Source organism: Brevundimonas sp. AVps31 (assembly GCF_058681355.1).
The window spans coordinates 3,442,956-3,498,238 of record NZ_CM178736.1 but is presented as its reverse complement, the minus strand read 5'-3'; the positions used below and the strand labels follow the sequence as shown (position 1 = coordinate 3,498,238).

The 55,283-nt window shown below is 68.9% G+C and carries 54 protein-coding genes and 1 tRNA gene (2 of these 55 cut by a window edge); 25 read left to right on the top strand and 30 right to left on the bottom strand.

Annotation, left to right across the window (positions count from 1 at the left end):
• From pstA to ACW174_RS17205, 3 genes are all read right to left on the bottom strand, one after another.
• On the bottom strand, positions 1–622 hold the 5' portion of the coding sequence (gene pstA, locus ACW174_RS17215; RefSeq protein ID WP_492015578.1) for a phosphate ABC transporter permease PstA. 677 nt of this gene lie to the left of the window's left edge; 622 of the gene's 1,299 nt are visible here — the first part of the coding sequence; it begins with the start codon at positions 620–622; the stop codon falls past the left edge of the window.
• A complete protein-coding gene (pstC, locus tag ACW174_RS17210) occupies positions 615–2,045 on the bottom strand; it encodes a phosphate ABC transporter permease subunit PstC (RefSeq protein WP_492015577.1) in 1,431 nt (476 codons plus the stop codon). The genes pstA and pstC overlap by 8 nt, the downstream gene beginning before the upstream one ends.
• A gap of 136 nt (positions 2,046–2,181) precedes the next feature.
• Positions 2,182–3,609 carry a sensor histidine kinase gene (locus ACW174_RS17205; protein WP_492017312.1) on the bottom strand — a complete coding sequence of 476 codons (1,428 nt, stop codon included), beginning with the start codon at positions 3,607–3,609 and terminating at the stop codon, positions 2,182–2,184.
• Positions 3,610–3,761: 152 nt separating this feature from the next.
• Between ACW174_RS17205 and ACW174_RS17200 the strand changes: the two genes are divergently transcribed.
• The gene (locus tag ACW174_RS17200; RefSeq protein WP_492015576.1) at positions 3,762–4,724 is read left to right on the top strand and encodes an ABC transporter ATP-binding protein; all 963 of its coding nucleotides are present in this window, start codon (positions 3,762–3,764) and stop codon (positions 4,722–4,724) included.
• Positions 4,721–6,106: an ABC transporter permease gene (locus ACW174_RS17195; RefSeq protein ID WP_492015575.1), complete on the top strand. Its 1,386-nt coding sequence runs from the start codon at positions 4,721–4,723 to the stop codon at positions 6,104–6,106. Before ACW174_RS17200 ends, ACW174_RS17195 begins: the two co-directional genes overlap by 4 nt.
• Before the next feature lie 117 nt (positions 6,107–6,223).
• On the opposite strand, the gene rpsU is transcribed toward ACW174_RS17195, so the two are convergent.
• Positions 6,224–6,466 carry a 30S ribosomal protein S21 gene (gene rpsU / locus ACW174_RS17190; protein WP_492017311.1) on the bottom strand — a complete coding sequence of 81 codons (243 nt, stop codon included), beginning with the start codon at positions 6,464–6,466 and terminating at the stop codon, positions 6,224–6,226.
• Positions 6,467–6,654: 188 nt separating this feature from the next.
• Here rpsU and ACW174_RS17185 point away from each other — a divergent pair, with 188 nt between their 5' ends.
• Positions 6,655–7,329, top strand: coding sequence for a COQ9 family protein (locus ACW174_RS17185; protein WP_492015574.1), 675 nt, complete (start codon positions 6,655–6,657; stop codon positions 7,327–7,329).
• Positions 7,330–7,356: 27 nt separating this feature from the next.
• Here ACW174_RS17185 and ACW174_RS17180 read toward each other — a convergent pair whose 3' ends face one another.
• Both ACW174_RS17180 and purE read right to left on the bottom strand, forming a co-directional pair.
• Positions 7,357–8,436: a 5-(carboxyamino)imidazole ribonucleotide synthase gene (locus tag ACW174_RS17180; RefSeq protein ID WP_492015573.1), complete on the bottom strand. Its 1,080-nt coding sequence runs from the start codon at positions 8,434–8,436 to the stop codon at positions 7,357–7,359.
• The gene (purE, locus tag ACW174_RS17175) at positions 8,437–8,928 is read right to left on the bottom strand and encodes a 5-(carboxyamino)imidazole ribonucleotide mutase (RefSeq protein WP_492015572.1); all 492 of its coding nucleotides are present in this window, start codon (positions 8,926–8,928) and stop codon (positions 8,437–8,439) included. It abuts the gene before it with no gap.
• 121 nt (positions 8,929–9,049) lie between these two features.
• Between purE and ACW174_RS17170 the strand changes: the two genes are divergently transcribed.
• Positions 9,050–9,613 carry a GGDEF domain-containing protein gene (locus ACW174_RS17170; protein WP_492015571.1) on the top strand — a complete coding sequence of 188 codons (564 nt, stop codon included), beginning with the start codon at positions 9,050–9,052 and terminating at the stop codon, positions 9,611–9,613.
• Between the two features lie 11 nt (positions 9,614–9,624).
• Here the strand turns inward: ACW174_RS17170 and ACW174_RS17165 are convergent, their stop codons facing one another.
• The 3 genes from ACW174_RS17165 to ACW174_RS17155 are packed head-to-tail and all read right to left on the bottom strand — an operon-like array spanning position 9,625 to position 10,958.
• Positions 9,625–9,849 (bottom strand): YdcH family protein, encoded by a 225-nt coding sequence (locus tag ACW174_RS17165; protein WP_492015570.1) that lies wholly within the window; start codon positions 9,847–9,849, stop codon positions 9,625–9,627.
• A 39-nt stretch (positions 9,850–9,888) separates the two neighbouring features.
• A complete protein-coding gene (locus ACW174_RS17160; RefSeq protein WP_492015569.1) occupies positions 9,889–10,374 on the bottom strand; it encodes a TIGR02444 family protein in 486 nt (161 codons plus the stop codon).
• The gene (locus tag ACW174_RS17155; protein WP_492017310.1) at positions 10,371–10,958 is read right to left on the bottom strand and encodes a UbiX family flavin prenyltransferase; all 588 of its coding nucleotides are present in this window, start codon (positions 10,956–10,958) and stop codon (positions 10,371–10,373) included. The genes ACW174_RS17160 and ACW174_RS17155 overlap by 4 nt, the downstream gene beginning before the upstream one ends.
• A 128-nt stretch (positions 10,959–11,086) precedes the next feature.
• Between ACW174_RS17155 and ACW174_RS17150 the strand changes: the two genes are divergently transcribed.
• Positions 11,087–11,257, top strand: a complete 171-nt coding sequence (locus tag ACW174_RS17150; RefSeq protein ID WP_492015568.1) for a YdcH family protein — start codon at positions 11,087–11,089, stop codon at positions 11,255–11,257.
• A gap of 187 nt (positions 11,258–11,444) precedes the next feature.
• On the opposite strand, the gene ACW174_RS17145 is transcribed toward ACW174_RS17150, so the two are convergent.
• Positions 11,445–12,116: a DUF1013 domain-containing protein gene (locus ACW174_RS17145; RefSeq protein WP_492015567.1), complete on the bottom strand. Its 672-nt coding sequence runs from the start codon at positions 12,114–12,116 to the stop codon at positions 11,445–11,447.
• Positions 12,117–12,341: 225 nt separating this feature from the next.
• Between ACW174_RS17145 and ACW174_RS17140 the strand changes: the two genes are divergently transcribed.
• Positions 12,342–12,956 carry a beta/gamma crystallin-related protein gene (locus ACW174_RS17140; RefSeq protein WP_492015566.1) on the top strand — a complete coding sequence of 205 codons (615 nt, stop codon included), beginning with the start codon at positions 12,342–12,344 and terminating at the stop codon, positions 12,954–12,956.
• Positions 12,957–13,008: 52 nt separating this feature from the next.
• Here ACW174_RS17140 and ACW174_RS17135 read toward each other — a convergent pair whose 3' ends face one another.
• Positions 13,009–13,980 (bottom strand): NAD(P)H-quinone oxidoreductase, encoded by a 972-nt coding sequence (locus tag ACW174_RS17135; protein ID WP_492015565.1) that lies wholly within the window; start codon positions 13,978–13,980, stop codon positions 13,009–13,011.
• Between the two features lie 61 nt (positions 13,981–14,041).
• Between ACW174_RS17135 and ACW174_RS17130 the strand changes: the two genes are divergently transcribed.
• From ACW174_RS17130 to ACW174_RS17120, 3 genes are all read left to right on the top strand, one after another.
• Entirely contained in the window at positions 14,042–14,266 is a 225-nt protein-coding gene (locus ACW174_RS17130) for a DUF1192 domain-containing protein (RefSeq protein WP_492015564.1), read from the top strand.
• A gap of 112 nt (positions 14,267–14,378) precedes the next feature.
• Positions 14,379–14,897 carry a protease adaptor protein RcdA gene (gene rcdA, locus ACW174_RS17125; protein WP_492015563.1) on the top strand — a complete coding sequence of 173 codons (519 nt, stop codon included), beginning with the start codon at positions 14,379–14,381 and terminating at the stop codon, positions 14,895–14,897.
• On the top strand, positions 14,894–15,262 hold the full coding sequence (locus ACW174_RS17120) for a hypothetical protein (RefSeq protein ID WP_492015562.1): 369 nt from the start codon (positions 14,894–14,896) through the stop codon (positions 15,260–15,262). Before rcdA ends, ACW174_RS17120 begins: the two co-directional genes overlap by 4 nt.
• A gap of 3 nt (positions 15,263–15,265) precedes the next feature.
• On the opposite strand, the gene ACW174_RS17115 is transcribed toward ACW174_RS17120, so the two are convergent.
• Both ACW174_RS17115 and rpmE read right to left on the bottom strand, forming a co-directional pair.
• Positions 15,266–16,825, bottom strand: coding sequence for a L,D-transpeptidase family protein (locus ACW174_RS17115; RefSeq protein WP_492015561.1), 1,560 nt, complete (start codon positions 16,823–16,825; stop codon positions 15,266–15,268).
• 173 nt (positions 16,826–16,998) lie between these two features.
• Positions 16,999–17,223, bottom strand: coding sequence for a 50S ribosomal protein L31 (gene rpmE, locus ACW174_RS17110; protein ID WP_492015560.1), 225 nt, complete (start codon positions 17,221–17,223; stop codon positions 16,999–17,001).
• Between the two features lie 133 nt (positions 17,224–17,356).
• On the opposite strand from rpmE, the gene ACW174_RS17105 reads away from it, so the two are divergent.
• Entirely contained in the window at positions 17,357–19,207 is a 1,851-nt protein-coding gene (locus tag ACW174_RS17105; protein ID WP_492015559.1) for an ABC transporter transmembrane domain-containing protein, read from the top strand.
• A 318-nt stretch (positions 19,208–19,525) separates the two neighbouring features.
• Here the strand turns inward: ACW174_RS17105 and ACW174_RS17100 are convergent, their stop codons facing one another.
• Together ACW174_RS17100 and ACW174_RS17095 are read right to left on the bottom strand one after the other, a co-directional pair.
• Positions 19,526–19,981, bottom strand: coding sequence for a MarR family transcriptional regulator (locus ACW174_RS17100; protein ID WP_492015558.1), 456 nt, complete (start codon positions 19,979–19,981; stop codon positions 19,526–19,528).
• Positions 19,982–19,996: 15 nt separating this feature from the next.
• The gene (locus ACW174_RS17095) at positions 19,997–21,286 is read right to left on the bottom strand and encodes a S41 family peptidase (RefSeq protein WP_492015557.1); all 1,290 of its coding nucleotides are present in this window, start codon (positions 21,284–21,286) and stop codon (positions 19,997–19,999) included.
• A 184-nt stretch (positions 21,287–21,470) separates the two neighbouring features.
• On the opposite strand from ACW174_RS17095, the gene ACW174_RS17090 reads away from it, so the two are divergent.
• A complete protein-coding gene (locus tag ACW174_RS17090) occupies positions 21,471–22,751 on the top strand; it encodes a hypothetical protein (protein WP_492015556.1) in 1,281 nt (426 codons plus the stop codon).
• 63 nt (positions 22,752–22,814) lie between these two features.
• Here ACW174_RS17090 and ACW174_RS17085 read toward each other — a convergent pair whose 3' ends face one another.
• On the bottom strand, positions 22,815–23,858 hold the full coding sequence (locus ACW174_RS17085; protein WP_492015555.1) for a 2OG-Fe(II) oxygenase family protein: 1,044 nt from the start codon (positions 23,856–23,858) through the stop codon (positions 22,815–22,817).
• A 46-nt stretch (positions 23,859–23,904) separates the two neighbouring features.
• Entirely contained in the window at positions 23,905–24,459 is a 555-nt protein-coding gene (locus ACW174_RS17080; RefSeq protein ID WP_492015554.1) for a superoxide dismutase family protein, read from the bottom strand.
• A 123-nt stretch (positions 24,460–24,582) separates the two neighbouring features.
• Between ACW174_RS17080 and gyrA the strand changes: the two genes are divergently transcribed.
• The 8 genes from gyrA to ACW174_RS17040 all read left to right on the top strand — a co-directional run bounded on the left by gyrA (position 24,583) and on the right by ACW174_RS17040 (position 33,104).
• Positions 24,583–27,357 carry a DNA gyrase subunit A gene (gene gyrA / locus ACW174_RS17075; RefSeq protein ID WP_492015553.1) on the top strand — a complete coding sequence of 925 codons (2,775 nt, stop codon included), beginning with the start codon at positions 24,583–24,585 and terminating at the stop codon, positions 27,355–27,357.
• Between the two features lie 93 nt (positions 27,358–27,450).
• Positions 27,451–28,104, top strand: a complete 654-nt coding sequence (locus tag ACW174_RS17070; protein ID WP_492015552.1) for a hypothetical protein — start codon at positions 27,451–27,453, stop codon at positions 28,102–28,104.
• Between the two features lie 12 nt (positions 28,105–28,116).
• Positions 28,117–29,343 carry a hypothetical protein gene (locus ACW174_RS17065; protein ID WP_492015551.1) on the top strand — a complete coding sequence of 409 codons (1,227 nt, stop codon included), beginning with the start codon at positions 28,117–28,119 and terminating at the stop codon, positions 29,341–29,343.
• Between the two features lie 39 nt (positions 29,344–29,382).
• Positions 29,383–30,180 (top strand): aminotransferase class IV, encoded by a 798-nt coding sequence (locus tag ACW174_RS17060; protein ID WP_492015550.1) that lies wholly within the window; start codon positions 29,383–29,385, stop codon positions 30,178–30,180.
• A gap of 50 nt (positions 30,181–30,230) precedes the next feature.
• Positions 30,231–30,713 (top strand): pantetheine-phosphate adenylyltransferase, encoded by a 483-nt coding sequence (coaD, locus tag ACW174_RS17055; RefSeq protein WP_492015549.1) that lies wholly within the window; start codon positions 30,231–30,233, stop codon positions 30,711–30,713.
• A 1-nt stretch (position 30,714) separates the two neighbouring features.
• Positions 30,715–31,584, top strand: a complete 870-nt coding sequence (locus tag ACW174_RS17050; protein WP_492015548.1) for a peptidylprolyl isomerase — start codon at positions 30,715–30,717, stop codon at positions 31,582–31,584.
• Positions 31,585–31,607: 23 nt separating this feature from the next.
• Positions 31,608–32,498 carry a peptidylprolyl isomerase gene (locus tag ACW174_RS17045; RefSeq protein WP_492015547.1) on the top strand — a complete coding sequence of 297 codons (891 nt, stop codon included), beginning with the start codon at positions 31,608–31,610 and terminating at the stop codon, positions 32,496–32,498.
• Between the two features lie 249 nt (positions 32,499–32,747).
• Positions 32,748–33,104 carry a barstar family protein gene (locus tag ACW174_RS17040; protein ID WP_492015546.1) on the top strand — a complete coding sequence of 119 codons (357 nt, stop codon included), beginning with the start codon at positions 32,748–32,750 and terminating at the stop codon, positions 33,102–33,104.
• 436 nt (positions 33,105–33,540) lie between these two features.
• Here ACW174_RS17040 and ACW174_RS17035 read toward each other — a convergent pair whose 3' ends face one another.
• Together ACW174_RS17035 and ACW174_RS17030 are read right to left on the bottom strand one after the other, a co-directional pair.
• Positions 33,541–34,056, bottom strand: a complete 516-nt coding sequence (locus ACW174_RS17035) for a YcxB family protein (protein ID WP_492015545.1) — start codon at positions 34,054–34,056, stop codon at positions 33,541–33,543.
• Between the two features lie 290 nt (positions 34,057–34,346).
• On the bottom strand, positions 34,347–35,489 hold the full coding sequence (locus ACW174_RS17030) for a Ppx/GppA phosphatase family protein (RefSeq protein ID WP_492015544.1): 1,143 nt from the start codon (positions 35,487–35,489) through the stop codon (positions 34,347–34,349).
• 148 nt (positions 35,490–35,637) lie between these two features.
• Between ACW174_RS17030 and hspQ the strand changes: the two genes are divergently transcribed.
• The 3 genes from hspQ to ACW174_RS17015 all read left to right on the top strand — a co-directional run bounded on the left by hspQ (position 35,638) and on the right by ACW174_RS17015 (position 37,517).
• A complete protein-coding gene (hspQ, locus tag ACW174_RS17025) occupies positions 35,638–35,952 on the top strand; it encodes a heat shock protein HspQ (RefSeq protein WP_492015543.1) in 315 nt (104 codons plus the stop codon).
• An 80-nt stretch (positions 35,953–36,032) separates the two neighbouring features.
• On the top strand, positions 36,033–36,908 hold the full coding sequence (phhA, locus tag ACW174_RS17020; RefSeq protein ID WP_492015542.1) for a phenylalanine 4-monooxygenase: 876 nt from the start codon (positions 36,033–36,035) through the stop codon (positions 36,906–36,908).
• A 75-nt stretch (positions 36,909–36,983) separates the two neighbouring features.
• A complete protein-coding gene (locus ACW174_RS17015) occupies positions 36,984–37,517 on the top strand; it encodes a hypothetical protein (protein WP_492015541.1) in 534 nt (177 codons plus the stop codon).
• A gap of 3 nt (positions 37,518–37,520) precedes the next feature.
• On the opposite strand, the gene ACW174_RS17010 is transcribed toward ACW174_RS17015, so the two are convergent.
• From ACW174_RS17010 to ACW174_RS16990, 5 genes are all read right to left on the bottom strand, one after another.
• Complete coding sequence (locus ACW174_RS17010; RefSeq protein ID WP_492015540.1) at positions 37,521–38,837, bottom strand: MFS transporter; 1,317 nt, start codon at positions 38,835–38,837, stop codon at positions 37,521–37,523.
• 4 nt (positions 38,838–38,841) lie between these two features.
• Positions 38,842–40,173, bottom strand: coding sequence for an N-succinylarginine dihydrolase (gene astB, locus ACW174_RS17005; RefSeq protein WP_492015539.1), 1,332 nt, complete (start codon positions 40,171–40,173; stop codon positions 38,842–38,844).
• 364 nt (positions 40,174–40,537) lie between these two features.
• Positions 40,538–41,968 (bottom strand): succinylglutamate-semialdehyde dehydrogenase, encoded by a 1,431-nt coding sequence (gene astD, locus ACW174_RS17000; RefSeq protein WP_492015538.1) that lies wholly within the window; start codon positions 41,966–41,968, stop codon positions 40,538–40,540.
• A 135-nt stretch (positions 41,969–42,103) separates the two neighbouring features.
• On the bottom strand, positions 42,104–43,111 hold the full coding sequence (locus tag ACW174_RS16995; protein WP_492015537.1) for an arginine N-succinyltransferase: 1,008 nt from the start codon (positions 43,109–43,111) through the stop codon (positions 42,104–42,106).
• Positions 43,112–43,116: 5 nt separating this feature from the next.
• Positions 43,117–44,367 carry a hydrolase gene (locus tag ACW174_RS16990; protein WP_492015536.1) on the bottom strand — a complete coding sequence of 417 codons (1,251 nt, stop codon included), beginning with the start codon at positions 44,365–44,367 and terminating at the stop codon, positions 43,117–43,119.
• Positions 44,368–44,471: 104 nt separating this feature from the next.
• On the opposite strand from ACW174_RS16990, the gene ACW174_RS16985 reads away from it, so the two are divergent.
• On the top strand, positions 44,472–44,987 hold the full coding sequence (locus tag ACW174_RS16985; protein WP_492015535.1) for a hypothetical protein: 516 nt from the start codon (positions 44,472–44,474) through the stop codon (positions 44,985–44,987).
• Positions 44,988–44,990: 3 nt separating this feature from the next.
• On the opposite strand, the gene ACW174_RS16980 is transcribed toward ACW174_RS16985, so the two are convergent.
• The 3 genes from ACW174_RS16980 to ACW174_RS16970 all read right to left on the bottom strand — a co-directional run bounded on the left by ACW174_RS16980 (position 44,991) and on the right by ACW174_RS16970 (position 51,348).
• A complete protein-coding gene (locus tag ACW174_RS16980; protein ID WP_492015534.1) occupies positions 44,991–49,214 on the bottom strand; it encodes a translocation/assembly module TamB domain-containing protein in 4,224 nt (1,407 codons plus the stop codon).
• Positions 49,211–50,998, bottom strand: coding sequence for an autotransporter assembly complex protein TamA (locus tag ACW174_RS16975; RefSeq protein WP_492015533.1), 1,788 nt, complete (start codon positions 50,996–50,998; stop codon positions 49,211–49,213). Before ACW174_RS16975 ends, ACW174_RS16980 begins: the two co-directional genes overlap by 4 nt.
• 95 nt (positions 50,999–51,093) lie before the next feature.
• On the bottom strand, positions 51,094–51,348 hold the full coding sequence (locus ACW174_RS16970; protein WP_492015532.1) for a hypothetical protein: 255 nt from the start codon (positions 51,346–51,348) through the stop codon (positions 51,094–51,096).
• 182 nt (positions 51,349–51,530) lie between these two features.
• Between ACW174_RS16970 and ACW174_RS16965 the strand changes: the two genes are divergently transcribed.
• Complete coding sequence (locus tag ACW174_RS16965) at positions 51,531–53,270, top strand: ATP-binding protein (RefSeq protein ID WP_492015531.1); 1,740 nt, start codon at positions 51,531–51,533, stop codon at positions 53,268–53,270.
• 2 nt (positions 53,271–53,272) lie between these two features.
• Here ACW174_RS16965 and ACW174_RS16960 read toward each other — a convergent pair whose 3' ends face one another.
• Positions 53,273–54,364, bottom strand: coding sequence for a CaiB/BaiF CoA transferase family protein (locus ACW174_RS16960; RefSeq protein WP_492015530.1), 1,092 nt, complete (start codon positions 54,362–54,364; stop codon positions 53,273–53,275).
• Between the two features lie 113 nt (positions 54,365–54,477).
• Here ACW174_RS16960 and ACW174_RS16955 point away from each other — a divergent pair.
• Positions 54,478–54,554: transfer RNA gene (locus ACW174_RS16955), tRNA-Lys, on the top strand.
• A 183-nt stretch (positions 54,555–54,737) separates the two neighbouring features.
• On the opposite strand, the gene ACW174_RS16950 is transcribed toward ACW174_RS16955, so the two are convergent.
• Together ACW174_RS16950 and ACW174_RS16945 are read right to left on the bottom strand one after the other, a co-directional pair.
• Positions 54,738–55,220: a Csu type fimbrial protein gene (locus ACW174_RS16950; RefSeq protein WP_492015529.1), complete on the bottom strand. Its 483-nt coding sequence runs from the start codon at positions 55,218–55,220 to the stop codon at positions 54,738–54,740.
• On the bottom strand, positions 55,217–55,283 hold the end of the coding sequence (locus ACW174_RS16945; protein WP_492015528.1) for a fimbria/pilus outer membrane usher protein. It continues 2,276 nt past the right edge of the window; 67 of the gene's 2,343 nt are visible here — the last part of the coding sequence; the start codon falls outside the window, past its right edge; it ends in the stop codon at positions 55,217–55,219. Before ACW174_RS16945 ends, ACW174_RS16950 begins: the two co-directional genes overlap by 4 nt.

The following is a 55,283-nucleotide window of genomic DNA, read 5'->3' as shown; positions in this document are numbered from 1 at the left end:
CGAGCTCGGGCTCTGTCGAGTCGCCCTTGGTGAAGAGGGCGGAGTTGAAGTGAGCCGAGACGTGGCCCTCGGTCTTCATGCGGTCCAGCCAGGCGATCTGCTGATCCGAGAGTCGGCGCTGGTCGGACGGCGTGGCCCGGGAGATCTCGCCCTTGAAGTAGAGGTCGGCGTCGTCCGATGCCGGGGCGGCGATCATCACCGTCTGCCCGATCAGCGCGGGCTGGCGGGTGACGCGGTCGGCCGCGGCGAACTTCAGTTCCGACGAGAACAGGCCGCGCATGGCCCGCGCCTTCGTGCCCGCGGCGTCGTCCTGCTCGCCCATGCGGGCCAGTTGCTGTTCGGCGACCAGAAGTTCGAAATTGCTGCCCTGCGGATAGGCGCGGTCGACGCGGGCCGGGTCCATGTAGACCGGCACGGTCATGGTGTGGGTGTAGAAGGCCGTGTGGCCCTGATCGATGATCCGGCCCAGCAGCAGCAGCAGGAAGCCGACGGCCACGCCGATGGCCAGCAGGCCGTACAGGCGGAAGCGGAACTCGCGCGCATAACGCTTCTTCAGGCCCGCGCGCAGGCGATCCGTGCGAACGTCCGCGACGACGGGGGTGTGGTCGGCGGCGTCAGTCATATTGCTGCCGGTAGGTCTGGACGATGCGCTGGGCGACGATGTTCAGCAGCAGGGTCACGAGGAACAGGCTCAGTCCGAGACCGAAGGCCGACAGCGTCTTGGGGCTGTTGAACTCCTGGTCGCCGGTCAGAAGGGTGACGATCTGGACGGTGACGGTGGTCACGGTCTCCAGCGGGTTCAGCGTCAGGCGGGCGGCGAGGCCGGCGGCCATGGTCACGATCATGGTTTCGCCGATGGCCCGCGACATGGCCAGCAGCATGGCGCCGGCGACGCCGGGCAGGGCGGCGGGCAGCAACACGCGCTTGACCGTCTCTGACTTGGTCGCGCCCATGGCGTAGGAGCCGTCCCGCAGCGACTGGGGCACGGCGTTGATGATGTCGTCCGACAGGGAACTGACGAAGGGGATCAGCATGATGCCCATGACGCCGCCCGCGACGAGAGCCATCTGGTTCTGGACCAGCATCAGATACTGGCCGAGACCGTCCAGCGGTCCGCCGATAAACCAGCTGCCGATGGTGTTGAAGAAGACCCGCATGAAGGGGCCGACGGTCAGGGCGGCGAAGAAGCCGTAGACGACGGTGGGGACGCCCGCGAGGATTTCGAGGATCGGCTTGACCGTCGCGCGGAACACCGGACCCGCATACTCCGACAGGTAGATGGCCGAGAACAGGCCGACCGGCGCCGCGACGATCATGGCGATGATCATGATCAGGAAGGTGCCGGCGAACAGCGGCAGGGCCCCGAAGGCGCCCGAGGAGCCGACCTGATCGGCGCGGATGGCGGTCTGGGGGCTCCACTGGGTTCCGAACAGGAACTCGGTGATCGGTACGGAGCTGAAGAAGCGGATCGAGTCGTAGACCAGCGAGGCCACGATGCCGACCGTGGTCAGGACCGCGACGGCCGAACAGGCGAACAGGGCGCCGACGATCCAGCCCTCGACCCGGTTGCGGGCGCGCATCTCGGGCCGGATCTGGCTGAATACGAACAGGGCGCCGAGCAGGGCGGCCAGCGCCGCGCCGACCACGCCCGCCAGCGACAGCATCAGATGGATGCGGGCGGCGCGCTGGCCCTCGGCGGGCAGCAGCTCGGAATAGGGGGCGGGCCAGATCTGCATCGTCTGACGCCCGGCGCCGACGGCCTGGGCGTCGGCGTAGAAGGCCTGACGGCGGAAGGGCTCAAGCTGCTGGACGGCTTCAGGCGCGCCGGAGGCCATCAGCTGATGCTCGACCGGAGCCGAGAAGATGGAGGCGCCCAGCAGGACGACGAGGGCGGGGACGGCGGTCCAGATCAGGGCGTAGGCCCCGTGCTGGGCCGGCCGGGAATGGGCCTTGGCGCTCCGGGCGCGACGCGTCGCAAGGGTCCGCGCGCCCAGATAGGCGGCGACGGCTGCGGCGATCAGAATCGGCAGAAAGAGCCAGGTCATGCGGGTCCGGGAGGAGAATCGGAACAGTCCGGTCGCCCGGTTCGCCCCGCGGCGGAAACTGCCCTTGAATGGTCAGCGGATTAAGACGGCTACGTGACAGTTCTGTTACGCCGTCAGGCCCGTTGTCGCAGGGGCGTCACGTTGCGGGCGTGTCGCCGGCCTCGGGGCGTTTCGGGGCGACCGGGAAATAGGCCGTGAAGACCGCGCCCTGACCGGGTGCGCTCTCGACCGTCAGCCCGCCGCGGTGGCGGTTGACGATGTGTTTGACGATGGCGAGGCCCAGGCCCGTGCCGGATCGGTCGCCGCTTTTCTGGCCCTCCACGCGATAGAAGCGCTCGGTCAGGCGGGGCAGGTGTTCGCGGGCCATGCCCGGGCCGTGGTCGCGCACCGTGATGGCTGCGTAGCGGTTGCCGGGCTCCCGGTCCGGCGTGACCAGCGGCAGACGGGTGACGCCCCCTTCGCGATTGCCGCCTGACCAGGGGGCGGCCGCTTCGTCCAGTGTCACGTCGGGTCGGATGACGATGTCGACGGTGTCGCCGGCGGTCGAATATTTGATCGCGTTGTCGACCAGGTTCTGGACCACCTGAACGATCTCGTCGCGATCGCCGTGAACGGGGGCGGACAGGGCGCGGTCTTGCATGACCACAGTCACGGACCGTTCGGCGGACAGCAGACTGACGGCGTCCATCACGTCATCGGCGGCCCGCGCCAGATCGACCCGGCCCGACGGCGGCACGTGCTCGTTCAATTCGATACGGCTGAGCGACAGCAGGTCGGCGACCAGCCGGCTCATGCGATCAGCCTGGACCGCCATGATGTCGAGGAAGCGGTCGCGGGCCTTGGGATCGTCGCGGGCATGGCCCTTCAGCGTTTCGATAAAGCCCGACAGCGAGGCCAGCGGGGTCTTCAGTTCGTGGCTGGCGTTGGCGAGGAAGTCGACGCGCATCAACTCCATACGGCGCACGTCCGTTTCGTCGCGCAGCACCAGCATGGCGAGGCTGCCTTCGCCCGCCGGGGCGGGCAGGGGACGGGTCAGGGCGCGCCAGTGACGGGTCTGGGCGCCGACGCCCGAATAGTCGGTGGTGCGGGCGATGCCGCCGAACAGGGCCTCGTCCACGGCTTCCAGCACGGTGGGCTCCCGCACGGCGGAGACCAGCAGGGCGCCCTCGCGCTGGATGCGGAAAAGCTCGCGCGCGGCGGCGTTGGCCAGCACGACCCGGCGTCCCGCGATGTCGTCCGCCTCGCCGCCCGACACCACCAGCACCGGATCGGCCAAGGCCTCGAAGGCATTGTCCAGAAGGCGCGGATCCGCAGCCTCGACCCGCGGAGGCGCGGCGTCCTCCGGGACCTCATGGAGGGCGCCGGCGCGGCGGGGGCGCCGGTTGACGGCCCAGGTGAAGACGCCGACCAGCAGGGCGCCGCCGATCAGTTCCGGCGCCACTGTGGGATTGAAGACGGCCAGCAGCAGCATGACCGTCACCGATACGCCCGCACCGGCGCCGACCGTCCAGAGCCGGGAGGCCGAGGACGGGGCGACGGGAGACTGTGCGGCTTCGTAGGGCATCATGCGTCCGGCACGGCGCACGGAAAGCGCGACTCGTATGACTGTGAACATGACACGGAATTCATGACAAACGATCCGGGGGATGCGCCGGATCGGGTTGTCAAACGTCCTTTACACCCCTACAATTCCCTTCATCAGAGATGGAGGGGGCTATGACGGCGGCATTGACGCTGGAAGGCGTGAGCAAGCGATACGGGGAGTTCCAGGCCGTGCGCGACCTCAGCTTTGAGGTTCCGAAAGGCTCGATCTGCGGCTTCCTGGGGCCGAACGGGGCGGGCAAGACGTCGACCTTGCGGATGATCCTGGGTCTGCAGCCCGCGACCTCGGGCCGGATCCAGATCCTCGGCGCCGACGACGGCCGCAAGGTGCGCGACCAGATCGGCTTCCTCCCGGAAGAGCGCGGCCTCTACAAGAAGATGACGCCGGTGGACGCCATCGCCTTCTTCGGCTCCCTGAAGGGGCTGCCGCTGAGCGAGGGACGCAAGCGGGCCAGGGAGATGCTGGACGCCCAGGGCTTGGGCGCCTCCAAGCGCAAGAAGATGAAGGAGTTGTCCAAGGGGATGGCCCAGAAGGTGCAACTGATCTCGTCTGTCGTGCACCGCCCGGAGTTTGTGATCCTGGACGAGCCGTTTTCGGGGCTCGACCCGGTCAACCAGCAGGGACTCGAGCAGATGATCCGCGGCCTTGCCGCCGACGGAGCCACGGTGCTGTTCTCGACCCATGTGATGCAGCACGCCGAGCGGCTGTGCGACAAGGTCGTGCTGCTGGCGAGGGGGCGGAAAGCCTTCGAGGGCACGGTGACCGAGGCGCGGGCGACCTCGCGCCGGTTCCTGGAGTTGGAGGGCGCCATCGATCCGGATCAGGCCGCGCGCCTGCCGGGCGTGAGGGAAGTCGAGATCGTCTCGGAAGCCGACGGGGTGCGGGTGCTGAAGGCCGCGATGGCCCAGGGCGCGCATGGACAGGAGGCGCTGAAAGCCGCCTTCGTCAGCGGCATGGACGTGCGGCGTTTCGAACTGCGCGAACCGACCCTGCATGACGCCTTCATCGACCTGACCGGCGATCGGCCGGATGTCGACCAGACCGTGAAGCCGACCGCCGTGGAGGCCGCCCGATGAAACGCACGCTCCTGATCGCGCGGCGCGAGTACGCCGCCTACGCCATGACCGTCGGCTTCTGGCTGTCGCTGCTGGCCTTCCCGCTGTTCGCGGTGCTGGGCGGCGCGCTGCCTGTGCTGATGCGCACCTCCGAGCCTGTCCGCGCTGTCGCCATCGTTGAGGACGGGCCCGCCGCACAGGGGCTGGCCTCGGCCATCCGGGAATCGCTGCAACGCGACGCCGACCGTCAGGCCGAGCGTGCGCGCGAAGCCGCCGATAAGGCGCAGAAGGCCGGCGCCCCGCCGCAAGCCGGTGTGGGCGACGGCGCGATGGCCGCCCTGTCCCGCCCGCGCCTGCGACTGGTTCCGACCCCGGCCGAGATCACCTCCACCACGGGTGAGGCCCAGGTCCAGGCCGTGCGTGCCGCGCTGTCGGAAGACAAGCCCAAGGGCGAGCGGCTGGACGCCGTGGTCTTCCTGACCCGCGAGGACGGCAGGCCCGGCGCGCGCGTCTGGACCGCCCGCGCCACCGACGACACCGTCGAGGACTTCGTGCGTGACTCGATGAAGTCCGCCAATCGGCAGGCCGTCTTCGGCGCGGAAGGCATCGACGCCTCGGTCGTCGAGCAGACCGAGCGCTTCCGGCCCGAGGTGACGGCCTATTCGCCCAAGGCGGCGGAGGGCGGTCAGGTGTCGCTGCGCGACCGCCTGCCGGTCTTCATCGGTCTGGGCGGCGGCTTCCTGCTGTGGTCGCTGATCATCACCGGCGCCTCCATCCTGCTGAACAGCGTGATGGAGGAGAAGTCGAACAAGATCCTGGAGGTGTTGCTGTCCTCCGCCTCGGCCACCGAAATCCTGGCGGGCAAGGTGCTGGGCGTGGCCCTGCTGACCCTGACGGTGCTGCTGGCCTGGGGCGGGATCGGGGCGGCGGGACTGCTGTCTACAGTGCCGGACGTGGCCTATGAGATCGGGCAGGTGCTGCTGCATGGCGGCCTGATCGGCTGGTTCGTGGCCTTCATGGTCGGGGGCTATCTGATGTACGCGGTGCTGTTCGCGGCCATCGGCTCGTTCTGCGAGACGCCGCGGGACGCCCAGACCCTGATGGGGCCGATCATGATGATCCTGGTGATCCCCATGATCACCATGCAGATGGCCATCCGCACGCCGGACGCGCCGCTGGTGACCATCCTGTCGCTGGTGCCCTTCTTCACGCCCTTCCTGATGATGGCGCGCCTGCCGTCTGATCCGCCGATGATCGAGCTGGTCGGCGCCATGGCCGGGATGGTGGCCTTCGCCCTGCTGATGATCTGGGTCTCGGGCCGGGCCTTCCGGGCCGGCGCCCTGTCGGACGTCAAGCTGAGCTGGAAGAGCTTCGTCGGAGCGATCCGGGGCGGGGGGCGCTAGGGGCGTCTTCCGTTTCCCCATCGCCTCAGAGGGGCGATGGGGGCGGTGAAGCCAAAAGAAAAGGGCCGCTCCGGTTTCCCGGAGCGGCCCTTGATCTGTCTGCCTTGCGGCGGGGTCTTAACGACCGCCCGGCACGCGGGGCTTCGGAGCCGGCAGCAGGCCTTCGCGCTGCATGCGCTTGCGGGCCAGCTTACGGGCGCGACGGACAGCTTCGGCCTTTTGACGGGCGCGCTTTTCCGACGGCTTTTCGTAATGCACGTGGCGCTTCATTTCACGGAAGCTGCCTTCGCGCTGCATCTTCTTCTTGAGGGCTTTGAGCGCTTGATCGACGTTATTATCGCGAACGAAAATCTGTACCAGGTTGAACTCTCCTTTGGCCGCCCGCCGCGTCCTGTGAGGGAGACGGGCGAACAAATAAAAATCGTCTTCCGGCGAACGGGGTCCGCGGATGAAGGCGGGCTGATACACGAGCCTGCCCGGCCTGTCCAGATCGTCGCGGCACATTGTGAAGGGTCGAAACGCCCGCAGGACGGGCTTATGGTGGGGACATGACCGACGCACCACACCTGTCGAACGAAGCTTCCGCCGGGGATTGGGCGGACGCGATGGAGCAGGCCGTTCTGGACGCCGCCATCGCCCGCGCGCCCGCGCTGGGCTGGAATGCGCGGCTGGTGCGGGCCGCCTGCGCCGACAAGGGGCTTTCGGTGGGCGACGAGGAGCTGCTGCTGCCCAACGGCGCGCGCGATCTGGCGGCCCTGCTGTCGCGTCGGCATGACGACCGGGCGCTGGCCGCCCTGTCGCAGGTGGAGGCCGGGTCGCTGAAGATGCGCGAGCGAATCGCCCGGGCCGTGTCCGAACGGCTGGAGGCGGGCGCCGCCGATCTGGAGGCGTCGAGGAAATGCGCCGCCTTCCTGGCCCTGCCGGTCAATGCCGACCTGGGCCTGAAGCTGGCGTGGGAGAGCGCGGACCATCTGTGGGTCTGGGCGGGGGACACGGCCACCGACTGGAACCACTTTTCCAAGCGCACCATCCTGTCGGGCATTCTGATCCCCGCCCTGACCATGCGCCTGTTCGACGGCCGGGAGCGCGCCGAGGCCTTCGTCGCCGCCCGCATCGAGAACGTCATGACCTTCGAGAAGTGGAAGGCCGGCAAGGACTTCGACGCACCGCTCCGAAAGGTGGCGGGGGTGCTGAGCCGGATGCGGTACGGGGCGAAGGGCTGATCCTTCTCCCGGTGGGAGCGGGAGAGCCTAGAGCGGCTTCAACCGGTTCACATGCGCCATCTTACGACCCGGCCGGGCTTCGGCCTTGCCGTAGAGGTGCAGGCGCATGTCGGGCTTGGCGGCCAGCTTCGTCCACTGGTCGACCTCGTCGCCCAGCAGATTGGTCATTTCGACACGGAAATGGGCCGTGGTCGGGCCCAGAGGCCAGCCGGCGATGGCGCGGATGTGCTGTTCGAACTGGTCGCAGACGCAGCCGTCCTGGGTCCAGTGGCCGGTGTTGTGGACGCGCGGCGCGATCTCGTTGACCAGCAGCCTTCCCTCGCCGAGATCGAACAGTTCCACGCCGATGACGCCGACATAGTCGAGGCCGTCGAGGATGGCCCTGGCGATGGCCTTGGCCCGCTTCTCGGTCTTCGCATCGACGGCGGCGGGGGCGAGGGTGGTCTTCAGGACCCCGCCCTTGTGGATGTTCTCGCCCAGCGGATAGACGGCCAGGGCGCCGTCGCGGCCCCGGGCGGCGATCACCGACAGTTCGCGGGTGAAGGCGGCCTTGGCCTCCAGAATGGCGGGGCGTTCGCCGATGGCGTGCCAGGCGTCGGCGGCTTCCTTCGCCGAGCGGACCCAGACCTGCCCCTTGCCGTCATAGCCGTCACGACGGGTCTTCAGCAGGGCGGGGGCGCCCAGACGCTCCAGACCGGCCAGCAGGTCGTCGAGGCTGTCCACCGCGGCGAAATCGACCGTGGTGGCGCCGACGCTGTTCAGGAAGGTCTTTTCCTCCACCCGGTCCTGCGCCACGGCGAGTGCGCGGGGGCCGGGGGCTACCTGAGCGCCGCTGCCGGCGAGGGTTTCGACCGAGGAGGCGGGGACGTTCTCGAACTCGAAGGTCACGGCCTGCGAGGTCTGGCCCAGCACGGCGAGCGCGGTCGGATTGTCGTAGGCGGCGACGATCTGACCCTGTGAGACGCGGCCCGCAGGGCTGTTCTCCTCCGGATCCAGGATGACGACGTTGAAGCCGAGGCGTGAGGCGGCTTGGCTGAGCATGCGGCCGAGCTGGCCGCCGCCGAGGATGCCGATGGTGGAACCGGGGGGCAGGGGCAGGTCGGCCACTCAGTCCTCTACCGTTTCGAGCACGGAGGCGGTCTGGGCGTCGCGGTAGGCGGTCAGCCGGTCCATCAGGGCCGGATCGTTCAACGCCAGGATCTGGGCGGCGAGGATGCCGGCGTTCTTCGCGCCCGCCTCGCCGATGGCCAGGGTGGCGACCGGCACGCCGCCGGGCATCTGGACGATGGACAGCAGGCTGTCGAGACCCTTGAGCGCCTTGGACTGGACCGGCACGCCGAGGACGGGAAGCTCGGTCATCGAGGCGGCCATGCCCGGCAGGTGGGCCGCGCCGCCGGCCCCGGCGATGATGACCTTGAAGCCCGCGGCCCGGGCGCCGGTCGAGAACTCGACCAGCCGTTGGGGGGTGCGGTGGGCGCTGACGACCTTCGCGTCCCAGGCCACGCCGAGGGCGTCGAGGGCGTCGGCGGCGTGTTTCAGGGTCGGCCAGTCTGACCGACTGCCCATGATGATCGCTACCGGCGGGGTTTCGGTCGCCATACACACACCCTCTCGCGGAAAGCGGCGCGATACAGGACTCGCGTTGCGCCCGCAACCGACGGCGTTAGGCTCCGGTCGGGCCGGACGTGTTGAGTCGCCGGTCGTAGAGCGCCTTTCCCCTGTGACCGACGCGGCCGCCATCGACCCCTATGCCGAGATCGAACGGCTGCGCGCCGAGCTTGAGGCGCTGCGTTCGCGCGCCGAGGCGGCGGAGGCGGCGGCGGATCACGACGTCCTGACGCCGGCCCTGAACCGGCGCGGCTTCGTGGCCCAGATGAAGAGCGCCATGGCCTATTGCCAGCGCCACGACACCCCGGCGGTGCTGCTTTACCTCGACCTCGACGGCTTCAAGGGCGTCAACGACCGGCTGGGCCACGCGGCCGGCGACGCGGCGCTGGTGCATGTCGCCGAGCTGATGAAGGCGAACCTGCGCGAGTCCGACGCCCTGGGCCGACTGGGCGGGGATGAGTTCGGCCTGCTGATGCTCAGCGCCGGGCTGGACGAAGGCCGCGAGAAGGCCCGCCGTCTGGCCGCCGCGCTGGAGAGCGAGCCGTTTGAATATGAAGGGCAGGTCGCCGGACTGGGGGGCTCTTTCGGCGTGCGGGCCTATGCCGGCCAGGCCGATCCGGAAACCTGGCTGGCCGAGGCGGACGCCGCCATGTGGGTGCGCAAGAAGGGGCGGTAAGCCCCTGAGCGTCAGGCGATAATATCCGGCAGGATGCGGTTCTCGACCTTCACGATCTCGTCGCGCAGGGTCAGTTTCTTGCGTTTCAGGCGCGCGATCATCAGCTGATCGGGAATGGGCATACGGCCGAGCGCGTCGATGGAGGCGTCGAGGTCGGCGTGCTCCAGCTGGAGCTCCTTCAGCCGCGCGCGAAGCGCGAGGTCTTCCTCGGACAGAAACGGTTCGTCGTCGTTCATACTGGCACCCCGGACCGGACGGTTATAGCGCGCCGCCGGTCAGGCCGGAAGGCGTTCGGCGAGGAGTTCGAGTGACCGGCGCGGCGTAATCGGCGACCACGCCCGCGCCACCGCGACCAGAGCGCTGAAGACCGGCCTGGGGGCGCCCGAGACGGCCGGAGCGACAGCCTGAAGCGCAGCCAGAAGGCGTTTCTCGGCGTCCAGTTCGATGGCCTTGACCTGGGCCCGGATCGCTTCGCGGTCGTGGTCGTCATAGTCGGGGATGCGGGCCTTCAGGGTCCGGCGAATCGTGCGCAAGGGCGCGACGGTGGTTTCCTGCCAGACGCGGGCGGTGTCGCAGGCGGCGTCTATGTCGTCGGCGTCCGGGGCGCGGCCTGTCTGCGCGCACCAGGCGGCCCAGAGCAGCAGCGGCAGGTTCTGGCCCTGCGCATCCTGCAGATCGAGACCCGCGGTCGGAACGCCCTCAGCGTTCCAGACACGGAGAGACCAGTCCCACAGACTTTCGGCGCCGGCGTCGCCGCTCATTTCAGGCCGTCCCAGCGCTTTACCGCCGACCAGTCCAGACCGAACACGTCCAGCGCCCGACCGACCGACTGGTCGACCATCTCGGCGATGGACGCGGGCCTGGTGTAGAAGGCGGGCAGGGGCGGGGCGATCACGGCGCCCATCTCGGCCAAGGCGGTCATCGTGCGCAGGTGGCCGAGGTGGAGCGGAGTCTCACGCACCATCAGCACTAGCGGGCGGCGCTCCTTCAGAACCACATCGGCGGCGCGGGTCAGCAGGGTCGAGGTCACGCCGGTGGCGATCTCGCTCATCGTCCGCACCGAGCAGGGCGCGATCAACATGCCCATGGTCCGGAAGGACCCGGAGGCGATGGTGGCCCCGACGTCATTCAGCTTGTGCACCACGTCCGCGCGACCGGTCAGATCGTCTGCGGACAGATCGGTCTCCTGCGACAAAGTCAGCAGGGCCGCGCGGGTGAGGACGAGGTGACTTTCGACCCCGAGCTCCCTCAGGGCCTCGAGAGCGCGGACGCCATAAGTTATTCCGGATGCGCCGGAAATTCCGACGATAAGCCGGCGGACGGGGTTCCGTACGGCTCCGTTCACATCTTCGGCCAATTCGGGCTCCAGGGTCGGGCGGTCCGGAAGGCCGCCAGCCTCACCGGAATGTGATTCTACAGGCGGTCAAGCCGGGCGCTCACTCTAGTGATCCCTTAGACATGGAGGCGCAAGCCATGACCATCGAAGCTCGTATCCGCGAACTGGGAAACCGTCACCGCAGCCTGGATGACACCATCCAGCGGGAGACCCGAAACCCGGCCACGGACCCGCTTCGTGTAAGGGAACTGAAGCAGAAGAAGCTTCGGCTCAAGGAAGAGATCACCAGTCTGGAGGCGCGGAGCTAAAGGCCCACGCTTTCTGAAATGACGACGGCCCCGGAGATCGCTCTCCGGGGCCGTTTTTTGTTCCTCCCACCTGGGGGAGGTGGGTCGTCGGCGAAGCCGGCGAGACGGAGGGGTGTCGATCAAGCGCTCGGATCCGCCCCTCCACCGCTGCGCGGTCCCCCTCCCCCGGCGGGGGAGGCACTTTGTTCTAGTCGCGCGAACCGAAGACCGATTCGGCGGTCGGCTCGGCGCCGCGGCGGGTGCGTTCTTCCGGGACGAATTCCGGCTCGACCGGTTCGACCGGCGCGTCGACGGCCTGCAGGGTGGCGCCGCCCTTCTTGGCGTCGTCCTTGGCCTTCTTGTCGGCGGCCTTGCGGACCAGATCGTCCAGGGCCAGCTGACCCACGAGGCCGAGGGTCACCGGATCGACCGGCTTGATGTTGGCCGAGTTCCAGTGGGTGCGGTTCCGCACGGTCTCGATGGTGGCCTTGGTGGTGCCGAGCAGTTTGGAGATCTGCGCGTCAGTCACTTCCGGGTGGTTGCGGACGAACCAGGCGATGGCGTCCGGACGGTCCTGACGGCGCGACACCGGGGTGTATTTCGGCGCCGGCTTGGCCTGTTTCATCAGTTCGGCGTGGCGGCTGACCACGGCCTTCATCATGTAGCCGGAATCGGTCTGGGCCTTGTCCAGTTCCTCGCGGGTCAACTGGCCGCCGGTGATCGGATCGACGCCGCGGATGTCGCGCGCCACGTCGCCGTCGGCGATGCCGCGCACTTCCAGCGGATGCAGGCCGCAGAAATCGGCGATCTGCTCGAACGTCAGCGAGGTGTTGTCGACCATCCAGACCGCGGTGGCCTTGGGCATCAGAATGTCGGTCATGCGCGTGTTCGCTTCTCAGGTTTGGAGCCGCCACGACCGAGGTCTGGCGGCTTCCGGATACGACGGCGCCCGACCTTTCGGCCGGGCGCGATGGTATGGATATAGGCCTATTCGCGAGAAAAAGAAACGATCCCGAACAGAGCCATACAGCTACGGTTCACCTTGGCTGTTGAACATTGGGTCCATCGACGCGTTCATGCGTCAACCGGGCTCTGGGAGGACCACATGATTATCGAGACCCTTGCGGCGATTGCGTTGATGTCAAACGGCGGCCCGGAACGGGCGCCGGCGACGGGCGGTGGCCAGGAGCGTGTTGCGCCCCGCGGCGACTACCGTGACTCCTGCAGCGGTGAATATGTGAATCGCGGCCGGCTCTACGCCGACTGTCAGACGCGCCGCGGACAGGTTCGCGGCACGTCGATCGAGCTGAACCGCTGCGGCAACTACGAAATTCGCAATGACGACGGCCTGCTGGTCTGCGGCCCGGTTCGGGGCGAGTACGAGGATCGCCCGGGACGTCCCGGCGGTCCCGGCAATGGCGGCCCCGGAAATGGCGGCGGCTGGGGCGGCCGGTCGTCCATCACCGTCTATCGCGACGCCGACTATCGCGGCGGCAACCTGACCTTCCAGGACGGCGTGCCGAACCTTGCGAATTCCGGCCTGAACGACCGCATCAGCTCGATGCAGCTGCGGGGCGCCTGGGAGGTCTGCACCGACGCCTACTACCGGGGGACCTGCCGGGTTCTTCAGGGGGACGTCCGCAACCTGAACAACTCGGGCCTCAACGACCGGATCTCGTCGCTGCGCCCTGCGGGCCGCGGCAACGGCGGTCGCTGGTAGGTCGATCTGAAGGGCTTCTTCCCGGGGCGACCTGGAAGAAGCCCGTCGTGATTCAGGTCGTCAGCACGATCTTGCCGATGTGGTCGCCGCCCTCCAGCCGCCGATGCGCCTGTGCGGCCTCTTCCAGAGGGAAGACGGCGTCAACGGGGGGGCGCAGCGCGCCGGACGCGACCCAAGGCCAGGCTATGGCCTCGACCGCCGCGATCAGTCGGGCCTTCTCGTCCGCCGGACGCGCCCTCAGCGTCGAGCCGGTCAGGACGATCCGCTTCAGCATCAGCTTCATCAGGTCGATCTGCGCCATCGCCCCGGTCAGTGTGGCGATGACCACCCAGCGACCGAAGGGCTTCAGCACCGCCTGATTGAGTTCGGCATAGTCCGCGCCCAGCATGTCCAGCACGACATCGGCCCCGCCGAAGTCGCGGATGGCCGCCGTCATGTCGCCCGCCGTGGCGTCAAGGCTGAGGTCCGCACCGAGCGCGCTGGCGGCTTCGGTCTTGGCCGCCCCACGCGACGTCGCGATGACCCTGGCTCCCGCGGCCTTGGCCATCCCGATGGCGGTGACGCCGATTCCGCTGGTGGCCCCGTGAATCAACAGGGTTTCGCCCGCCTTCAGCCCGCCCGCCTCGAACACATTGGCGAAGACGGTGCAGACGGTTTCGGGCAGGCCGGCGGCCTGAACGACGTCGAGGCTTTCCGGGACGGGCAGGGCGTGACGCGCGTCCACGATCACGAGGTCCGCGTAGCCGCCGCCGCCCAGCAGGGCGCAGACGCGGTCGCCGACAGTCCAGCGGGTCACGCCGGCGCCGATCTGATCCACCTCGCCCGCGACCTCCAGACCCAGAATATCGGGCGCGCCCGGCGGGGGCGGGTAGAGGCCGTTGCGCTGGAGCAAATCGGGACGGTTCACGCCCGCGGCGCGCACACGGATGCGAATCTGTCCCGGCCCGGCGACCGGATCAGGCCGGTTCGAAAGCGTCAGCGCTTCCGCAGGGCCCGCGCCGCCCGCGATCTCGATCACCCGCATGAGCCGTCTCGTCCTTGCAATCGTCCGTGTCCGGGGGTTCAGATAGGGGCTGGCGTCCCTGTTGGCCACGAAGGAGGCGATGATGTTCGAGGATCTGGAGCCCCGGCCGGCGCGCGGCGCGCCGCTGATCGCCCTGACACGCGAAGATCTGGACGGCTATTCTGTCGAGGATCTGAAGGATCGGATCGAGACCTTGCAGGCCGAGGTCGCGCGCTCGCAAGCCGCCATCGACGGCAAGTCATCCCAGCGTAACGCCGCGGATGCGCTGTTCAATTTCAAGGGCTGATCGTTTTCCCCGGTCGCGTGCATGGCACGGGCGTTGCAGTCGGCTGTCCGACCGCGCGCAACCGTGCCGGCCGTGATACGGATGCTTGTATTCCATGAGTTTGGCTGAGTTCATGTCTAACGACGACCCCACCCTCCTGACGTCGACAGGCCGCAGCCGCGAAGCGGTGGTGGACGATTTCGCGCGTTCGGAACTGTTCGACCGCACCTTCCGGGAGGGCATGGAACTGGTCGAGGAGACCGCCGCCTATCTGGACGGGGACGGCCGCCGGGAGTCCAAGCTGCTGTCGCGCGCGGCGGCTCTGGCCTATGCGGGCGAGAGCATGAAGCTGACGACGCGGCTGATGCAGATCGCGTCCTGGCTGCTGGTGCAGCGGGCGGTGCGGGAAGGGGACATGTCAGCGCGGCTCGCGTGTGAGCCTCGCTATCGTCTGGCCGAGCGCAAGATCGAGGCCGAGCCGACCCACGCGGAACTGCCCATCGCCCTCGTCGAGTATCTGGTCCGGTCCGAGCGCCTGTACGACCGCGTCCTGCATCTGGACCGCAAGATGTACGTCGACGCGCCCGAGGAAGAGGCCATCAATCCGGTGCAGAGCCAGCTTGATCGACTGACGGCGGCGTTCCGTCAGTGAAGGGCAAGTGGCGACTGCTGATCGCTCTGGGCGTCACCGCCGCCGTCGTGGTCGGTCTGGCGATGGCGTGGGTCTTCAGCGGGCGCGCGCTGGTCATTATCGATAACCGCAGCGATACGGCCCTGAACCTGTCGGTCGAGACCGCCAACGCGGGCCAGTTCTCCTGGGCGGGGGAGCTTGCGCCGAGGCGTCGGGTGATCCGGACCGCCCGCTTTTCGGACAACAGCTTCATCATCGTCTGCCGGGATGCCGAGGGCATCTACCGGCAGCGCGGAGGCTATATAACCAGCCGCATGCTTCAACGCGTCGATATCGTTGCGGCAAGCTGCAGTTCGGTAAGGATCGACGTTCGGTCGATCCCCTGAACCCTACGGCCCGACGTCGTTGGCGACGTTGCGGCCGTCATCGACCGCGCGGGGCAGGCTGACGCCGATGCCCAGCGCCTGCGCCAGCTTGGAATCACGCTCGTAGACGTCCTCGCGGAAGGCGACGCGGCCCTGACCGTCGACGAAGGCGGTCCAGTAGAGCAGACGCACGCCGATCTCGCGACCGGTCTGGATCCGCTTGGTCTCGCGCGTGTCCTGGGCCGTGTCGAACTGGCCCAGCAGGGCCGGATCGGGGGACAGCAGCAGGCGGGCGAAGTCGACCGCATTCTGGACCCGCACACAGCCGTGGCTGCGCTGGCGCATGGACAGGTTGAAGGCCGCCTTGGACGGAGTGTCGTGCAGGAAGATGGCGTAGCTGTCGCGCAGTTCGAACTTCACATAGCCGAGCGCGGCGGTCGGACCGGCGCGCTGGATGACCGTGCCGTTCTGGACGTACATGTTCTGGCTGGCCAGATAGCCGGGGCCGCGCGGCAGGATCTCGCGACGCGCGATGCCGGCCGGGACGTACCAGGGCGGATTGGCGACGACCGAGGCGAACGGCTTCTCAAGGCTGGGCGTCTGGTTCTCGGGCGAGCCGACGACGACGCGGTTGGAGTGAACCGGACGGTTGTCCTTCCAGTAGACCATGATGGCGGCGGCGGTGTTGACCTCGATCCGTTCGGCCTGGACTTCGCGCTTCAGCCAGCGGCGGCGTTCCAGGTTCAGGGCGATCTGGCGGGCGCGGTCCTCGGCGGAGGCGGACAGCGAGCGCTGGGTGCCCGTGCCGATGCGACCGTCGGCGCCGAGGCCGTGGCGGGCCTGGAAGCTGCGGACGCCGGCTTGCAGGTCGGGGCCGTAGACATTGCCCATGGCGCTGATCCGCGCGCCGTCGGCGGCGGACAGGTCGCCCTCGGCCACGAGGCGCTGAACGATGGCGGGGATGCGGCTGTCGCTGCCGCCCGGTTCGATGTTGGCGCCGACGCGGAAGGCGGGCCAGCCGCCGCCGCTGCTGATCAGGCGGCGATAGCGGACATAGCCCGCGGACAGGTTGGAATAGCCGATGTCAGTCGGGGCCAGGCCCTCGAACCAGTCGAGCAGGCGGTTGGTGGCCAGGGCGTCGTTCAGACCGGCGGGCAGGTCGACGCGGTTCTTCTGCATCTCCCACAGATCCTCGACCGTCTCGGGCCGGACGCGGCCCTCGGCGAGGACGCGGGCATAGGTCAGAGCCGCGGCGGTGGTCTTCATCTCACCGCTGTTGCGGTCGGAGGACAGGGCGGCGAAGTCGAAGAAGTCGGCCTGGGACAGGCCGTGCCGCTCGGCGCGGCCGGCGGAGGACTGGAGCGCGCGCAGGCGATCGGCGGTCCAGACCGGGCGCCAGCCATTGGTTTCGTAGAAGGTGCGCACGTCCGGCTGGATCGCGGCGGGAAGGCGGGCCAGCTGGTCGTTGAAGCTGTCGTAGAAGGCGACCGCGCCCGGATCACGGGTCTGCGCCAGCGCGCCCGCGCCGACCGAGGACGCCAGCGCCGAAATCGCCGCGCCCAGACCCAATTGCCGTCGATTCATCACGTCGCTCTTCGTCCGTTTCGTCGCACGGACACAACGCCCACGCCCCGAAGGTCCAACGCCGGGACATTATCGGCGTTCCGGCCAAACAGAAAGGCGCCGGTCCGCGGGACCGACGCCTTCTGTGTCGTGTTGCGCTGTGGGTGTGGCTGGAAAGCCAGACCCGAAGCCGCCTACTTCTTGATGAAGCCGGCGAACTTGTTGTTGAAGCGCGAAACGCGGCCGCCGCGGTCCAGCATGTGCTGGTTGCCGCCGGTCCAGGCCGGGTGGGTCGAGGGATCGATGTCCAGGTTCAGGGTCGCGCCCTCTTTCCCGTAGGTCGAACGGGTCTGGTAGGAGCTGCCATCGGTCATCACCACGGTGATGAAGTGGTAGTCGGGGTGCGTATCCGCCTTCATGGTCGTCGTCCGGTCGCTGCGCGGTGACGATGCCGACCGTCGGTGCGCGTAAAATGAGAAACCCGCCACGGAAGCGGCGGGAGTGAGCGGCGGCGTTTACACCGGGGGCCGATCCGGGGCAAGAGGCGCGGCCATGACCGATACAAACGCGCCCACGACCCACGACGCCGACCTGCGGGGACGGCCCGGAGCGGGCGCCTTGCTGGCCGAACAGATGTCCGAGGCGGGCGACCGGCGCGAGAAACGCCGCGATGTGCGGCCGCTGGGCCGGCTTCTGCCCTACGCCCTGAAGCACAAAGGCCATCTGGCGATGGCGGCGGTCTGGCTGATTCTCTCGACCGCGGCCTCGCTGGGCCTGACGGCGACGGCGCGGGGGGCCATCGACCAAGGGTTCGAGAACGGCGGCGCGGGGCTGAACGTCTGGTTCCTGGTGCTGGGCGCCAACGCCGTCTTCCTGGGCTTGGCGACAGCGGTCCGCTATTTCTATGTGACCAAGACGGGCGAGCGCGTCGTGGCCGACCTGCGCAAGGGGCTGTTCGACCGCATCCTGACGCTGGATCCCGCCTTCTATGCGAAGATCCGCACCGGCGAGGTCCTTAGTCGCCTGACCACGGACATCGCCCTGGTCGAGACGCTGATGACGACCTCGGTGTCGTTCGCCCTGCGCAACTTCCTGACCCTGATCGGCGGCACCATCCTGCTGTTCGTGGTCAGTCCCAAGCTGACCGGGCTGGTGCTGCTGGTGGTGCCGCTGCTGCTGGGGCCGATCTTCCTGTTCGGCCGCCGGGTACGCAAGCTGACCGTGGCGACCCAGGACCGGTTCGCCAGCGCCGTCGGCTTCGCGGGCGAGAGCGTGGACGCCATCGAGACGGTGCAGGCCTTCGGCCGGGTCGCCACCTCGGTCAACCGCTTCGGCGCGGCGGTCGAGGATGCGTTCAGCGCCTCGCTGATCCGCATGAAGGCGCGGGCGCTGATGACCGCCATGATCATCGTGGTGATGTTCGGCGGCGTGACCCTGGTGCTGTGGCTGGGCGCGCAGGACGTGATCTCCGGGCGGATGAGCCCGGGCGCCCTGTTGCAGTTCGTGCTGCTGTCGGTGTTCGCGGCGGGCGCCGTGGGAGCGCTGGGCGAGAGCTGGGGCGATGTGCAGAAGGCCGCGGGCGCCATGGAGCGGATCGACGAACTGATGCGGGCGCAGGCGGCCATCGCGGCCCCCGCGACGCCCACGGCCCTGCCGCAGCCGGCGACGGGCGAGGTGTCGATGTCGGCGGTGGGGTTCGCCTATCCGGGTCGTCCCGACCTGCCCGCCCTGAAGGGTTTCAGCCTGACGGTGCGACCGGGCGAGACGGTGGCGCTGGTCGGGCCGTCGGGGGCGGGCAAGTCGACCGTCTTCCGCCTGCTGCTGCGCTTCTATGATCCGCAGTCGGGCGTGGTGTCGGTGGACGGGGTGGACGTGCGCGACGCCGATCCGGTCGAGGTCCGGGATCGCTTCGCCTGGGTGTCGCAGGAGGCCCCGCTGTTCTCGGGTTCCGCGTTGGAAAACATCCGCTTCGGTCGCGAGGATGCGAGCGTGGACGAGGTCCGCGCCGCCGCCGAGGAGGCCCAGGCGCTGGGCTTCATCGAGGCCCTGCCGGAGCAGTTCGACACTCCGCTGGGCGAGCGCGGCAAGAGCCTGTCCGGCGGCCAGCGGCAGCGTCTGGCGATCGCCCGGGCGCTGGTGCGCGAGGCGCCGATCCTGCTGCTGGACGAGGCCACCTCGGCGCTGGACGCCGAGAGCGAGCGGCTGGTGCAGGCGGCGCTGGATCAGGCGATGCAGAACCGCACGACCATCGTCATCGCCCACCGTCTGGCGACGGTGCTGCGCGCCGACCGCATCGTGGTGATGGAGGACGGCCGGGTGGTCGAGGAGGGCACGCACGCCGCCCTGATCGCCAAGGGCGGACTGTACGCCCACCTCGCGGAGCTGCAGTTCAAGGGCGGGTGAATTCGTTTTTTTTCAATTCCGGTCGAAAACGAGAAGACTCCAACTTCAAATCAAACACGACCGCGCAGGGCGAAAAGGCGTGGTGAAGGACGATGTCAAAGACCCGGACGGGCATCCTAGGGCATTGATGCGTCAGATTTGGACGTGCGGCTTCCGCGGCGGCCTTGCCTTGGGCGAGAGTGTTGCCGAGGTTTGACACCGCGTCCTTGGGCGAAGGCGGCGCGATATTTGCTCATCATGTTCCGGGGATCGTGCGCCAGTTGGCGAGACTGCGGGGTTCGGCCGGGATGAACACTCTCCAGAGCTCCGCCCGGACGGTCAGATTCCCATCCGGTCGATCAGGGGGCGGGCCTTGAGGGCGGCGACGGCGCGGGTGAGGGTGTCGAACACGGGTCCCGCCTCCGCCTCCATTTCCGCATAGGCGCGCTCGAAGGCCGCATCCAGACTGTCGAGCAGCGCCAGTTGCTCGCGGCCCTTGTCGGAAATCTCGATCAGGATGACGCGCTGATCGTCCGGGCTGGGCCGGCGGCTGATCAGGCCCAGTTTCAGCAGCTTGGGCATCTTCTGCTGGATGAGCTGGTGCGAGCGATCCAGGGCGCGGACGAGGTCAGCGGCGGAAACGGGCCCCAGCGTCGAGATGGCGCCCAGCAGGGAAGAGGACTTGACCGGAATGATGAGGCCGGCGCGCGCGAACACCTGAGCCGACTGCTGCTCGATCAGGTCGCTGAGTTGCTCGCTGAGGCGCCCCAGGAAGGTGCGGTTCAGTTCGATCATCGGGCCCACAGCTCCTCAATCCAGGCGGCGGTACGTGGTTGTGTCGCCGGCTTTGAAGACCCGCTGGAGACCGCTGACACGACCGTTGTCACGCACCAGCCGGAACCGGTAGTCATCCGTTCCCTCGACCGCAAACAGATCCTGTCCAATCGGTGCGAGGGCGACAACGAAGCGATCGCGCCAGTGATAGGCCAAGCCGGTTGAGGTGCGAACCAGCGCTCGCCCCTCATAGGTCCCGGCCGCCTCATCCAGATCTGACGCGCTGACGAGGCGGCCGGCCATGGCGAAGTCGATCGGGGTGAGCGCCCAGCGCGCGTCGGCATCGCCCGCCTCGGCGCGGCTTTGGAGCAGAAATTTCTGCGCCGCCAGAAGGGCGCCCGAAGCCGGGACGAGGATATCGGGCGTGACGCCGACGCCCTCAAAATCCCCGCCGTCCACCGGATCGCGAATCTGACCGAACGGCACCTGCAGCATGAAGTGGTCGTCGATGGGGACCTGGGTGACCGGATGGGCGCCGCCGGCGGTCTGTTCGCCGATGAGGGTCGCCCGGCCGAGCTTCTGCAGCGAGAAGGCCATCCATTCGGCGGCGGAGAAGGACGTTGATCCGGTCAGCACGACGACCGGGATGTTCGGCGACCGCTGACCGGTCACCGCGGCCAGATTCCACTGGCTGCGCTCCACGCGGACCCCATTCTCATTGTAGAAATAGTCGAAGAATTTCTGCTCTTTGCCTGCGGGGTAGAGGTAGCTCATCAGCAACTGCGCCATCTCCAGCGTGCCGCCGTTGTTGTAGCGAAGATCGATAATGAGCCCGTCTGCGCCTTCGGCGAAGCGCATGGCCCCGGCCGCGATGTCCTGGGCGTATTGCGGATCGGCGAAGAAATCGAACCGGATGTAGGCCAGCCCGCCGTCGAGGAGACGGGCGTCGCGGAAGCCGAAACTGGCTGCGCGTTCGCGGTCGCGCTGCGCCTGAGTGGTCGCCTCATCCGCAGATCTGGCCCGGTCAGCGGTGACTTCGCCCGGATCGAACGTGACCGCGAAGTGAAGATCGTCGCTGGCCTTGAGCAGCCCTTGGGTGAGGGTTTCGGTGAACCGCCGACTGTCGACGGGTTCGGACTGAACCCGCGTGGCCAGTTCGGCGGAGATGGCGGGGATGCGGTCCGGGAAGACGTACTGCGCGCGTAGCGCGGCCTCGAGGCGAGAGAAAAGCTGTCGCTGGGCGGCGCGGTCAAGGGTCTGGGCGGCGACCGCAGCCGGAGCGAGGGTCATGACCGCGAGCAGGCAGGCGAAGAGGCGGAGAAGCATCGGATGGTCCACTCTAAAACATATTGCGCAATATGTTGTGCAGTAGCTTGATGTCAATCTCGCATTGGCTTCGACCAGAAGGCCGCCCCGCACGGGGCGCGCAGATAAATACGAGTTCATTGGGTTTCCGGTCCGGCACTGGTTAAGGCAGGTCGGGTTCGATCGAGATTTCCGGGGGGAGACGATGTCTGGAGTTTGCTGGAGTTTGTCAGCGGTGCTGCTCGCCGGTCTGGGCGCGCTGGCGACCGGCGCCGCCGCGCAGGACCCGGCGCCGCCGCCCTTTCAGGCGCACCTCGCCCAGTTGCTCGAACCTCTTGAGGTCAGTTCGACCGGGTTTTCGGGCGCGGGGGCGACGACCCTGTCCGAGGCCGTCGCCGGCAGTCGTTATGTGCTGATCGGCGAGAGCCATTTGAGCCGGGAGATCCCCCTGTTCACGACCGGGGTCTGCCGCCTGATGGCGCCGGCCGGCTTGACCGCCATGGCCATCGAGACCGGTCCGGAGGCCGCCCGCGTCGTGGACTCCCTGATGCGATCAGCGGATCGTGAGGCCCGGATGGACGCGTTCGCGCGTCGGCACCCGGACGGGGTGGCCTTCTACAACGGGAGCGATGAAGTCCGGACGGCGGGCGACTGCGCGGCCGCCGCCGGCCCCGACTTCGCGCTGTGGGGCCTCGATCAGGAATTCCTCGGGGCCAGCGGTCACCTGCTTGAGCAGATGCTGGCTTCCAACCCCGGCCCCGTCGCCCGCGCCGCCCTGACGGGGCTGGCCGAACAGGATCAGGCCGCGACCGTCGCGGCGCGCGCCTCGGGCTCTCCTGTCGACCTGTTCCTGCTGTCGGCCTCGCAGGATGCGCTCGATCAGGCCGCCGCCGCCATCGCACAGGACGGAGGAGAGCCTGTCCGGTCCCTGTTCGGCCTGCTCACAGAGAGCCGCGCCATCTATCAGGCGTCGCAGAGCCGACAGGGTGACCCCAACGGCCGCCGGGCGCGGTTGATGAAGCGCACCCTGGCCGCCCATCTCTCTGACCATCCCGGCGCGCGGGTTCTGATGAAATTCGGCGCCTGGCACGGTTACAAGTCGCTCAATCCGCTCGATCAACGCGATCTCGGCGCCTATGTGGCCGAGCGAGCCGAGGGCGAGGGCGTCACGGCCCTGCATGTTATCGTGCTGGGGGCCGCGGGCGCCGAAGCCGGCTATAATGGCGTCGGCCGCCCGAGGGCCGTCCACGCCTTCGATGTCCTGACCGACGAAGACCCGGACTGGCGCAAGGATGTGACGCTGGCGCGAGCGCCCGACGTCGCGCCGGACGCCTGGATGCTGATCGATCTGCGCCGGTTGAGGGCCCAGGGGCTGGCGTCCCTTCCGACGGAATGGCGCCAACTGGCGCTGGGATATGACATCGCCATCCTGGCCCCGACGTTCACCGCCTCCAGCGTGCTCGGGGTCGAGGCGGACGCCCGCTGATCCGGCCCTGTCAGGGGCGGTCCCGCGCCCCCATCGCCCGGAACAGCGTCCCGGGTCCGGACGTCACGCCGTCAGCGCCGGGTCGAGATATTTGAGGTTCTCCTCGCGCACCCTGGCCGACGCCTCGTCGTAGAGGAAGGGCAGGAAGGCGAAGCGTTCGCCGCGGGTGACCGGGGTGGCCTCGTGCAGGATCGAGCAGGAGAAGACGCAGGCGCCGCCGGGGGGCGGGCGGTAGGTGCGGTCGCCGAACTCGGGGAAGCGCAGGTCGCCGCCGTCATAGTCGCTGTTCAAATTGATCGAGACGGCGAAGCGGCGGTGGGCGGTGCCCTTGGTGGTGTTGTCGCGATGCGGGCGGAAGAAGCCGCCGGTTTCGGCGTCGTAGCGGGCGACCAGATAGCGCTCGATGCGCGTCGGCTGGAAGTTGAAGGCCTTCCGGATCTGGGGGATCAGGCGGCGGGTCAGGCGGGCGACGACCTGTTTCTGAAGCAGCTCGTCCTCGACCAGGACGTCGGAGCGGCGCTTGTGCTGGTCGTTCATCATCAGGGTGGTGACGCCGTCGATCTCGCGCATGAAGCCCGACGGTTCGCCGCCGGTCCGGCGATAGAGGTCGATCAGGCGCTCGCAGAAGCCGGGCTCGAAGATGCGCGGGGTGACCAGCACCGGGGCCATGGCCGGGAAGCCGCCGTGGTGCGAGGGCGGGGGCAGTCTGGCGATGCGGTCGAGCAGGGCGGGCGCGCCTTCGGGCCCGACCGTGCCGATGACGTGCAGGGCCGGGTCGATGAGGAACCAGCGCTCGGCCTCGACGGCGCCGTACAGGGCGGCGGCGGAGGCGTCGGGGTCGAACAGGAAGCGCAGGCCGGGCAGGCTGTCCTGACGGCTGTCGCGCTGGTCGTCCTCGCCGACGATCAGGACGAAGGCGCTGGCGTGCAGGTCGTTGAACGGCGCGCGGGCGGCCTCGAGGGCGGCGACGGCGCGAGCGACGGCCGGACCGGCCGGCACCACGGCAAGGACGAGATAGCGACCCGCCGCCGTGTCGAGGACATAGCGGGGATTGCTGACCCCCTGGGCGGAGAAGGTCGGTGCGGGGTCGCCGAAAAGCAGGGCCATTCCGCTACGATGCGCGGAATAGCCCTGACCTTTCAAGCCCGAAGGTTCAGGAGACGGGTTCGAACACGCCGCAGGCGATGCGGGCGCCCGCGCCGCCGATGGGCTGGCTGACATGATCGTCGGCATTGGCGTGGACCAGGAAGGACAGGCCCTCGGTCGACGTCACCTCGGTGGAGCCCAGATAGACTTCGGCGTGGGCCGAGCCGTCGGCGGCGGCGTGGACATTCTGCAGGTCGCCCAGGTCGGGGCCGGCGCTGTTCAGCAGGCCGTGCGGCATGGCGTGCTCCGCGTGGTTGACGTGGGCGCCCGCCGAGGTGAAGCCCGGGCCTTCGCACTTGCCGACGGCGTGAAGGTGGACGCCGTGCCAGCCGGCCGGCCAGCCCTGACCCTCGACCCGGAACAGCAGGCCGCGCGGGCCCTGGAAGGCGGTCACGGTCCCGGCGGCGGCGCCGTCGGCGGTCTTCAGCTCGGCCCGCGAGACGGGTTCGGGCGCGGGGGCGGGAGCCGGCGTCGGGGCGGGGGCGGCGGACTGCGCCAGGGCCGCAGCGCAGCCCATCGTCAGAGGCGTGGCGAGGGCGGCGGCGAGAAGGAGCTGGCGCATGGTCGAAAATCCCTGTGTGTAAGCTCGGAACGGGGGCGTTCCTTTTGCGTAAGGAGGCCCCGGATGCTAGAAAACCGGACAGCGGATCACGTTCCGATTCCGGCCATTTAAAGCCCGATTTCCTTGACCGACGACACCTACGATAACGCCGCAGCCCCGAAGGGCGGCGACATCTCCACCATCACCATCGAAGACGAACTGCGCCGTTCGTATCTCGACTACGCCATGAGCGTGATCGTGAGCCGGGCGCTGCCGGACGCGCGCGACGGCCTGAAGCCGGTGCATCGCCGCATCCTGTATTCGATGCACGACCTGAAGATGTCGCCCGAGAAGTCGTATTCGAAGTGCGCGCGCGTGGTCGGTGACGTTCTGGGTCGCTTCCACCCGCACGGCGACGCCTCGGTCTATATGGCGCTGGTCCGCATGGCCCAGCCGTTCTCGATGGGGCTGATGCTGGTCGACGGCCAAGGCAATTTCGGCTCGGTCGACGGCGATATGCCGGCCTCGATGCGTTACACCGAGGCCCGGATGGCGCCGGCGGCCGTGGCGCTGCTGGCCGACATCGACAAGGACACCGTCGATTTCCAGCCGAACTACGACGAGAAGGAGCTGGAGCCGGTCGTCCTGCCGAGCCGGATTCCGAACCTGCTGGTCAACGGCGCGGGCGGCATCGCCGTCGGCATGGCGACCAACATCCCGCCGCACAATCTGGGCGAAGTCGTCGACGCGGCCGTGGCGCTGCTGGACGACGCCGACATCACCGACGACGCCCTGCTGGACATCGTGCCCGGTCCGGACTTCCCGACCGGCGGCGAGATCATGGGCCGCACCGCGCCCCGCAACGCCCTGCGGGACGGCCGCGGCTCGGTCATCGTGCGCGGCAAGGCCTCGATCGAGACGATCCGCAAGGACCGCGAGGCGATCGTGGTCACGGAACTGCCGTTCCAGGTGAACAAGCAGACCCTGATCGAACGCATCGTCGAACTGGTCCGCGAAAAGCGGGTCGAGGGGATCGCCGACGTGCGCGACGAATCCGACCGCGACGGCATGCGGATGGTGATCGAGCTGAAGCGTGACGCCTCGGGCGACGTGGTGCTGAACCAGCTGTGGCGCTTCACGGCCATGCAGTCGTCGTTCGGCGTCAACATGCTGGCGCTGAACCACGGCCGGCCGGAGCAGATGGGCCTGCGCGACCTGCTGCAGATCTTCCTCGACTTCCGCGAGGAGGTGGTGGTCCGCCGCACCAAGTACGAACTGGCCAAGGCCCGCGATCGCGGCCACGTGCTGGTCGGTCTGGCCGTGGCCGTGGCCAATATCGACGAGGTGATCCACATCATCCGCTCGTCGGCCGATCCGACCGAGGCGCGCGAGCGTCTGCAGGCCAAGTCGTGGCCGGTGGGCGACATGATCGCCCTGATCGAACTGATCGCCGACCCGCGCTCGATGCTGGTGGACGGCGACAAGCTGAATCTGACCGACGAACAGGCCCGCGCCATCCTGTCGCTGACCCTGAGCCGCCTGACCGGCCTGGGCCGGGACGACATCTTCTCGGAGGCGCGCAGCCTGGCCGAGACGATCCAGGAGCACCTGACCCTGCTGTCGGACCGCGCCAACATCCTGGCCGTGATCCGCGAGGACCTGATCAAGGTTCGCGACGAGTTCGCCGTGCCGCGCCGCACCCTGATCGGGGAAGGCGACGGGGAGATGGAGGACGAGGACCTGATCCCGCGCGAGGACATGGTCGTCACCGTCACCCACGGCGGCTACGTCAAGCGCGTGGCCCTGAACGCCTATCGGACCCAGCATCGCGGCGGCAAGGGTCGCTCGGGCGTGGCGATGAAGGAAGACGACGCCGTCGTCGGCGTCTTCTCGGCCTCGACCCATACGCCGGTGCTGTTCTTCGCCACCAACGGCAAGGCCTACAAGCTGAAAACCTGGCGTCTGCCGCTGGGCAATCCGCAGTCGCGCGGCAAGGCGTTCGTCAACCTGCTGCCGATCGAGCCGGGCGACAGCATCATGAATGTGCTGCCGCTGCCCGAGGACGAGGCGGACTGGGGCAATTACGACATCATGTTCGCCACCAGCTCGGGCGACGTGCGCCGCAACAAGCTGTCGGACTTCGCCACGGTGAACCGCGCCGGCAAGATCGCGATGAAGCTGGAAGACGGCGACCGCATGGTCGGCGTGGCCCTGTGCACCGGCGAGGACGACGTCATGCTGACGACGGCGCTCGGCCGGGCGATCCGCTTCAAGGCCGACGACGTGCGCGTGTTCAAGGGCCGGGATTCGACCGGGGTGCGCGGCGTGCGGCTGCAGGCCGGGGACGAGGTCATCTCCATGGCCGTGCTGGCCCGCGTGGACGCCACGCCGGAAGAGCGCGCCGCCTACGTCAAACACTCCAACGCCATGCGCAAGGCTCTGGCCGGCGCGGACGCCGAGGATGAGGCGCCGGCGGTCGAGGCCGATGATGAAGCGGTCGCCGACGCGGTGCTGAGCGTCGAGCGGATCGCCGAACTGGGGGCCGCGGAACAGCTGATCCTGACGGTCACCGAAACCGGCTTCGGCAAGCGGTCGTCGGCCTATGAGTATCGCCGCACGGGTCGCGGCGGGCAGGGGCTGACGGCGCACGGTCTGGGCGGTCGCGCGGGCACGCGCCTGGCGGCGGCCTTCCCGGTGCAGGAAGGCGACGACCTGCTGATGGTCACCTCGGGCGGTCAGATGATCCGCACGCCGATGGATCAGGTCCGCATCGTCAGCCGCTCCAGCCAGGGCGTCACCATCTTCAAGACCGGCAAGGACGAGAAGGTCGTCTCGGTCGAACGTCTGCCGGACTCCGGCGGAAGCGGCGAGGATGTGATCGAAGGCGAAGGCGGCGAGATCGAGGGCGGCGAGGACTGATCGCCCGGATCGGCCGCAACTCAGGGTAAAGACTCAACCCTGAGTTTGGTGTAACTCTGTTCTCTGATGTGTTGACGCATCGGGGGATGGGGCATGCCCGACTTGGCGAAGGCCGGAAAGGCCGAAATCTGGCGTCCGGTGCCGGCCGATGAGGCGGGTCTGCCGCGCTACAAGCGGATCTTCCTCGTCAACGCCTATCAGAATGGCGAGTTTGTCAGCCGTGGCCTGGGCTGGTCGGTAAACGGCGCACGGGCGGCCACCGCCGCTCACGTTCTGTCCGGCGACCAGTTCAGGGCCGACAAGTGCGAACTGGTCTGGCTCGCGGCCGGGACCACCGTCACCTCCGCCCTGTGGCAGGCGGACGATGGCTATATCTCGCCGGTCGGAGCGCGACAGAAGGGCTCCGGGTCCGACGTCGCGCGCATCGCGGTCGACCTTCCGCCGCCGCCGCCCTCGAACCCCCTTCCGGCCGTCGCGGTCCTCGAGTTCGTGCGCTGGCGCGATGGCGGGCTGCAGCGGGCCTACAGCGCCTTCAACGAGGTGCTGCCCTTTCTCGGCCATGGCGTGGCGACCGAGCCGGGCGACAGCGGCGGTCCCGTCTTCCTGGGCGATCGCGTCGTCGGGATGGTGCTCGGCAACGCCGCGATCTCGCGAAAATATCTGCCGAAACCGCTGCGGCCCCGGCTCAGCGAGCCGGGCAGCGCGCTGGCGATCACGCCGAATGTCCTGAAATTCCTTCTAACCTGACAGGAGAGCGTCATGTCTCGCATTACCCTCGCCGCCCTCGTGCTCGCTGTTCTCGTGAGCGGCTGCACCCACGTCACAGGGGGCGGATCGCCGCCGAACGGACTGAGCCGCGACAACGCGGTCTATGACACGCGAACAAGCATGGGGCCGTGCCTTGGGCAGGCGCACGCCAGTCTGGCGGGCGCGATCGCGTCCTCGATCGTCGCCAGCGGGGTCAACCGGATTGGCGCCGCCCTGGAGGAAGCCGCCAAGGCGCGTACGGACACCGCCCTGGCCCAGCGCAACCTCCTGCTGAGCAACGGCGGCCAGCTGGGGCCCTGTGTGTTCGTGGCCCGGGGTTGGTTCAACTCCGGCAATGGAAGCGGGAGCGGGCTTGGCGAGTTCGCCGGCGACGCCGCCGCTCTGCGCGGGCTGGGGCTCGATCTCGCCGCCGAGCCCGACTTCTATTTTGAAGGACAGGTGTTCAGCACCCGAAATCGCACGGTCCACACCATCGCGCCGCTGCGCACCTGGTTCGGGGAGCCGCTGGTGACCAACGACATCCGGGGCGACCGGCGTAGCCTTTCGGTGTCCTTCGCCTTCGTGCCCCAGGGCAAGACGGTCACCACCGCGACGGGCGGGACGACGGTGGTCCTCGGAAACATGGAGCCCGGCGACACGCGGGAAAGCGATGCGGTGTGGTGCGCCATGGCCCTGGGCGCCGCCGCCGCCACCGCGCCGTGCACCGGCGCCGAGACCGGCGCCTACGGCTTCGTCCTGGGACAGGAGCAGAGCGAATGGTTTTCAGTGGAGCTGACGCCCGATCTGCAACCGATGACGCTGGCGGCCCTGGTCACGGAGACGCGCGAACCCTCCGCCTTCCTCGGTTTCGTGGCCGCCATCTTCAAGGAGAACCAGGCCGCCATCACCAGCGAAGCCCAGGGCGCGCTTGTCCCGTCCGTGGCCGAGGCGAACCGGGAGGCGGAGCTGACCGCCCGCGATCAGGCGGAAGCGACCTACGATGCCGCCTGGAGCAAGGCCTCCACCACGCTGACGACCTGTGCGGCGGCCGGGAGCGCGCCGGCCACACGTCTGACGGCGCGCACGGACCTTCGGGCCTTCATTCAGGTGGCGAGGCGGGCGGATCGGGTCGTCACGTCCCTGGAAACGCGGCTGGCCGCGATCCGGCTGGACGACGAGACGCACTTCCGTGAGGCCTGCCAAACCGCGTCCACCGCACTGGCGGGTTTCGCGGCCTGAGGCTAATCCGTCGGGGCGCAGGCCCCAACGGAGACGTTCTTGACCGAGATCCACATCGACGGCGAGGCGGCGACGGTCCAGGCGCTGGCGCCGGTGCTGCTGTCGAACTACGGCGCCTTCACCTCCATGCAGGTGGAGGACGGCGCGGTCCGCGGGCTGGACCTGCATCTGGAGCGGCTGCAGCAGGAGGCGCTGGCGCTGTTCGGCGTGGCCGTGCCCGAGGCGCGGCTGCGCGAGCGGATGCGGACGGCGCTGGACGGGCGGGGCGGGCGGCATAGCCTGCGGGTCCAACTGTTCCTCGCGGCGGCGACGCTGCGGACGCCGGACGCGATGGGCCAGCCGAACGTGCTGACGATCGTGACGGGCCCGGCCCATCCGCTGTGCGATCCGTTGCGGCTGCAGACGCAGGACTATGCCCGCGAGGCGCCGGAGCTGAAGCACAACGCCACCTTCGGCCTGATGCGGGCGCGACGGACGGCGAAGGAAACGGGCTTTGACGACGCCCTGTTCGTGGGCGCCGACGGCGTGGTGTCGGAAGGCAGCATCTGGAACATAGGCTTCGTCGAGGACGGGCGAATCGTCTGGCCGCGCGCGCCGATGTTGCGGGGCGTCGGACAGCGGCTGCTGGAGAACGGGCTGGATCTGGTCGGTCTGGACAGCGAGCATCGGGTCATCGACCGGGCCGCGCTGACGGGCATGCGGCAGGCCTTCATCTGCAACAGCGCGACCCCGGCCTGTCCGGTGGGCAATATCGACGGGCGAGCGCTGGACGTCGATCCGGGCCTGATGGACCGTTTGCAGGCGGCCTGGGCGTCGAACGCGCCGCAGACGATCTAGGCCGCCGGTTTCGCACCTGCTAGACCGGGTTGAAGCCGGGGAGGATTTCGATGCGCATTGGCCTGTATCCGGGCACCTTCGACCCGATCACCAACGGCCATATGGACATCATCGGGCGGGCGGTGAAGCTGGTCGACCGGCTGGTCATCGGCGTGGCCCAGAATGATGACAAGGGGCCGTTGTTCACGACCGCGGAGCGGGTCGAGATGGTGCGGGCCGAGGTGGCGAAATTCGGTGCGACCGTCGAGGTCCGGCCCTTCTCCAGCCTGCTGATGCATTTCGCGGAAGAGCTGGACGCGACCGTGATCGTGCGGGGCCTGAGGGCTGTCGCGGACTTTGAATACGAATTCCAGATGACGGCGATGAACCAGCGCCTCAATGCCGACATCGAGACCGTCTTCCTGATGGCCGACCCGCGGCATCAGGCGATCGCCTCGCGGCTGGTCAAGGAAATCGCCCGTCTGGGCGGAGATATCGGCAGTTTCGTCAGCCCGGCGGTCTCCGCCGCGGTGCTGGACAGGGTCAAGGGATAGAATGCGCTTCAAGATGACCATCGCGGCCGCCGTGGCCGCCGCTTTCGTGACGGCCGCCGCGCCGACGGCGATGTCCCAGACCGCCGCGCCCGCCTCGGCCGAATGGCGCACCATCGCGCCCGAGAACCTGCTGGTGATCGACACCGTGCACGGCCGGATCGTGGCCGAGTTGGACCCGCGCGCCGCGCCGCAGTCGGTCGAGCGTGTGCGCGCGCTGGCCAACCGGGGCTTCTACGACGGACTGAAATTCCACCGGGTCATCCCGGGCTTCATGGCCCAGGGCGGCGATCCGCAAGGGACCGGCGAGGGCGGCAGCGACCTGCCGGACGTCCCGGCCGAGTTCACCTTCCGCCGGGGCCGCGCGGATCCCTTCCTGAGCACCGGTCCGGGCGCCACGGGCAGCAGCCTGCTGGGCCTGACCGGCTCGATGGCGGTGGAGACCCAGCCGGACGCGCAGATGATGATCACGGCCGACTTCAAGGTCGACGCCGTCGGCCTGTTCTGCCCCGGCGTTCTGGGCATGGCGCGCAACAACAATCCGAACAGCGCCAACAGCCAGTTCTTCATCATGACCGCCCCGAACGACAGCCTGAACGGCCAGTACACCCCCTTCGGGCGTGTGCTGTCGGGACTGGACGCCGTGAAGGCGCTGAAGCCGGGCGCCGGCCAGGGGGGCGCCGTGACGGACCCTGATCTGATGACGCGCGTCCGTCTGGCGTCGGCCATGCCGGAGGGCGAGCGGCCGACGGCGCGGGTGCAGGCGGTCAACAGCCCGGCCTTCGCCGAGCAGCTGGCCGCGACGCGCACCCGTCTGGGCTCGCGCTTCAATGTCTGTGAGATCCAGCCGGCCGCCGAAGTCACCGGCGGCTGAGCGGAGCACGAGGGGAGGGGATGATGACGCTGACGTTCGCAGCCGCCGCGGCGGCGCTTCTGCTGGCCGGGACCGCGACGGCCCAGGACGCGGGCGGTCCCCCGCCCCCGCCGCCGCCCACGCCCGGCACCACCATCACCCAGACCGACTGGCGCACCGTCACGCCCGACAACCTGCTGGTCATCGACACGACCAAGGGCCGGGTGCTGATCGAGCTGACGCCGCAGATCGCGCCTCTGCATGTCGAGCGCGTGCGCCTGCTGGCGCGCAACGGCTTCTTCGACGGCCTGCTGTGGCACCGGGTGATCGACTGGTTCATGGCCCAGACCGGTGATCCGCTGGGCAGCGGCGAGGGGCAGAGCGCCTGGCCGGACCTGAAGGCCGAGTTCACCTTCCGCCGCGATCCGGCGATGCCATTCGCCGCCGTGGCCGAACCCGCCGGGGCCCGCGTGGGCTTCCTCGGCGCCCTGCCGGTCCAGACCCAGCCCGACGCCGCCTTCGCCCAGACCGGCGACGGCAAGGTGCACGGCTGGGGCCTGTACTGCCCGGGCGTGGTCGGCATGGCCCGCGACGAGGGCAATGACACGGCCAACAGCCAGTTCTTCATCATGCGACAGGCCTATCCGGCGCTGGACAAGCGCTACACCATCTGGGGCGTGACCCTGTCCGGGCTGGACGTGGTGCGGTCGCTGCAGGTCGGGGACGGCGAGAACGGCATGATGGCCGCCGCCCAGCCGGACCGGATGACCCGCGTGCGCGTGGCCTCGGACATCCCGGCGGCCGAACGCCCGACGGTGCAGGTTCTGGCCACCGACTCCGACCGCTTCCGCGCCATCGTCGGCGAGGCCCGCACCGCGCGCGGCGCGGATTTCTCGGTGTGTGACGTGACCTTGCCGGTTCAGGTGACCGGGTAGGGCAGGCGTAGGGCAGGCGGCGTCGCAACGGCTGCGGCCGACCCGGTTTCAACAGTTTGCGCCGCAAAGGGCCTTGGATGTCGAGATCGACGACAAGGCCATGCTCACCGGCCCTGAGCAGGGTCTCGCGTTGAAGAGTCCGGCCGTCTTTTGCTGCCGTTCGGTTACGCCAAGGCCGGGCGCCGGACGTGGAGCCAGCCCCGCAACCTGCCCCATAGCGGACGTCGCTGAAGGCCGTAAGGTAGCTGGATGCACACCACACTCATCAGCATCCCCACCAGACAGATCGTGGACTGGACGACCTTTCATGACGTCTTCGCGGAGGCTCTCGGCTTCCCGGCGTTCTACGGACGGAACATGAACGCCTGGATCGACTGCATGACAGACGCAGATGATCCCGAGACGGGAATGGTCCAGCGCGCGGTTCAGCCGGGTCATCTGATGACGTTGCAGATCGACGACGCCGACGATTTCGCGGCGCGCTGCCCTGAGCAGTTCAGCGCCGTAATCGAGTGCACCGCGTTCGTGAACTATCGCAGGGTCGAAGTAGGCGGGACGCCTGTCCTCTCGCTCCTGTTGACGGGGCAGATACCGGCTGCGCGATGACTGTTTGCCTGCGATAGGCCGCGGTCCGCTCCCGACCCCTTAACGGACCTTGGCGGCGACACCTTCGTATCCAAGCGGAAACCACACCCCCCGAACAATCATGCTCCCCATGTTCGGGAGCACATGGCCCTGCTCTAGCGAGGCGGCGTCATCCGCGACGATGACAGTCGCAATCTTGGCCGTCGCAAATGCAGCGTTTGCGATCCGGCGTGCGTCACCATCCGACCGCGCCGTCACCCCCGCACCCATGTTCAGGGCCGTCGGCTGAGGCATTGGTTCGAAAGTTATCCAGTAGGGCTTCATCATGCCTTTGTGCACGCGACCACAGCCGCTTCCCACCTCTCGCAGACTCCCGGAGCGTCCGCTCGCAGGCATCCAGGCCGAAAGTCCGCACTCGGGACCAGTGCGAATGCCCCATATCGACCCAAATCGGACGCTATGAGGTTTTCGCGGTCTCCGACAAAATCCCACGCATCTCGGCAAGCTGAGGTTCAGTCAGGCTGCGCTTCGGAAGATAGAAATATCGTCTGTCACTGAGCCAAAGGAGCAAGCCGTTAGGGCTTTCCTCCCATTTGTGAAGGTCGGTCCAAGGCCAGTGGCCTTCACCGTTGCTATCGCTGATCCTGAACTGCGCAGTGTCCCAAGCCACCACCTTCTCGCTCTGCAAACCCTTGTCGCGGGAAAGCTGCTTGCGCGCAGAAGGCGGCAGCAGCACAGCGTTGCCAACAACCCCCCAGACGCAAAAAGCGATTGCACCACAAAGCCACAGTGCAGGTGCCAAGGTAGAACCCCAGTCTTGCTGAACGGCAAGGAAGAGGATGCGGAGGAGGCTGCCCGCCGCGACAGCGGCCACCACAACCCAGATGACCCTTACCAGCGGTTTCCGATTGTGGACATACAACCGCGCGTCAACGAGGTCAGCGCCAGTAAGCTGAAACGATATCGGCTGCATCTGGATAAACCTCCACCTACTCAGACCCTAAGCTGTGCATTTAGCTCCGCCAAGTCGGCGGATGTCTGCTTCCCACCCAAAGCCGACGTCCAGAGAAACCGCCCTGGGCCGACCTTATGGTGACGGAACCGCGTGGGGTTGGTCTGGTCGGGACGCCGGACGTGACGGGGGAAGGTGGGCCCGTTTTCAAAACCGACCGTCCGAAAGACGCGTCAGAGCGGGTTCAGGCCTCAGACTCCGCGCCTGATTTCGCGGTCTGCGCCTTCACCGGTCGTCCAGACACACGACGGTCACTCGCCGCCGCCTCCGCCGCCGTTGCCTGAGCCCCGGCCCCGCCGACGCCGTTTGCGGCGGCCCGGCTTGCGGTCGTCGCGCATCCGCTCCAGCAGCAGGCCTTCGCGCAGGCCGCGGTCGGCGACGCGGACGCGCTCGGACGGCCAGGCGCGCTGGACGGCTTCCATGATGGCGGCGCCGGCCAGCACCAGATCGGCGCGGTCGGGACCGATGCAGGCCTCGGCCGCCCGGCCAGCGGGGCCGAGGGTCTTGAGCCTTTCGGCCGCCGCCTCGCAGTCGCCGCGCGTCATCCACAGACCGTCGACCAGATTGCGCTGATAGCGGCGCAGGCCCAGGTGGATGCCCGCCAGACTGGTGATCGCGCCCGAGGTGCCGACCATATGGGCCCGGCCCTGGACGAAGACGTCGCGCAGGGCCGGATCGACCGGGGCGTGCGCGATCGCGGCGCCCATGTCGGCGACCATGGCCTCGTACCAGGGATGCAGGTCGCCGCCGACCGGCTCGGGATGGCGCTCGGCCAGGGTGACGACGCCGATGGGGGCGGAGATCCAGCCCTCGAGCTGGAAGCCCGTCCCGGTGCTGCGCAGCCAGTTCAGCTCGGTCGAGCCGCCGCCGACATCGACGACCAGAATGGCGTCCACCTTGGGATCGAACAGGTTCAGGCAGCCCTGAACCGCCAGCCGGGCCTCTTCCGCCGGATCGATGATGCGCAGCTTCAGACCGGTGCCCTGACGCACGCGCTCGATGAACTCGGCCCCGTTGTCGGCCTGACGGCAGGCCTGGGTGGCGACGGCCATCAGGCGGTCGGGGTCGATGCCGCGCTTGGCCACCCGCTCGGCGCACATCATCAGGGCGTCGTAGGCCCGCTCCATCGCCCCCCCGTCGAGGCGGCCGGTGCGGGACAGGCCTTCGCCGAGCCGCACGATGCGACTGAACGAATCGACCACGCGGAAGCCGTCCTTCGCCGGACGGGCGATCAGCAGACGACAGTTGTTGGTCCCCAGATCGAGCGCGCCATAGAGGGGCGCCTCGCGACCTGACGCCCCTGCGCCGCCGGGCGCGCCGCCGCGGGCGCGCTGACCGTCGGGCCTCCGGGGCTGGGACCGCGAGCGCGAGGACGCGCCGTCGGTCTCCGGCATGGGCCGAACCTTCAAGGTGGGCGGTCCGAAACGGCGCCCGTCCCCGACAGCCTAGACCGTGAATCCGATCCGCGCCAAGCGTGTCTGTCGTGAAAATGAACGGGAGGAGTGTGATCCGGCTCAGGTTGGGGGGCGTAACTCTTGTGGCATGACCCATTCCGTCTCAGCCCGCTTCGGCCTCGGCCAGATCGTCCGGCATCTTCAGGCCGGCTTTCGGGGTGTCGTGATCGACGTCGATCCCGTGTTCGCCGGCCAGCCCGGCGCAACGGGCGCCATCTCGCCGGACCAGCCCTTCTATCAGGTGCTGGCGCTGGGGCCGGATGGCGGCTTCATGGCCTATGCGTCCGAGGATTCGCTGGAGCATGACCCGGCGCAGTCGATCCTGACGCACGAGGCCGAGCGGCGGTACTTCACCCTCGACGACAGCGGCCACCACGCGCCGCGCGAACGGGCGATCCATTGAGGCGGCTGGCGTGGGCGTGCGACGGGCTCTAGATTGCCGACGAAGGGGCCGCCAGAGCCCGGTGCGCCAGGAGCCGCGTCATGTCCGACTTTGAACACGTCTTCGACAAGCCGCCCGAAGGGGCCGCCGAGGACTGGACCATCCCGCAGGACTGGCGCGCCTATACCGAGACCGAGCACAAGACCTGGGACACCCTGTACGCCCGGCAGATGAAGATCCTGCCCGGCCGCGCGGCGGACGTCTTTCTCAAGGGGCTGGAGGCGCTGGACCTGAACACGGGCGGCATTCCCGACTTCTCGCTGATGAATCCCAAGCTGCAGGCCCTGACCGGCTGGACGGTGGTGTGCGTGCCCGGACTGGTGCCGGATGAGGTCTTCTTCGACCACCTGGCCAACCGCCGCTTCCCCTCGGGCCAGTTCATTCGCAAGCCGGACCAGTTGGACTACCTGCAGGAGCCGGACATCTTCCACGATGTGTTCGGCCATGTGCCGATGCTGACCGACCCCGACTTCGCCGCCTATATGGAGGCCTACGGCAAGGGCGGCCAGAGGGCCGCGGCGCTGGGCATGCTGCCCAATCTGGCGCGGCTGTACTGGTACACGGTCGAGTTCGGCCTGATGCAGGACGCGGGCGGGTTGCGCATCTATGGCGCGGGGATCGTCTCGTCGGCGACCGAGAGCGTGTTCGCCCTCGAGGACCCGTCGCCGAACCGGCTGGGCTTTGACCTGGAGCGGGTGATGAAGACCCTCTACCGGATCGACGACTTCCAGCAGGTCTATTTCGTGATCGATTCGATCGAGGCGCTGAAGGGCGAGACGCTGAAGGATTTCGCGCCGATCTATGACCGGCTGCAGGGGGCGGACGCCATTCCGATCGAGACCATCCTGCCGACGGACCAGGTCTTCACCGAAGGGACGCAGGCCTATGCGGCCAGGGGCGGGCGGTTCGCGGCCTGAGCGGCGGCTGACGCTATCTGACGTCAGGCCGGGGCGGGCTTCGGCGCGGGCCGGCGGTCTGTTAGCTCCTGGGCCATGAAGATCTGGCCGGGACTTTCCGCACTGTTGTTCGCCCTGATGTCGGGCGGCGTCGCACAGGCGCAGGATCTGACGCACGTCCTGCAGGACGGGCGGACGATCGTGGTGGCCTCGACGCCGGCTTGCAGTGCGACGACACCCGCCACCGATCCCCGCTTCGCCATCGCCCTGGCGCTGGAGTGCCGGGACCGGATCAGCGGCGTCGGGGGATCGGGCCATGCCCTGATCGGCCGCGAGGGCGGCGAGACCACGCCGCGCGAGTATCTGGCCTCGGTCGCCGCCGAGATGTTCCCGGACGCGGACGCGGCGGAGCAGGCGGCGCAGATCCGGCCGGTGCAGACCGAGTTTTCGGGCGGAACCCATGACATGCTCTGCGTGTCGGGGCGTGACCGCGAGGCGACGTTCGCCGCCGCCACCTGCGTGCTGTCGCAACCCCGGACGCAGGTCATCGTGCACGGCCAGGGCGCGGGGCTCGAGCAGGCCTGGAGCGTGATCGTGATGTTCCTCAGCGGCGTGACGATCCGGCCCTAGGCGTCAGTCGTCGTGCGAGATCAGGCTCCGGTGCTTGGTGTCGCGCATGAAGAGATAGACCAGCAGCGAGACGCCGATCATGGCGGTGACGTACCAGAAATAAACGCTCTCGATCCCGGCGTCCTTGAACCGGAGGGCGACATATTCGGCCGTGCCGCCGAAGGCCGCATTGGCGATGGCGTAGGGCAGGGCGACGCCGAGCGCGCGGATGTGGGCGGGGAAGAGCTCGGCCTTCACCACGGCGTTGATCGCGGTATAGCCGCTGACGATCACCAGCGCCGCCAGGGCCAGAAGGAAGGCGACGAAGGGATTGTCCGCCGTCGCCAGCGCCGACATCAGCGGCACGGTGAACAGCACGCCCAGCACCCCGAAGGCGATCATCACCGGCTTGCGTCCGATCCGGTCGGACAGGGCGCCGACGGCGGGCTGCAGGCACATGAACAGGAAGAGGGCGGCGGCGCTGATCTCGGTCGCGGCGTCCTTGGTGAAGCCGGTCGTGTTGACGAGGAATTTCTGCAGGTAGGTCGTGTAGGTATAGAAGGCCAGCGTCCCGCCGGCGGTCAGGCCCATGACCAGGAACGCCTCCTTCGGGTGTTTCGCGAACAGCAGCAGGGCGCTGGATTTCGGGGCTTCGTCGGCGTCGGAGGCGATGAAGGCGCGGGTCTCGTCCAGCCGGCGACGCAGCCAGAAGACGATCACGGCCAGCGCCGCGCCGACGAAGAAGGGAATGCGCCAGCCCCAGGCGGCCAGCGCGCCCTCGCTGAGGGTGTTCTGCAGCACGATGAGCAGCAGCAGGGCCAGAAGCTGGCCCGAGATCAGGGTCACATACTGGAAGCTGGACCAGAAGCCGCGGTGGTTCTTGGCCGCCATCTCGGACAGATAGGTGGCCGACGAGCCGTACTCGCCGCCCACGCTGAGGCCCTGCATCAGGCGGGCGAGCAGCAGCAGGGCGGGGGCGGCGATGCCGATGGTCCCGTAGCCGGGCGTGCAGGCGATGATCAGACTGCCGCCGCACATCAGGGTGACCGACAGGGTCAGGCCCGCCTTGCGGCCCTTGCGGTCGGCGTAGACGCCCATGATCCAGGCGCCGACCGGGCGCATCAGGAAGCCGACGGCGAAGATGGCGGCGCTGCTCAGCAGCTGGGCCGTCGGCTCGCCCTCAGGGAAGAAGACGGGGGCGAAATAGAGGGTGAAGGCCGCATAGGCGTACCAGTCGAACCACTCCACCAGATTGCCCGCCGAGCCGCCGATGATGTTGCGCAGGCGGCGGGCGGGAGACATCGACTCCGTCGGGCGCGCTTCGGGACTTGGGGCGGTCATGCGGTCAGTCCCTCTGGAACGGATAGAAGCCGGAGCCGAGGCCGAGGATGGCGGTCAGTTCGTCCAGCGCGCCGCGGCTTTCATCGAGCAGGGCGGGGTCGGCCAGATCGGCGACGCCGAGCCGGTCACGGTACCAGGTCGCGCCCCAGACGCTGAGCGCGCCGTGCAGTTCGTCGGTCAGGCGCATGTTCGGATTGGTCGCGGCCAGTTCGGCCTCGTTCAGGACGACGCGGAGACGCAGACAGGCGGGACCGCCGCCGTTGCGCATCGACTGCCGGACATCGACGTACTCGACCCTGCCGATGGGCCCGTTGGAGGACGCCAGCGCTTCGGCCACCGCATGGCTGCGGGCGTTGTCGCGGGTCTCGGTGGGGCAGATCAGGGTCAGGCGGTCCTCGCCCGGGATCCGCACCAGCATGGAGTTGAACAGATAGCTGGAGATGGCGTCGGCGAGGGGGAGATCGGCGGACGAGACTTCGACGAAGACGGGGTCAAACCCCTGGGCCGCGGCGCGGATGGCGGCGTGGGTCCCGGCGGTGTCCTCGAAGGCCAGGTCGTGATGGAACAGGGTCTCCAGCGCGCCGACGCAGACCACGTCATTGTGGAAGGTTCCGCCGGCGATGGCGGCCCTGGACTGGCGGGCGAGGACCGCGCCGGACGCGCCGTGGCGGCGGGCGAGGGCTTCCGAGGCCTCACGGGTCTGGCGGGCGGGGAAGGGGCCGGACCAGGGCTCCCAGGCCTCTCTGCCCCAGACCAGCAGGTTGACGCCGGGCGCGCCGTGATCGGCGCAGAGACGGACGTGGTTGGCGGCGCCCTCGTCGGCCAGATGGGCGACGGAGGGCAGGGCGTCGTGCACGGCGAAGTGCGCCGGGTTGGGGAAGAGGGCGTCCAGCGCCCGCTTGGTCTGCTGATGCTCGAGCGAGCGGTGCAGGTTGGTGACGAGATTGGCGGGGGTGAAATGGACCCGGCCGTCGGCGCTGTCGGCGGACGGCGTCACCGTCGCGGCGTTGGCGGCCCACATGGGCGAGGCCGAACAGGCGGCGGCGGCGAAGGTCGGGGCGTCCTTCCAGGCGCGTTCGATGACCTGGGCGTCGGTACCGCCGAAGCCGAGACTACGCAGGAAGGGGATGTTCGGCCGCTCATGCGGCGGCAGGACGAACTGGGGCAGGCCGAGGTCGGCCAGCCGCTTCATCTTGTCGAGCCCCTGCAGCACGGCGGCGCGGGGGTTGGACGGCTCGCCCTTGTTCAGGCTGGAGGCGAGGTTGCCGGGGCTGAGGCCGGCGTAGGAGTGCGTCGGGCCGATCAGGCCGTCGGCGTTGGCTTCGAGAGCAGTCATCGGGGGCTCGTTACGATGATGGCGTCAGGCAGGAGGCCGATCGCTGAGAGCACCGGGAGGGCGAACAGCCAGACCAAACCGATCAGTGCAGCCGATAGCCCCAGAAGCAACCAAGCCTGCGTCCAGCGACGGGCACGAAGGACGCTGGTGATCGCTGTAAAGTCTAAGACGACAAAGGTTATGCACCACGACAAGACCATACCCGCGGGGCTGTAACGCTCGCCGAAGAGCAGGCGAACACCCAAGACAACTGCACTCACGACAGCCATGAACACGATGGCGACCAACGGCTTTCTGATCTCAGTCGAGAGGATTTCTCCCAAGCCGGGGCGACCGATCCGTCGTTCTCCTCTCCAGTCTGAGATCACGCCGACAACCCTTTGATCTCGCCTTCGATATTCTTGACCGCCCCGGCCTCGAAACTGGCGACCGGATAGGCGCAGTAGTCGGCGGCGTAGTAGGCGGACGGGCGGTGGTTGCCGCTGGCGCCGAGGCCGCCGAAGGGCATGTCGCCGGCGGCGCCGGTGGTCGGGCGGTTGAAGTTGACCACGCCCGCGCGGATGCGGCGGATGAAGCGGTCCCAGTGGGCGGGATCGTCGCTGACCAGACCGGCGGACAGGCCGTAGCGGGTGGCGTTGGCCTGCGCGATCGCGGCATCGAAGGATCCGACGCGGGTCACCGACAGGAAGGGGGCGAACATCTCCTCGTCGGGGACGGACACCCCGGTGACGTCGATGATGGCGGGTTTGACGAAGGCGCCCGGCAGGTTGCCGACGGGACCCGAGGCGCGGATGACCCGGGCGCCCGCGTCGATGCGGTCCTGCAGGGCGGCGAGGGCGGCGGCGGCGGCCTTCTCGGAGATCAGCGGGCCGGCGTAGGGCTCGGTCGGGCTGTTCCAGGGGGCGAAGACCAAGCGGTCGCTGAGGGCCGCGACGGCGTCGAGGATGGCGTCGCCCTGCGGCCCTTCCGGCACAATCAGGCGACGGGCGCAGGAGCAGCGCTGGCCGGTGGTGATGAAGGCGGACTGGACGACGATGCCCGCGACGGCCTCGGCGTCGGCGGCGTCCCAGACGACCAGCGGATTGTTGCCGCCCAGTTCGAGCGCGAGAATGACGTGGGGGTCGTCGGCGAATTTGCGCCGGAAATGGGCGCCCGCCGCGCCGGAGCCGGTGAACATCAGGGCGTCGATGCCGCTGTCCAGCAGGGCCGCGCCGGTCTCGCGCCCGCCCTGCACGACATTGACCACGCCGGTGGGAAGGTCGGCGGCGGCGAAGGCCTCGGCCATCAGCTGGCCGGTCAGGGGCGTTTCCTCGGAAGGCTTGAACACCACGGTGTCGCCCGCGAGCAGGGCCGGGACGATGTGGCCGTTGGGCAGGTGTCCGGGGAAGTTGAACGGCCCGAGCACGGCGGCGACGCCGTGCGGGCGGTGGCGCAGGGTGGCGGAACCGAAGGCGGTGGCGGCGGTGCGCTCGCCCGTTCGCTCGTCATAGGCGCGGATCGAGATGTCGACCTTGCCCTGCATGGCCTGGAGCTCGGTGGAGGTCTCCCACAGGGCCTTGCCGGTTTCGCGGCTGATGGCCTCGGCGATCTGCGGGGCGCGCTCTTTCAGCACGGCCTGGTAGCGCTTCACCGCGTCGATGCGGTCCTGACGCGGGCGGTCGGCCCAGTCGGGGAAGGCGGCGCGGGCGCGATCGGCGGCGGCCTGCACCTCGGCGGGAGAGGCGGCGGGGCCGTCCCAGACGGTTTCGCCGGTGGCGGGGTCGATGGACTGGAACTGCATTTTTTTACCGCTCATCCCCGCGAAGGCGGGGACCCAGTGATTTGGACGAAGACCGGCGCGAGTTGGCCCACGAACCCAGGTCCTGATGCGCCGGCGTCAAGCTGGACAGGACTGGGTCCCCGCCTTCGCGGGGATGAGCGGAAGAGAGAGTCACGTTTTCACGCGAACCGTATCCCCGGCGCGCACCTTCAGCGCATCGGCGGTTTCGCGGTTGAGGGTGGCGGTGTCGCCCTCGATATGGGCGCGCTGGCGGACGGCGCGGAAGCCGCCGACGCTGTCGGTCGAGATCAGGGCGGGCAGTTCGGCCTCGACCTCATCCGCCACGGCGACGGTCAGGGGGCGGGCGTCGCGGACGGTGCGGATATTGTCGCGCTGGCAGGCGACGGTGGGGCCGGCGTCGAAGATGTCGATCAGGCCGTTGGGACGGAAGCCCTCGCTCTCCAGCAGGGCCATGGCGGGGACGCCCTGCGGATGGACCTTGCCGATGACGGCGCGGGCGGGCTCGGGCAGCAGGTCGATGTAGATCGGGTGGCGCGGGGCCAGGTCGAGGATGAACTGCTTGTCCGTCGAGCCGGTCATGCGGTCGGCCTCGTCGAACTCCATCGGGAAGAATTTGTGGGCCACATGGTCCCAGAAGGGGCAGGCGCCGTCGGGGGTGAAGACGCCGCGCAGTTCGGCCAGGACGTTGTCACTGAACAGCTCGGGCTCGGCGCCGATCAGCATGTAGCGCGACTGGCTGAGCAGACGGCCCGCGCCGCCCTTGCGCCGGTCGGCCTTGAGGAAGAGGGAGCCGACCTCGGTCCAGCCGGTGCATTCGTTGACCAGCACCAGGGTCTTCTGTTCCAGCTTGATGCCGAGCGAGGGCGACGACTGGGCGTTGTTGACGACCCGGAAGCTGAAGAAGGGGCGCTTGAGGCCCACCGCCGCCTTGACGGAGCCGATGCCGTCGACGTCGCCGGTTTCGCTCTCCTCGAGCATCAGGGTGTACCAGCGCTCCTGCGGCGTCAGGGCGCCCGCGAAGCTGTCGCGGCTGAGGTCGAGACGTTCGGCCAACTGGTCCGGGTCTTCGGGCAGGCTGGTGAAGCCGGGGCCGCTGAGAATGGCGAGCTCCAGCAGGAAGTCGAGGTCGGCGGGGGCGGCGGGGCGGACGACGAGCATGGGGGTTACATCGTCTCCAGACGCAGGGATTTCAATTTGAGGGCGTCGATCTCGCCCGACGCGATCTTGCACAGGATCAGGGCGCTGAGTTGCGCCCGTTCAACGAAGCTGGCGGGCCAGGCGAACTCCTGATCCGAATGGATGTCGCCGCCGAGGACGCCGAGGGTGTCGATATTGGGCAGGCCCGCGGCGTGCAGGTTGTTGCCTTCGCAGACCCCGCCGGACGGCTTCCACGCGAGGGTCTGGCCCAGCAGGGCGCCCGTGTCGCGGACGGCCTCGAACAGGGCGGTCTGGCTGGCGTCCATCGGCTTGGGCGCGCGGGTCATGCCGCCGTGCAGGTCGAGGGTCAGGCCGGGGAAGGGGGGCTCGGCGGCGATCTGCTGCACCGTTTCCGAAATCCACGCGGAGGCCTGGGCGTCGGGGACGCGAACGTTGAAGCGGACGACGGCGTTGTCGGCGACCACGTTCAGGGCCCCGCCGCCGCTGATCTTCGCCACATTGACGGTGACGCCCTCGCGCTGGCCGTTCAGGGCGTGCAGGCGGGCGGCGATCATGGCGGCGCCGGCGACGGCGTTGGCGCCTTCATGGAAGGCGCGGCCCGCGTGGGCGGCCTTGCCGGTGACGATCAGGTGGTAGTTGCCGCTGCCCTTGCGAGCGCCCGCCAGGGTGCCGTCGGCCAGGGCCGGCTCATAGGTCATCCCGACATGACCGCGCGCGCCGAGCTCGGCCAGCAGGGGGGCGGAGGCGGGGGAGCCGATCTCCTCGTCGGGAGACAGCAGGACGGTCCAGCCGACGCGGTCGCGGTCCGGATGGGTCTCGAAGGCTTCCAGCGCGGACAGCAGGACCGAGATGCCGCCCTTCATGTCGGCGATGCCGGGTCCGTTCAGGGCACCGTCGGCGCGGCTCACGACGGTCTGGAAGCCGCTTTCGGCCGGGAAGACGGTGTCGTAGTGGCCGGTCAGCACGACCTGCAGCGGCGCGTCGGGTCGGCAGGTGATCTTCAGGGCGTCGGCGTGCGCCTCTTCCCGCACCGCGCCGTCGTCGGCGACGGTGGTGGAGCCCCGGGTGGGGATGCGCTCGACGATCGCGGGCAGGCTGCGCGCCTCGGCCTCAAGCAGGGCCAGGACGGCGTTCAGCCCCACGGCGTTGCGGCTGCCGGAGTTGACGTTCGCCCACTCCACCGCACGGCCGATGATGACGGCTTCGCGCGCCGCGACGTGATCGAGCACGGACTGTTCAGAAGGCAGAATCCGCATCGGCGGGACCCTAACGGTCCGCGCGGCAAAGGTGAAGCGAGGTCGGGTTACGACTCGTCACGGGATCAGGTTAGGGTTGGGTCTCGATCCAATGGAGGACATGGATGACCGATATCATCAAGGCGATGAACCCCACCGCCCCACTCAAGACAGAAGAAGCCGCGTTCGCAGCCGCCCGGGTCAGCGCCGTCGGCATGGTGATCGGCGCGGTCTTGCAGGCCGTCGGCGGCTGGTACGCCTCGACGCCCGAAGCCTCCGCGGCGGCCGGGCGGCTGATCGAGAGCCTGACCGGCCAGACCCCGTCGGCTGAACAACTGGCCGCCAGCGCCCAGCAGGGCATCATTATCGCCGGCGTCTTGACGGTGCTGCAGCTCGGCTTCGCCGTGTGGCAATGGAAGAAGCCGAATATCGCCCTGCCGATCATCTTCCTGGTGCTGTGCGTCTGGGCGCTGGGCACCAACGCCCTGAGCCTGACCATGGGCGCCCAGCAGCCGCTGTACCTGAGCATTTTCGCCATCGTGGCCATGCTGATCGCCTCGGTGACGCACATCGCGGGCATTCGCGGGGCCAGCGCGCTGAGCAAGATTCGCTTCGCCGCCGCCAACGCCTACAACGACTAGGGCCTACCGGTTCGGGCGGCGGTCTCCGGATCCGTCGCCCGGCTGCCGGCTTTGCCGGCGCCAGCGGATGGACAGGCTGGCGTCGCCCTGGCCGCCGAACTTCGAACTGACCGTCAGATTGCGGCGCACCTGCCACTCGACGTTCACTTCGGCCCCGTCCTCGCCGCCGCCGATGATCTCCAGATAGACGTCGTCCGTGATGTAGCGCCCGCCCGCCACCGTGATGCTGGACGCCTCGCCGCCGAAGGACAGGCGGTCCAGTCCGGCCAGCTGGCGCAGATTGCCGATCACATCAAAGCCGCCGCCGCCCGCCAGCGCGGCCACGCCCGCCGCCAGCTGGGCCGCCTCGAAGGCCGACAGCTGGGAGGCCGAGCGCCCGAACAGCACCTGCGACAGAATCTCGTCCTGCGGGAGGGCCGGGGTGGAGGTCAGGGCGATCTCGGGCCGCGCCGCCGTGCCGGTGACGCGGATGGTCGCGGTCAGGGCCGGGTCCTCACGGGTGGCCGACAGGTTCAGACGGATCTGGTCCGGGTTGGTCGACAGGGTGACCGATCCCGTGTCGTCAAAGATGAAGCGCTTGCCCGCGAAGTCGTAGTCGCCACGCACAACGCGCGCCGTGCCGGTCAGGACAGGACGGCTGATGGTGCCGCTGACGCGGGCGTTGACGCCCATCTCGACGTTCAGGCCGCGCCCGACGACATTCACATTGCCGCCGGTGGACCGGATGGCGATGTCCATGCCGATCTGCGGACCGGCCGAGCGGTTCTGTTCGGCCTCGGGCACGTCGCCCCCGGGGCGGTTGATCTCGACCACATCCATGCGGACGATGCCGTTGGAGCCCGGCGGATTGGCCTCGATGCGCGCCTCGTCGATGTCGATCTGGCCGCCCAGACGGATGTTGCCGTCCTCGCCGCGGATGACCGTCAGCGGGCCGGAGGCGCGGGCCTCGGCGATGTCGTTGTCGATGATGCGGAAACGGCGCAGCAGCAGCTGGAAGCTGGAGCCCGAACCCTGCCGCAGCCCGATGCGGCCCGAGCCGCTGACCTGACCGCCCGCGCCGTCGTTGGCGTTGAAGGTCTCGATCAGGGCGGTGGTGTCGTCGAACCGGCTGTTCAGCGTCACACCTTCCAGCCGCAAGCCCGTCGCGTTGTCGCGGAAGGCGCCCTGCAGCAGGTCCAGACGGCCATTGATGCGGGGCTCGTTCAGGGTGCCGCTGAGCGTGGCGTTGGCGTTCATCTGGCCCGACAGGGACCGCTCGCCGCCCAGGAACAGGTCCCAGATCGGCTGGATCTGACCCTGGATATTGACCGTGCCCTCCATCGGGCGGGTGCGGGCGATGGCGAGGCGCAACGGCGCCGCCGAGGCCTCGACCGGCAGGGTGACGTCGGCGTTGGCCTGGACGGCGTTCTCGTCCGTCGCGCGGGCCTGGAGGCGCAGGGTGTTGTTGACGAGGACCGCGTTCAGCGTGCCGTCGACGGCGAGGCCGCGCGGGGCGTCGATGCTGCGCAGGTTCTCGAGACTGACATTGGCCGAGCCGGACAGGTCATCGCCCGAGCCGCGCAGGGACAGGCGACCGGTGACGCGACCGCGCACATCCGGCGCGATGGACCCTAGCTCGACGCTGGTCAGATTGGCCTCGATGACGGCGGCGCGGGAATCCTGACGCAGTTCGCCGGTCAGGACGCCGCCGCCGACCGACAGGTCCACGCGGGCGACGCGACCGTCGCCGGACAGGGCGACCACGGCGGGGCTGCGGGTGGTGAAGTCGATCTCGCGCACCGAGCCGGAGCCTTGCAGGGTGACCGACTGGGCCCGACCGTCGCGCGAATAAACGCCGGAGCCGTCGAACGACAGCGGGGTCGGACCGCCGACGTCGGCTTTCAGTGTGAAGGGCAGGCGGTTCAGCGTGCCGCGCCCGTCGAGGTCGAGCGTGCGGATGACATAGGGCGAGCCGGCGAAGCGGACGTTGCGACCGGTGACGTCGAGAATGGCGGTTTCGGCGCCGCCGCCCTCGGTCAGGCGGACGCGGCCCGAGGCTTCGCCCGAGGCGAGGAAGGCGCCGGGACGGCCGTTGAAGGTCAGGTCCGCGCTCGACGGAATGCGGTCAGACAGGGCGATGTCGCCGCGCGCCGTGATCCCGCCCGCGTCCAGATCAACGTCGGTGAGGCGGATACGCGGCCCGCCCAGATAGAAGTTTCCGCTGGCCCGGGCCGGGCCGTAGTTCGATCCGGCGGTGACGGCGATGCGCCCGTCGGAGGCGTCAGGCCCCTTGCGGAAGCTGAGGATCAGATTGGCGTCAGTCAGCTTCAGCGCGCCCGCATTGACGTTGGCGAAGGCGGCGCGGAGGTCGGCGCGGGGGGCGGCCAGGGTGCCGGTCAGGGCGCCGTCCCCGGTCATGGCGCCGTCGATCTCGACCGGGCCGACGCCGAAGGGGCCGCGCGCATTCCAGTTCAGGGCCAGCCGCAGACGGCCGTCGCCCTCGATCAGGCCTCTCGCGCCCGCCGACCCTTGAGCGCCGGTCAGGGCCGCGCGCTCCACCTCGATCCGGCCGCCGTTCAGGGCGCCGGTCAGTTGCAGCCGGGGCGAGGCGCCCAGCAGGCGGTCCAGTTCGCCCAGACCCGTCGCGAGGCCGCGCCCGCGTCCGTCGAAGGTCAATCGCCACGGCGCGCCGCTACGCGCGGTCGAGGCGGCGACGGGGCCGCCGAAGGCGCCGCGCGCGCCAGAGTGAATCTTCGAGGCGTCGGTGATGCGCGCCTCGCCCCGGAAGCCGAGGCCGCCGACCAGATTGCGTCCGCCCGATCCGGTCAGGCGGATGGCCTGACCCTTCACATCGACCTTCTCCAGCAGGATGGCGCCGTCGGTCTGACGCGCGGCCTCGAAGGTCAGGCGGGGGGCGGAGCCCAGCAGGCCGCCGATGATGCCGGCGGTCGAACCGCCGTCCGCCTGGATGTCGCCGTCCAGGTCCAGGCGACCGGCGCGCACCTGGACGTTCAGCGGCCCGCGCAGGCGGCGCACACGATAGCTGGAGGCCTCGACGCCGAGCAGGTCCACGCCGCCGGTCAGCGACCAGTTCGACGCATCGCCCTTGAACAGGCCGGTGTAGGCGGCAGGGCCCGCGACGGGGCTGCCGACCAGCCGGGTCAGCGAGGGCGTAGCGACATCCAGCCGGATTCCGTCGCGGCTGGTGCGATCCTTGACGCTGATCTGGCCGATGGCGTTCGAGGTCAGGTTTTCCGCGATCAACCGCCAGGCCACGCCCTGCTGGCCGTCGCCGTCGGTGTCCGGGGTGGTGGCGAAGCCGAATTTCGCGGTCCGGCCGATGCGGGCGGCGAACGGGGCCAGCAGATCGGAGCCGGAGAAGTCGAAGAAGCCGCTGATGCGGGCGTTGTCCTTGCCGTAGCGACCCTTGATCGTCAGGGGCACGAAGTCGCCGGTACGCACGACGGCGTCCACGATCTGGCCGTTGACGATGGCGCTGGCGAGGAAGGGCTGGTCCGGCGAATACCCCATCGCCCCGGCCAGAGGCCCGCCCTGGGCCTCGACCGCCCGCAGGTTCAGCCGGGTTTCCGACAGGGCGCCGCCGAAGGTGGCGTTGATGCGCAGATGGTCGCCCGGGCGGCTGAGGCTGTTGGCGTTGACGATGGCGGACTTGGCGCCCGTGCGCGGCACATTGGCCTCGCCCGACAGGTTCCAGCGCCCATACTCCTTGCTGAAGCCCTCCAGCAGTTCGACGTTGGCGGCGAAGCGGTCGATGTCGATGGCCAGGGCCTGTGGTCCCGGCGGCTCGGTCGAGGGCTCGACCAGGGGACGGCGGATCAGGCGGATGACGCCGGCCTCGATATTGGTCGCGTGGAAGCGGCGGGTGATGAGGGGCAGCCAGCTCCAGTCGACCCGGACCGCGCGCGCCTCCAGCCACATCCCCTCGGCGTCGGTGACGGTGACGCGGTCGATGGTGAAGTCGTTGAACAGGTCGCCGTGGACGCCCTCGACATTGATGCGGCCATAGCGGCCGATCTTCTTGCCGGTGACGAAGCTGGTGACCAGTTCGCGGCCCGCGTCGCTGACCAGATACAGCCGGCCGCCGACCAGCACCGCGATCAGAAGGGCGGCGAGGATGGCGAAGGTCACGCCGCCAAAGAAGGCCAGGGCCTGCAGGCGCGTGCGCTTGCGCTTCGCCTTCTTCGCGGGCGTGTCAGGCGTTTCGGAGGGCGGCGGCGTCTCGGTCAAAACGCCTGACCGATGCTGACGTAGATCTGGAAGTCCGCATCGCCGTCACGCTTCTCGAGCGGGAAGGCGATATCGGCGCGGATGGGGCCGAAGGGCAGTTTGTAACGGACGCCAACCCCCGCGCCGTAGCGCAGGTTGTTGAAGTTCGGCGTTTCCTGGAAGCCGATGGCGCCCGCATCAACGAAGGCGACGGCTTGGAAGCTGCGCCAGACATCGCGGCGAATCTCGATCGAGGTTTCGAACAGGCTGAGCCCGCCGCGGGGGGTGTTGTCGGGCAGGCGCGGGCCGACGCCCTGGTATTCAAAGCCGCGGACCGACCCGCCGCCGCCGGAATAGAACAGGCGGTCCGAAGGCACCGTCAGCTCCTCGCCGCCGAGGATGGAGCCCAGCCGGACCCGACCGGCCAGAACCGTTTTGGCGCCGGCCTGCAGAGGCAGGTAGGCGGTGGCCTGGGTCTCGGCCCGCAGGAACAGGATGGTGTCCTCGCCACCCACCACGGTCGGCTGGACCCCGGCGGTCAGACGCCAGCCCGTCGTCGGGTCGAGCGGGTCGTTGGAGTTGTCCAGATAGAAGCTGCCGCGACCGGTCAGGATGTAGAGGTCCCGGTCGAAATTGATCGGCAACTGGGTCACCGGATCAAAGCGGTTCTCATTGTAATGGCCCGCGTCGAAGCCGACGCCGTAGCTGAGCCAGGAGGTCTTGCCGATGCGCTGCTGCAGGTCGGCGGACAGGGTGGCGGCGGCGCGGTCGTAGGCGTCGGTATTCTCGTTCACCAGCGCGGCCGAGAGCTTCAGCGTCTGACCCGGGTTGCGCCAGTGCGGCAGGCTGAGGTCGACACCGAGACGGCTGTCGACATCGGCCACGCGCGCCTCCCACACCAGGGTGTCGGCGCGCTTGAAGCGGTTGTGCCAGGTCCAGCGCAGGTCGACGCCGGAGCCGTCGGCGGTCGAGAAGGTGGCGCCCGCCTCAAGGATGCGACGCGGACGGTCGGTCAGGGTGACGATGACGGGGCGGTTGCCCGCGCCATTGGTCTGGTCCGCCGGCGCCAGGGCCACGCCGACGCCGTCATAGACCCCGGTCTCCAGCAGACGACGTTCCAGCTCGGCCACGTCCTCGGGGTCGTAGACGTCGCCCTCGGTCCAGGGCGCCAGACCGGCGACCCAGTCGGGATTGGTCAGGCCGCGGGTCTCCAGACGAATGCCGTCCAGGTTGACCAGTCGGCCCGAGGCGATGTTGTAGGTGGGCTGAACGGTCAGGGCGGCGTGGTCGACCACGACCCGGCGCGGCTCGGCGCGGGCGTCGGCATAGCCGCTACGGACCAGTCCGGCGACGACCCGGCCCTCGGCGGCGATGACATCCACGGCGCGACCCGGATCGCCGGGTTTCAGCCGGATATCCTCGATGACGGTCTGCGCGGTGTCGGCCCGGGGCTCGGGCGCGACCCAGCGGACGGAGGGATCGGCGATGTTGAAGCGGGGGCCCGTGACGACGCTGACGATGGCCGCAGGCGTCTCCTCGCCCTCGACGATGTCTTCGAGGACGGGTTGGTAGTAGCCCTCGGATCGCAACAGGGCCTCGACGGACTCCATGGCGCCGCGGGCGCGCCGGCGCGCCTCGAAGCGGTTGGACGGCGCATTGTCCACCTCGCCCACGGCCCGGACCAGCTGCTCGCGCAGGGCCCCGTCCATCTCGCCCCGAATCTGGGCGCGCGGGTCCGCGACGGCGGAGGACGCCACGGCCATGCCCGCCAGACCGAAGAAAAAGAGGGCAGGCCTCTGCGTCAAACTCGAACCTTCGTCAGAGGCCGTCTGGCCCGTCGATCTGAACGGCGCACCCCCGCCGTGAACTCATGCGCCGGTTGCCGGCGCAGCCTTGGACCCTAGTAGAACAGGGTTTCGCTCTCGGGCTGGACCGACTGTTCGGAGGTCCGTTGCTCGGGCGGGAGGGTGGTGGACTCGGTGGCCGGCGGCGGCGTCGGCGCGACGACCTCGGGCGGCGGCGGCTCGGCCACAGGCTCCAGCGGCTGCTCGGCGGCCTTGTCGGCGAGGCTGTCCTCGTCGGCGGGCGGCGGATTATCGCATGCGGCGACGGCAAAAGCTCCCGTCAGGGCCAGCAGGGCGGCAAGGCGTTTCATTGTCGAAGTCTTTCCCCGGAATCGGCCTTTCAACGCACGGCCATTTCTCCCGTTCCATAAAGTGTTTCGCGGCGTCGCACACCCTCTGTGCGGCCCTGACGGCGCGCAAGTGGAAGTTACCATGCATGGCAACCAATCCTTTCACATTTCGGCGCAATGTGGAGGCAAGGGGGAAACCGGCCATGTCCGTCACGGCCTATGCTCTCGTATCGCAGGTGCGGTACCGGGAACTGAAGACACGCATCGCGCTGGCGGCCGTGATCGGCACGACGGCGTGGTTCGTCGCGCCCGGCGTCTGGCCCGTCGTCTGGTTCCTGGCCGTGCTGTTCAGCCAAGCCTTCGACTGGGTTGTTTTCCGCCGCTACCGACAAAGGCCCGCGTGGATGCCGGACCGTCGCTATCTGATCCTGTCGTGCGTCACGACGGCGGTCGGGGTGGCGATCTATTCGTCGATCGCCGCATGGCTGTGGATCGCGGGCGGCGAGGTGGGGCGGATATTCGCCATGGTGCAGGTCGCGGGCGGCCTGCTGCATGTCAGCCTGCACATGCATCAGGCCCGACCCATCCTGATTTCCGCTGTCGCGCCGCACGGCGTCTATTTCCTGAGCCTGCCGATCGTGACGTCCATCGTCACCGGGCGTTGGCAAGAACTGCTGATCGCCTTCGGCTGCCTGCTCTACATGAGCCATCTGGTGGTGGCGGTGCGTCAGAGCTCGACCACGACGGGCATCCTTCAGGCCGCCAAGGACGAGGCGCAGGAGGCCCGCGAGCGGGCCGAGGAGGCCAGCGCCGCCAAGTCCGACTTCCTCGCCGTCATCAGCCACGAAATCCGCACCCCGATGAATGCGGTCATCTCGGCCGCCAATCTGCTGCGCCGGACCGAGCTGACCGAGCGTCAGGGCGAGCACGTGTCGATGCTGACCGATGCGGGCGAGGTCTTGCTGGGCCTGCTGAATGACGTGCTGGACGTCTCCAAGATCGAGGCGGGGAAGATGGTGCTGGAGACCGACGACGTCGACGTCCGCGCCCGTCTGGCCTCCCTGGCGCGACTGTGGGAGCCGCGGGCGACGGCGGCGGGCGTGGCGCTGGTGGTCGAGGTGGCGGACGCCGTGCCCGAATGCGTGCGCACCGATCCGCTCCGCTTCCAGCAGATCCTCTTCAACCTGATTTCCAATGCGGTGAAATTCACGGCGCACGGACGGATCACCATCGCCGCCGACTGGGACGGCGCGGCCCTGAAGGTGGCGGTGGCCGATACCGGCTGCGGCATCCCGGCTGATCGGCTGAGCCATGTCTTCAACAGCTTCGAACAGGCGGATGCGGGGACGACGCGTCGCTATGGCGGCACCGGTCTGGGCCTGGCGATCAGCCGCAAGCTGGCCGAGATCATGGGCGGCGCCCTGACGGTCAGCAGCGTGGTGGGGCAGGGCTCCGTCTTCACCGTCGCCCTGCCGGTGCAGGTGTCGGCGTCCCGTCCGGTCGAGGCCGCGACGAAGACGCCGGAGGCGGGCTCGTTGAACGGCCGGTCGATTCTGGCCGCCGACGACCATGACGTGAACCGCCGCATCCTGACCCTGCTGCTTGAGCCGCACGGCTGTCGCCTGACGCTGGTCGAGAATGGGGCGCAGGCGCTGGACGCCGCCCGGGCCGAGCGGTTTGACGCGATCCTGATGGATATGCAGATGCCGGTGATGGACGGGCTGGAGGCCACGCGCCGCATCCGCACGGGCGGCGAGGCCAATGCCGCGACGCCGATCATCGCCCTGACCGCCAATGCGCTGGACGTGCACCGGCGGGCCTGGGAGGCGGCGGGGGTGCAGGCCTTCCTGACCAAGCCCATTGATCCGGCCCTGCTGGCCCGGACCCTGGCGGAGGCCTGCATGGCCTCCGATGGGGCCGAGGTGCTTGTCGAGCTCGCCTGAGTTCAGGCCCAGCGGCTGCGGGCGTCATCCAGCGTCAGGGGCGGCGGTTGTGGCGCGGGGGTGGCCTGTCCGTCGAAGCGTGGGGCCGGGGCCGGCTGCATCACACCCTGATCGACGAAGGTGGCGCGGGCGGCGTTATGCGGGTGCTGCGGCGCTTCGCCCATGGTCAGCACCGGCGTGACGCAGGCGTCCGTGCCGTCGAAATGCGCGGCCCAGTCGTCGCGATCCCGGGTGGCGAACAGGGCCTCGAAGCGGGCGTGCAAGGCGGGCCAGCCGGCCATGTCGAACTGCGGCGCCTCGTCCGGCGTCAGGCCCAGACCGGCGATCAGGGCGGCGTAGAATTGGGGCTCCAGCGCGCCGACGGCGACAAAGCCGCCGTCCCTGCAGGTGAAGCAGCGGTAGAAGGGAGCGCCGCCGTCCAGCAGGTTCGCGCCGCGCGTATCGCGCCACAGCCCGCGCGGGCGGAAGGCGTGGAACAGGCCGGTCAGCAGGGCCGAGCCGTCGGTCATGGCGGCGTCGACGACCCGCCCCTTGCCCGTGGCCCTGGCCTCCAGCAAGGCCGCCAGCACGCCGGCGACCAGGAACATGGCCCCGCCGCCGTAGTCTCCGACCAAGTTCAGCGGCGCCCGGGGCGGGCGGTCCGGCTCGCCCATCGGATGCAGGGCGCCCGACAGGGCGATGTAGTTGATGTCGTGTCCGACCCTGTCCGCCATCGGGCCGGTCTGGCCCCAGCCGGTCACCCGGCCGAACACCAGCCGGGGATTGCGCCCCGCCAGAGCCTCGGGCCCCAGTCCCAGCCGTTCCATGACGCCGGGCCGGAAGCCCTCGATGATCGCGTCCGCCCCGTCGATCAGATCGAGGATGCGGGCGTGGTCCGCCGGATCCTTCAGATTGACCGCGACCGCGGCGCGGCCCCGGTGCAGGACCTCGCCGCCGACCTCGCTGAAGACCGCGGCACCGGCTGACGCGCTGCGGGTCAGCCGCAACACCTCCGCGCCCATATCGGCCAGCACCATGCCCGCGAAGGTCACGGGACCGAGGCCGTCGAACTCAAGGATACGGATGCCGGAGAGGGGTTTTGCCGGGGCTGTCATCCGCCCTGCGTAACCGGTTCTTGCAGAACCTGTCGAGCGGACCTTGACCCGCGCGGCCTGATGTCGGAAAAGCCGCGCCTCCGGATTCGCAACCGCGGCCGGAGAAACGATGTGCGTCCTTAGCTCAGTTGGTTAGAGCATCTGACTTTTAATCAGAGGGTCCTCGGTTCGAGCCCGAGAGGACGTACCATCTTTTCCGCCTGTCGCTTGCGACAGGCGCGGGCTGCCAGTCCCGGCATGCCGGATCGGACGCGCATGCGTCAGTGATGTTCCGGCGTATCGCTGCCTTCGAATGTTGCGACGCGCGCGGGTTCAGGTCGCCTGCTTCGGGCTGAACGCCCTCCCGATTCGTTTCGAGGACGGCATCACCGCCTCAATAGGTCAGAACGGCTTCAATCTGATCACTGTAGGCGCCGACGCTGGCCAAGGTCTGGCGGGCGAGAATCCGGCCATAGAGGGTGATGGTTTGACGGTAGGGCGCGTTGGCCCCCGCCGTTCCGGACACCGGGGCCGTCTCGCCGCCTCCGGTTCCGTCGCCCCATGGCCTCGATCGCGCCGGGTCGAGGTAGAGCTGATACCGCAACTCTGCGGCTCCGGACGTGAGACGCCGTCCCGCCGCATCGCCCAGCAGGGCGACCGAGCCTTCGACGGCGACCGGGTCGACACCCTGGCTTGAACAGGTGACGGTGACCGTGGCGGTGAAGTCCGCCGGTGAACCGGACTGCGGCGTGTAGCGGCCGAACGCGAGCGGTGTGGCGGTCATTTCACAGTTCGCGCCGCCCGCGGCCTGTGACAGGGCGGGGGTCGCCGCCGCGAGCATGACGACCGCCATCGTGGGGGCCAGGGGCCACTTCATCGACATGGGACAGGACCGATCTGGGGGATGTCGCCCTGCACGCGTTGATAATCGAACAGCGCC

Bases quoted from the DNA above. Each gene is read 5' to 3' on its own strand.
- pstC (WP_492015577.1), bottom strand. From the start codon at position 2,045: ATGACCTGGCTCTTTCTGCCGATTCTGATCGCCGCAGCCGTCGCCGCC.
- ACW174_RS17205 (WP_492017312.1), bottom strand. From the start codon at position 3,609: ATGCCCTACGAAGCCGCACAGTCTCCCGTCGCCCCGTCCTCGGCCTCC.
- ACW174_RS17200 (WP_492015576.1), top strand. From the start codon at position 3,762: ATGACGGCGGCATTGACGCTGGAAGGCGTGAGCAAGCGATACGGGGAG.
- ACW174_RS17195 (WP_492015575.1), top strand. From the start codon at position 4,721: ATGAAACGCACGCTCCTGATCGCGCGGCGCGAGTACGCCGCCTACGCC.
- ACW174_RS17185 (WP_492015574.1), top strand. From the start codon at position 6,655: ATGACCGACGCACCACACCTGTCGAACGAAGCTTCCGCCGGGGATTGG.
- purE (WP_492015572.1), bottom strand. From the start codon at position 8,928: ATGGCGACCGAAACCCCGCCGGTAGCGATCATCATGGGCAGTCGGTCA.
- ACW174_RS17165 (WP_492015570.1), bottom strand. From the start codon at position 9,849: ATGAACGACGACGAACCGTTTCTGTCCGAGGAAGACCTCGCGCTTCGC.
- ACW174_RS17160 (WP_492015569.1), bottom strand. From the start codon at position 10,374: ATGAGCGGCGACGCCGGCGCCGAAAGTCTGTGGGACTGGTCTCTCCGT.
- ACW174_RS17150 (WP_492015568.1), top strand. From the start codon at position 11,087: ATGACCATCGAAGCTCGTATCCGCGAACTGGGAAACCGTCACCGCAGC.
- ACW174_RS17145 (WP_492015567.1), bottom strand. From the start codon at position 12,116: ATGACCGACATTCTGATGCCCAAGGCCACCGCGGTCTGGATGGTCGAC.
- ACW174_RS17140 (WP_492015566.1), top strand. From the start codon at position 12,342: ATGATTATCGAGACCCTTGCGGCGATTGCGTTGATGTCAAACGGCGGC.
- ACW174_RS17135 (WP_492015565.1), bottom strand. From the start codon at position 13,980: ATGCGGGTGATCGAGATCGCGGGCGGCGCGGGCCCTGCGGAAGCGCTG.
- rcdA (WP_492015563.1), top strand. From the start codon at position 14,379: ATGTCTAACGACGACCCCACCCTCCTGACGTCGACAGGCCGCAGCCGC.
- ACW174_RS17115 (WP_492015561.1), bottom strand. From the start codon at position 16,825: ATGAATCGACGGCAATTGGGTCTGGGCGCGGCGATTTCGGCGCTGGCG.
- rpmE (WP_492015560.1), bottom strand. From the start codon at position 17,223: ATGAAGGCGGATACGCACCCCGACTACCACTTCATCACCGTGGTGATG.
- ACW174_RS17105 (WP_492015559.1), top strand. From the start codon at position 17,357: ATGACCGATACAAACGCGCCCACGACCCACGACGCCGACCTGCGGGGA.
- ACW174_RS17100 (WP_492015558.1), bottom strand. From the start codon at position 19,981: ATGATCGAACTGAACCGCACCTTCCTGGGGCGCCTCAGCGAGCAACTC.
- ACW174_RS17095 (WP_492015557.1), bottom strand. From the start codon at position 21,286: ATGCTTCTCCGCCTCTTCGCCTGCCTGCTCGCGGTCATGACCCTCGCT.
- ACW174_RS17090 (WP_492015556.1), top strand. From the start codon at position 21,471: ATGTCTGGAGTTTGCTGGAGTTTGTCAGCGGTGCTGCTCGCCGGTCTG.
- ACW174_RS17085 (WP_492015555.1), bottom strand. From the start codon at position 23,858: ATGGCCCTGCTTTTCGGCGACCCCGCACCGACCTTCTCCGCCCAGGGG.
- ACW174_RS17080 (WP_492015554.1), bottom strand. From the start codon at position 24,459: ATGCGCCAGCTCCTTCTCGCCGCCGCCCTCGCCACGCCTCTGACGATG.
- ACW174_RS17070 (WP_492015552.1), top strand. From the start codon at position 27,451: ATGCCCGACTTGGCGAAGGCCGGAAAGGCCGAAATCTGGCGTCCGGTG.
- ACW174_RS17065 (WP_492015551.1), top strand. From the start codon at position 28,117: ATGTCTCGCATTACCCTCGCCGCCCTCGTGCTCGCTGTTCTCGTGAGC.
- coaD (WP_492015549.1), top strand. From the start codon at position 30,231: ATGCGCATTGGCCTGTATCCGGGCACCTTCGACCCGATCACCAACGGC.
- ACW174_RS17050 (WP_492015548.1), top strand. From the start codon at position 30,715: ATGCGCTTCAAGATGACCATCGCGGCCGCCGTGGCCGCCGCTTTCGTG.
- ACW174_RS17045 (WP_492015547.1), top strand. From the start codon at position 31,608: ATGACGCTGACGTTCGCAGCCGCCGCGGCGGCGCTTCTGCTGGCCGGG.
- ACW174_RS17040 (WP_492015546.1), top strand. From the start codon at position 32,748: ATGCACACCACACTCATCAGCATCCCCACCAGACAGATCGTGGACTGG.
- ACW174_RS17035 (WP_492015545.1), bottom strand. From the start codon at position 34,056: ATGCAGCCGATATCGTTTCAGCTTACTGGCGCTGACCTCGTTGACGCG.
- ACW174_RS17030 (WP_492015544.1), bottom strand. From the start codon at position 35,489: ATGCCGGAGACCGACGGCGCGTCCTCGCGCTCGCGGTCCCAGCCCCGG.
- hspQ (WP_492015543.1), top strand. From the start codon at position 35,638: ATGACCCATTCCGTCTCAGCCCGCTTCGGCCTCGGCCAGATCGTCCGG.
- phhA (WP_492015542.1), top strand. From the start codon at position 36,033: ATGTCCGACTTTGAACACGTCTTCGACAAGCCGCCCGAAGGGGCCGCC.
- ACW174_RS17015 (WP_492015541.1), top strand. From the start codon at position 36,984: ATGAAGATCTGGCCGGGACTTTCCGCACTGTTGTTCGCCCTGATGTCG.
- ACW174_RS17010 (WP_492015540.1), bottom strand. From the start codon at position 38,837: ATGACCGCCCCAAGTCCCGAAGCGCGCCCGACGGAGTCGATGTCTCCC.
- astB (WP_492015539.1), bottom strand. From the start codon at position 40,173: ATGACTGCTCTCGAAGCCAACGCCGACGGCCTGATCGGCCCGACGCAC.
- astD (WP_492015538.1), bottom strand. From the start codon at position 41,968: ATGAGCGGTAAAAAAATGCAGTTCCAGTCCATCGACCCCGCCACCGGC.
- ACW174_RS16995 (WP_492015537.1), bottom strand. From the start codon at position 43,111: ATGCTCGTCGTCCGCCCCGCCGCCCCCGCCGACCTCGACTTCCTGCTG.
- ACW174_RS16990 (WP_492015536.1), bottom strand. From the start codon at position 44,367: ATGCGGATTCTGCCTTCTGAACAGTCCGTGCTCGATCACGTCGCGGCG.
- ACW174_RS16985 (WP_492015535.1), top strand. From the start codon at position 44,472: ATGACCGATATCATCAAGGCGATGAACCCCACCGCCCCACTCAAGACA.
- ACW174_RS16970 (WP_492015532.1), bottom strand. From the start codon at position 51,348: ATGAAACGCCTTGCCGCCCTGCTGGCCCTGACGGGAGCTTTTGCCGTC.
- ACW174_RS16965 (WP_492015531.1), top strand. From the start codon at position 51,531: ATGTCCGTCACGGCCTATGCTCTCGTATCGCAGGTGCGGTACCGGGAA.
- ACW174_RS16960 (WP_492015530.1), bottom strand. From the start codon at position 54,364: ATGACAGCCCCGGCAAAACCCCTCTCCGGCATCCGTATCCTTGAGTTC.
- ACW174_RS16950 (WP_492015529.1), bottom strand. From the start codon at position 55,220: ATGAAGTGGCCCCTGGCCCCCACGATGGCGGTCGTCATGCTCGCGGCG.